This is a genomic window from Bacillus sp. Nf3 (assembly GCF_003028545.1).
GTDB classification, from domain to species: domain Bacteria; phylum Bacillota; class Bacilli; order Bacillales; family Bacillaceae; genus Bacillus; species Bacillus safensis.
Genome location: NZ_PYUA01000011.1, coordinates 1 through 55,545, shown reverse-complemented (window position 1 = coordinate 55,545; position 55,545 = coordinate 1). Strand labels below are relative to the sequence as shown.

Annotated in this window: 70 protein-coding genes, 1 rRNA gene, 1 pseudogene and 2 other annotated features (1 of these 74 only partly in view); all 72 genes and pseudogenes read right to left on the bottom strand. The window is 42.1% G+C overall.

All coding sequences use genetic code 11. The features are described from left to right. On the bottom strand, window positions 1-107 hold the start of the coding sequence (locus C9414_RS18460; protein WP_107164237.1) for a GNAT family N-acetyltransferase. Its footprint begins 418 nt before the window's first position; 107 of the gene's 525 nt are visible here — the first part of the coding sequence; its start codon is at window positions 105-107; its stop codon lies off the left edge, out of view. Between the two features lie 294 nt (window positions 108-401). Next, window positions 402-1,241: an HNH endonuclease gene (locus C9414_RS18455; RefSeq protein WP_258182653.1), complete on the bottom strand. Its 840-nt coding sequence runs from the start codon at window positions 1,239-1,241 to the stop codon at window positions 402-404. A gap of 552 nt (window positions 1,242-1,793) precedes the next feature. Then, window positions 1,794-2,186 (bottom strand): 30S ribosomal protein S9, encoded by a 393-nt coding sequence (rpsI, locus tag C9414_RS18450; protein ID WP_007496354.1) that lies wholly within the window; start codon window positions 2,184-2,186, stop codon window positions 1,794-1,796. A gap of 20 nt (window positions 2,187-2,206) precedes the next feature. Beyond that, window positions 2,207-2,644 carry a 50S ribosomal protein L13 gene (gene rplM, locus C9414_RS18445; protein ID WP_003217042.1) on the bottom strand — a complete coding sequence of 146 codons (438 nt, stop codon included), beginning with the start codon at window positions 2,642-2,644 and terminating at the stop codon, window positions 2,207-2,209. A gap of 165 nt (window positions 2,645-2,809) precedes the next feature. After that, a complete protein-coding gene (gene truA, locus C9414_RS18440; protein WP_107164236.1) occupies window positions 2,810-3,553 on the bottom strand; it encodes a tRNA pseudouridine(38-40) synthase TruA in 744 nt (247 codons plus the stop codon). 11 nt (window positions 3,554-3,564) lie between these two features. Continuing rightward, the gene (locus C9414_RS18435) at window positions 3,565-4,362 is read right to left on the bottom strand and encodes an energy-coupling factor transporter transmembrane component T family protein (protein ID WP_047203796.1); all 798 of its coding nucleotides are present in this window, start codon (window positions 4,360-4,362) and stop codon (window positions 3,565-3,567) included. After that, entirely contained in the window at window positions 4,359-5,228 is an 870-nt protein-coding gene (locus C9414_RS18430; RefSeq protein WP_107164235.1) for an energy-coupling factor ABC transporter ATP-binding protein, read from the bottom strand. Before C9414_RS18430 ends, C9414_RS18435 begins: the two co-directional genes overlap by 4 nt. Then, window positions 5,204-6,046, bottom strand: coding sequence for an energy-coupling factor ABC transporter ATP-binding protein (locus tag C9414_RS18425; protein WP_008356549.1), 843 nt, complete (start codon window positions 6,044-6,046; stop codon window positions 5,204-5,206). The genes C9414_RS18430 and C9414_RS18425 overlap by 25 nt, the downstream gene beginning before the upstream one ends. Before the next feature lie 126 nt (window positions 6,047-6,172). After that, entirely contained in the window at window positions 6,173-6,535 is a 363-nt protein-coding gene (gene rplQ, locus C9414_RS18420) for a 50S ribosomal protein L17 (RefSeq protein ID WP_003216944.1), read from the bottom strand. A 75-nt stretch (window positions 6,536-6,610) separates the two neighbouring features. Then, on the bottom strand, window positions 6,611-7,555 hold the full coding sequence (locus C9414_RS18415) for a DNA-directed RNA polymerase subunit alpha (protein WP_003217009.1): 945 nt from the start codon (window positions 7,553-7,555) through the stop codon (window positions 6,611-6,613). Between the two features lie 175 nt (window positions 7,556-7,730). Beyond that, window positions 7,731-8,126: a 30S ribosomal protein S11 gene (gene rpsK / locus C9414_RS18410; RefSeq protein WP_003217231.1), complete on the bottom strand. Its 396-nt coding sequence runs from the start codon at window positions 8,124-8,126 to the stop codon at window positions 7,731-7,733. Between the two features lie 20 nt (window positions 8,127-8,146). After that, window positions 8,147-8,512: a 30S ribosomal protein S13 gene (gene rpsM, locus C9414_RS18405; RefSeq protein ID WP_003217023.1), complete on the bottom strand. Its 366-nt coding sequence runs from the start codon at window positions 8,510-8,512 to the stop codon at window positions 8,147-8,149. A gap of 21 nt (window positions 8,513-8,533) precedes the next feature. Beyond that, window positions 8,534-8,647, bottom strand: coding sequence for a 50S ribosomal protein L36 (gene rpmJ, locus C9414_RS18400; RefSeq protein WP_003156543.1), 114 nt, complete (start codon window positions 8,645-8,647; stop codon window positions 8,534-8,536). A 31-nt stretch (window positions 8,648-8,678) separates the two neighbouring features. Beyond that, on the bottom strand, window positions 8,679-8,897 hold the full coding sequence (gene infA, locus C9414_RS18395; protein WP_003217190.1) for a translation initiation factor IF-1: 219 nt from the start codon (window positions 8,895-8,897) through the stop codon (window positions 8,679-8,681). Further along, a pseudogene (locus tag C9414_RS20570) lies at window positions 8,875-9,181 on the bottom strand (KOW domain-containing RNA-binding protein). Before C9414_RS20570 ends, infA begins: the two are co-directional and overlap by 23 nt. 27 nt (window positions 9,182-9,208) lie before the next feature. Further along, window positions 9,209-9,955, bottom strand: a complete 747-nt coding sequence (gene map, locus C9414_RS18385) for a type I methionyl aminopeptidase (protein ID WP_003217210.1) — start codon at window positions 9,953-9,955, stop codon at window positions 9,209-9,211. Next, window positions 9,952-10,605, bottom strand: a complete 654-nt coding sequence (locus C9414_RS18380) for an adenylate kinase (protein ID WP_024425604.1) — start codon at window positions 10,603-10,605, stop codon at window positions 9,952-9,954. The genes map and C9414_RS18380 overlap by 4 nt, the downstream gene beginning before the upstream one ends. 55 nt (window positions 10,606-10,660) lie before the next feature. Continuing rightward, on the bottom strand, window positions 10,661-11,953 hold the full coding sequence (gene secY / locus C9414_RS18375) for a preprotein translocase subunit SecY (protein ID WP_047203799.1): 1,293 nt from the start codon (window positions 11,951-11,953) through the stop codon (window positions 10,661-10,663). Between the two features lies 1 nt (window position 11,954). Further along, window positions 11,955-12,395, bottom strand: a complete 441-nt coding sequence (rplO, locus tag C9414_RS18370; RefSeq protein WP_003216888.1) for a 50S ribosomal protein L15 — start codon at window positions 12,393-12,395, stop codon at window positions 11,955-11,957. 30 nt (window positions 12,396-12,425) lie between these two features. Next, window positions 12,426-12,608, bottom strand: a complete 183-nt coding sequence (rpmD, locus tag C9414_RS18365; protein WP_003217067.1) for a 50S ribosomal protein L30 — start codon at window positions 12,606-12,608, stop codon at window positions 12,426-12,428. A gap of 13 nt (window positions 12,609-12,621) precedes the next feature. Beyond that, a complete protein-coding gene (gene rpsE, locus C9414_RS18360) occupies window positions 12,622-13,122 on the bottom strand; it encodes a 30S ribosomal protein S5 (RefSeq protein WP_007496332.1) in 501 nt (166 codons plus the stop codon). A 24-nt stretch (window positions 13,123-13,146) separates the two neighbouring features. Continuing rightward, the gene (rplR, locus tag C9414_RS18355) at window positions 13,147-13,509 is read right to left on the bottom strand and encodes a 50S ribosomal protein L18 (RefSeq protein ID WP_008356544.1); all 363 of its coding nucleotides are present in this window, start codon (window positions 13,507-13,509) and stop codon (window positions 13,147-13,149) included. A gap of 32 nt (window positions 13,510-13,541) precedes the next feature. Further along, complete coding sequence (rplF, locus tag C9414_RS18350; RefSeq protein ID WP_008345395.1) at window positions 13,542-14,078, bottom strand: 50S ribosomal protein L6; 537 nt, start codon at window positions 14,076-14,078, stop codon at window positions 13,542-13,544. Window positions 14,079-14,109: 31 nt separating this feature from the next. Next, window positions 14,110-14,508: a 30S ribosomal protein S8 gene (rpsH, locus tag C9414_RS18345; RefSeq protein ID WP_007496327.1), complete on the bottom strand. Its 399-nt coding sequence runs from the start codon at window positions 14,506-14,508 to the stop codon at window positions 14,110-14,112. A 31-nt stretch (window positions 14,509-14,539) separates the two neighbouring features. Then, on the bottom strand, window positions 14,540-14,725 hold the full coding sequence (gene rpsN / locus C9414_RS18340; RefSeq protein ID WP_008356542.1) for a 30S ribosomal protein S14: 186 nt from the start codon (window positions 14,723-14,725) through the stop codon (window positions 14,540-14,542). A 22-nt stretch (window positions 14,726-14,747) separates the two neighbouring features. Continuing rightward, window positions 14,748-15,287: a 50S ribosomal protein L5 gene (gene rplE / locus C9414_RS18335; protein WP_024425600.1), complete on the bottom strand. Its 540-nt coding sequence runs from the start codon at window positions 15,285-15,287 to the stop codon at window positions 14,748-14,750. A gap of 25 nt (window positions 15,288-15,312) precedes the next feature. Next, complete coding sequence (rplX, locus tag C9414_RS18330) at window positions 15,313-15,624, bottom strand: 50S ribosomal protein L24 (RefSeq protein WP_008356538.1); 312 nt, start codon at window positions 15,622-15,624, stop codon at window positions 15,313-15,315. Between the two features lie 35 nt (window positions 15,625-15,659). After that, window positions 15,660-16,028 carry a 50S ribosomal protein L14 gene (gene rplN, locus C9414_RS18325; RefSeq protein WP_003216882.1) on the bottom strand — a complete coding sequence of 123 codons (369 nt, stop codon included), beginning with the start codon at window positions 16,026-16,028 and terminating at the stop codon, window positions 15,660-15,662. Window positions 16,029-16,067: 39 nt separating this feature from the next. After that, window positions 16,068-16,331, bottom strand: a complete 264-nt coding sequence (gene rpsQ, locus C9414_RS18320; protein WP_003216906.1) for a 30S ribosomal protein S17 — start codon at window positions 16,329-16,331, stop codon at window positions 16,068-16,070. Window positions 16,332-16,356: 25 nt separating this feature from the next. Beyond that, window positions 16,357-16,557 (bottom strand): 50S ribosomal protein L29, encoded by a 201-nt coding sequence (rpmC, locus tag C9414_RS18315; RefSeq protein WP_003217155.1) that lies wholly within the window; start codon window positions 16,555-16,557, stop codon window positions 16,357-16,359. Next, on the bottom strand, window positions 16,547-16,981 hold the full coding sequence (rplP, locus tag C9414_RS18310; RefSeq protein WP_003156478.1) for a 50S ribosomal protein L16: 435 nt from the start codon (window positions 16,979-16,981) through the stop codon (window positions 16,547-16,549). The genes rpmC and rplP overlap by 11 nt, the downstream gene beginning before the upstream one ends. A gap of 1 nt (window position 16,982) precedes the next feature. Next, window positions 16,983-17,639: a 30S ribosomal protein S3 gene (gene rpsC / locus C9414_RS18305; protein WP_003217241.1), complete on the bottom strand. Its 657-nt coding sequence runs from the start codon at window positions 17,637-17,639 to the stop codon at window positions 16,983-16,985. A gap of 3 nt (window positions 17,640-17,642) precedes the next feature. Beyond that, a complete protein-coding gene (gene rplV, locus C9414_RS18300; RefSeq protein WP_007496316.1) occupies window positions 17,643-17,984 on the bottom strand; it encodes a 50S ribosomal protein L22 in 342 nt (113 codons plus the stop codon). A gap of 17 nt (window positions 17,985-18,001) precedes the next feature. Then, on the bottom strand, window positions 18,002-18,280 hold the full coding sequence (rpsS, locus tag C9414_RS18295; protein WP_003216920.1) for a 30S ribosomal protein S19: 279 nt from the start codon (window positions 18,278-18,280) through the stop codon (window positions 18,002-18,004). Between the two features lie 57 nt (window positions 18,281-18,337). Then, entirely contained in the window at window positions 18,338-19,171 is an 834-nt protein-coding gene (gene rplB / locus C9414_RS18290) for a 50S ribosomal protein L2 (protein WP_024425599.1), read from the bottom strand. Between the two features lie 28 nt (window positions 19,172-19,199). After that, the gene (gene rplW, locus C9414_RS18285; RefSeq protein WP_003217016.1) at window positions 19,200-19,487 is read right to left on the bottom strand and encodes a 50S ribosomal protein L23; all 288 of its coding nucleotides are present in this window, start codon (window positions 19,485-19,487) and stop codon (window positions 19,200-19,202) included. Next, window positions 19,487-20,110 carry a 50S ribosomal protein L4 gene (gene rplD, locus C9414_RS18280; RefSeq protein ID WP_007496312.1) on the bottom strand — a complete coding sequence of 208 codons (624 nt, stop codon included), beginning with the start codon at window positions 20,108-20,110 and terminating at the stop codon, window positions 19,487-19,489. Before rplD ends, rplW begins: the two co-directional genes overlap by 1 nt. 27 nt (window positions 20,111-20,137) lie before the next feature. Beyond that, window positions 20,138-20,767: a 50S ribosomal protein L3 gene (rplC, locus tag C9414_RS18275; RefSeq protein ID WP_024425597.1), complete on the bottom strand. Its 630-nt coding sequence runs from the start codon at window positions 20,765-20,767 to the stop codon at window positions 20,138-20,140. A gap of 37 nt (window positions 20,768-20,804) precedes the next feature. After that, window positions 20,805-21,113 (bottom strand): 30S ribosomal protein S10, encoded by a 309-nt coding sequence (gene rpsJ / locus C9414_RS18270; protein WP_003156464.1) that lies wholly within the window; start codon window positions 21,111-21,113, stop codon window positions 20,805-20,807. A 218-nt stretch (window positions 21,114-21,331) separates the two neighbouring features. After that, entirely contained in the window at window positions 21,332-22,291 is a 960-nt protein-coding gene (locus C9414_RS18265; RefSeq protein WP_107164234.1) for an alpha/beta fold hydrolase, read from the bottom strand. Between the two features lie 111 nt (window positions 22,292-22,402). Next, window positions 22,403-23,593 (bottom strand): elongation factor Tu, encoded by a 1,191-nt coding sequence (gene tuf / locus C9414_RS18260; RefSeq protein ID WP_047203802.1) that lies wholly within the window; start codon window positions 23,591-23,593, stop codon window positions 22,403-22,405. A 118-nt stretch (window positions 23,594-23,711) separates the two neighbouring features. Beyond that, complete coding sequence (gene fusA / locus C9414_RS18255; protein ID WP_039175978.1) at window positions 23,712-25,790, bottom strand: elongation factor G; 2,079 nt, start codon at window positions 25,788-25,790, stop codon at window positions 23,712-23,714. Window positions 25,791-25,844: 54 nt separating this feature from the next. Continuing rightward, window positions 25,845-26,315 (bottom strand): 30S ribosomal protein S7, encoded by a 471-nt coding sequence (gene rpsG / locus C9414_RS18250; protein WP_003216884.1) that lies wholly within the window; start codon window positions 26,313-26,315, stop codon window positions 25,845-25,847. A gap of 121 nt (window positions 26,316-26,436) precedes the next feature. After that, window positions 26,437-26,856 (bottom strand): 30S ribosomal protein S12, encoded by a 420-nt coding sequence (gene rpsL, locus C9414_RS18245; protein ID WP_003216962.1) that lies wholly within the window; start codon window positions 26,854-26,856, stop codon window positions 26,437-26,439. 113 nt (window positions 26,857-26,969) lie between these two features. After that, complete coding sequence (locus C9414_RS18240) at window positions 26,970-27,218, bottom strand: 50S ribosomal protein L7ae-like protein (protein ID WP_024425593.1); 249 nt, start codon at window positions 27,216-27,218, stop codon at window positions 26,970-26,972. A 145-nt stretch (window positions 27,219-27,363) separates the two neighbouring features. Then, window positions 27,364-30,963, bottom strand: a complete 3,600-nt coding sequence (gene rpoC, locus C9414_RS18235; RefSeq protein ID WP_039175975.1) for a DNA-directed RNA polymerase subunit beta' — start codon at window positions 30,961-30,963, stop codon at window positions 27,364-27,366. Between the two features lie 61 nt (window positions 30,964-31,024). Then, the gene (rpoB, locus tag C9414_RS18230; RefSeq protein WP_003217223.1) at window positions 31,025-34,606 is read right to left on the bottom strand and encodes a DNA-directed RNA polymerase subunit beta; all 3,582 of its coding nucleotides are present in this window, start codon (window positions 34,604-34,606) and stop codon (window positions 31,025-31,027) included. 255 nt (window positions 34,607-34,861) lie between these two features. Beyond that, window positions 34,862-35,467 carry a class I SAM-dependent methyltransferase gene (locus tag C9414_RS18225; protein ID WP_024425591.1) on the bottom strand — a complete coding sequence of 202 codons (606 nt, stop codon included), beginning with the start codon at window positions 35,465-35,467 and terminating at the stop codon, window positions 34,862-34,864. Between the two features lie 96 nt (window positions 35,468-35,563). Further along, a complete protein-coding gene (gene rplL / locus C9414_RS18220; protein WP_008345418.1) occupies window positions 35,564-35,929 on the bottom strand; it encodes a 50S ribosomal protein L7/L12 in 366 nt (121 codons plus the stop codon). A 48-nt stretch (window positions 35,930-35,977) separates the two neighbouring features. Further along, the gene (gene rplJ, locus C9414_RS18215) at window positions 35,978-36,478 is read right to left on the bottom strand and encodes a 50S ribosomal protein L10 (protein ID WP_041084739.1); all 501 of its coding nucleotides are present in this window, start codon (window positions 36,476-36,478) and stop codon (window positions 35,978-35,980) included. A 69-nt stretch (window positions 36,479-36,547) separates the two neighbouring features. Further along, window positions 36,548-36,688, bottom strand: a sequence feature (ribosomal protein L10 leader region). A gap of 49 nt (window positions 36,689-36,737) precedes the next feature. Continuing rightward, window positions 36,738-37,436 (bottom strand): 50S ribosomal protein L1, encoded by a 699-nt coding sequence (gene rplA / locus C9414_RS18210; RefSeq protein WP_003217271.1) that lies wholly within the window; start codon window positions 37,434-37,436, stop codon window positions 36,738-36,740. A gap of 99 nt (window positions 37,437-37,535) precedes the next feature. After that, window positions 37,536-37,961 carry a 50S ribosomal protein L11 gene (gene rplK / locus C9414_RS18205; RefSeq protein ID WP_003216956.1) on the bottom strand — a complete coding sequence of 142 codons (426 nt, stop codon included), beginning with the start codon at window positions 37,959-37,961 and terminating at the stop codon, window positions 37,536-37,538. Between the two features lie 171 nt (window positions 37,962-38,132). Beyond that, a complete protein-coding gene (gene nusG / locus C9414_RS18200; protein WP_003217197.1) occupies window positions 38,133-38,666 on the bottom strand; it encodes a transcription termination/antitermination protein NusG in 534 nt (177 codons plus the stop codon). Between the two features lie 171 nt (window positions 38,667-38,837). Continuing rightward, on the bottom strand, window positions 38,838-39,014 hold the full coding sequence (gene secE / locus C9414_RS18195) for a preprotein translocase subunit SecE (RefSeq protein ID WP_008345422.1): 177 nt from the start codon (window positions 39,012-39,014) through the stop codon (window positions 38,838-38,840). A gap of 34 nt (window positions 39,015-39,048) precedes the next feature. Then, window positions 39,049-39,198: a 50S ribosomal protein L33 gene (gene rpmG / locus C9414_RS18190; protein ID WP_008356502.1), complete on the bottom strand. Its 150-nt coding sequence runs from the start codon at window positions 39,196-39,198 to the stop codon at window positions 39,049-39,051. Window positions 39,199-39,274: 76 nt separating this feature from the next. Beyond that, window positions 39,275-39,931 carry an RNA polymerase sporulation sigma factor SigH gene (gene sigH, locus C9414_RS18185; RefSeq protein WP_008345424.1) on the bottom strand — a complete coding sequence of 219 codons (657 nt, stop codon included), beginning with the start codon at window positions 39,929-39,931 and terminating at the stop codon, window positions 39,275-39,277. 63 nt (window positions 39,932-39,994) lie between these two features. Continuing rightward, complete coding sequence (gene rae1, locus C9414_RS18180; protein ID WP_024425589.1) at window positions 39,995-40,507, bottom strand: ribosome-dependent mRNA decay endonuclease Rae1/YacP; 513 nt, start codon at window positions 40,505-40,507, stop codon at window positions 39,995-39,997. Between the two features lie 2 nt (window positions 40,508-40,509). Beyond that, the gene (rlmB, locus tag C9414_RS18175; protein WP_024425588.1) at window positions 40,510-41,259 is read right to left on the bottom strand and encodes a 23S rRNA (guanosine(2251)-2'-O)-methyltransferase RlmB; all 750 of its coding nucleotides are present in this window, start codon (window positions 41,257-41,259) and stop codon (window positions 40,510-40,512) included. Continuing rightward, a complete protein-coding gene (locus C9414_RS18170) occupies window positions 41,243-41,674 on the bottom strand; it encodes a Mini-ribonuclease 3 (RefSeq protein WP_024425587.1) in 432 nt (143 codons plus the stop codon). The genes rlmB and C9414_RS18170 overlap by 17 nt, the downstream gene beginning before the upstream one ends. Before the next feature lie 3 nt (window positions 41,675-41,677). Then, entirely contained in the window at window positions 41,678-43,078 is a 1,401-nt protein-coding gene (cysS, locus tag C9414_RS18165; protein ID WP_107164233.1) for a cysteine--tRNA ligase, read from the bottom strand. Further along, entirely contained in the window at window positions 43,075-43,728 is a 654-nt protein-coding gene (gene cysE, locus C9414_RS18160; protein ID WP_034283914.1) for a serine O-acetyltransferase, read from the bottom strand. Before cysE ends, cysS begins: the two co-directional genes overlap by 4 nt. Window positions 43,729-43,810: 82 nt before the next feature. Then, window positions 43,811-44,041, bottom strand: a binding site (T-box leader). Further along, window positions 44,041-45,492: a glutamate--tRNA ligase gene (gene gltX, locus C9414_RS18155; RefSeq protein ID WP_095407550.1), complete on the bottom strand. Its 1,452-nt coding sequence runs from the start codon at window positions 45,490-45,492 to the stop codon at window positions 44,041-44,043. (Overlaps the previous feature by 1 nt.) Before the next feature lie 94 nt (window positions 45,493-45,586). After that, complete coding sequence (ispF, locus tag C9414_RS18150) at window positions 45,587-46,063, bottom strand: 2-C-methyl-D-erythritol 2,4-cyclodiphosphate synthase (RefSeq protein WP_003216928.1); 477 nt, start codon at window positions 46,061-46,063, stop codon at window positions 45,587-45,589. Window positions 46,064-46,066: 3 nt separating this feature from the next. Beyond that, on the bottom strand, window positions 46,067-46,756 hold the full coding sequence (ispD, locus tag C9414_RS18145; RefSeq protein ID WP_034665643.1) for a 2-C-methyl-D-erythritol 4-phosphate cytidylyltransferase: 690 nt from the start codon (window positions 46,754-46,756) through the stop codon (window positions 46,067-46,069). Window positions 46,757-46,769: 13 nt separating this feature from the next. After that, window positions 46,770-47,870, bottom strand: a complete 1,101-nt coding sequence (locus tag C9414_RS18140) for a PIN/TRAM domain-containing protein (protein WP_047203808.1) — start codon at window positions 47,868-47,870, stop codon at window positions 46,770-46,772. 153 nt (window positions 47,871-48,023) lie between these two features. Beyond that, the gene (disA, locus tag C9414_RS18135) at window positions 48,024-49,103 is read right to left on the bottom strand and encodes a DNA integrity scanning diadenylate cyclase DisA (RefSeq protein ID WP_024425581.1); all 1,080 of its coding nucleotides are present in this window, start codon (window positions 49,101-49,103) and stop codon (window positions 48,024-48,026) included. A gap of 2 nt (window positions 49,104-49,105) precedes the next feature. After that, window positions 49,106-50,485, bottom strand: coding sequence for a DNA repair protein RadA (gene radA / locus C9414_RS18130; RefSeq protein ID WP_025092231.1), 1,380 nt, complete (start codon window positions 50,483-50,485; stop codon window positions 49,106-49,108). 93 nt (window positions 50,486-50,578) lie between these two features. Then, on the bottom strand, window positions 50,579-53,014 hold the full coding sequence (clpC, locus tag C9414_RS18125; RefSeq protein ID WP_047203805.1) for an ATP-dependent protease ATP-binding subunit ClpC: 2,436 nt from the start codon (window positions 53,012-53,014) through the stop codon (window positions 50,579-50,581). Then, a complete protein-coding gene (gene mcsB / locus C9414_RS18120) occupies window positions 53,011-54,102 on the bottom strand; it encodes a protein-arginine kinase McsB (protein WP_039175958.1) in 1,092 nt (363 codons plus the stop codon). Before mcsB ends, clpC begins: the two co-directional genes overlap by 4 nt. Before the next feature lie 4 nt (window positions 54,103-54,106). Continuing rightward, complete coding sequence (gene mcsA, locus C9414_RS18115; protein WP_024425862.1) at window positions 54,107-54,664, bottom strand: protein-arginine kinase activator protein McsA; 558 nt, start codon at window positions 54,662-54,664, stop codon at window positions 54,107-54,109. Window positions 54,665-54,678: 14 nt separating this feature from the next. Further along, a complete protein-coding gene (locus tag C9414_RS18110) occupies window positions 54,679-55,143 on the bottom strand; it encodes a CtsR family transcriptional regulator (protein ID WP_003217184.1) in 465 nt (154 codons plus the stop codon). Window positions 55,144-55,320: 177 nt separating this feature from the next. Next, window positions 55,321-55,436: ribosomal RNA gene (rrf, locus tag C9414_RS18105) — 5S ribosomal RNA — on the bottom strand. Window positions 55,437-55,545: the final 109 nt, after the last annotated feature.

Below are 55,545 nucleotides of genomic sequence, written 5' to 3'. Positions count from 1 at the left end.
TCCGGAATATACTTCATTACCGCCGGATCAGATGTATATGCATAAACATCATGCCAATCATCTTCAGCAAATGATCGAATGATACACCTTTCTGTTGTTAGATTCATATGACACCCCTCCATAGACTTCGTTTTTTAAACAGAGACCTTGCTATGATCCTATTTTATATGTTTCCAAACAGAAAAAAACACAAATAAAAAAGCACCAGCAGGATGCTGATGCTTTTTTATATGGTTTGTCTGTAACAAACCTTTGTAAGACGTCCATACAATATAAAATTGATTAACGAAGTGCGAGACGCACTAATTTAACGGGCTATTTTTGCATCAGCAAAAAAGAAAGAATGTCGTACTGTATATTTGGCGTCAAAATGTGATCAAAATTAACCTTTGCCAATTGGTTCAAATTTTGATTTTTTCCACTTCTACGCACTCTAACACTTTCTCTTGAAGTTTTCTTACGTCCTCTTCCAAATCTAAAATATGCATTTTATCATGGCAATTAGGACAAAGAGCAATAGTGTTGTATATTGAATCATCTCCACCACGTGATAGCCATTTAATATGATGGGTATGTAAATGAGGCTCCCCATTCATATTTAAATATGGAGCCGGTTGATCACATAACTGACAAACTCCCTTTGCCCAGCGTTTTGCAAACTCTGTAACATATGGGTCACGTTCATATGTAGTTGAGATAGTCTTACGTTTACTACTTTTTCTTCTGGCGGTTCTAGCTCTGTTTTCTAAAACGCTCTCACCCAGTTTTCTTACCTTCTTTTCCCTCAACACTTGTTTCATTTTTATCAACTTATCTGGAATGATTATCTTTTGATCGTCTGCCAACACAAGAGGGAAGACCCATACTTGTCGCAGTTGGTCATTATCATCTAGCTGCTCTTCTTGATATGGTTCATCAGCTAGTTTCACTACCCCACGATACACATATTTTTTCGCTTCAAACACTTCGAACAAATGCATCTCCACTTTATTACTTAATGATTCAGCCACAGTTTTATTTTGAGATGTCAATGTCTGATCTCCCGTTCTTCCCATACCAGTATAATGAAAAACATTTCCATCCCATCGGTCTTCATACAATGCTTTTGTATGATCCGATACTAAAACTAAGGTATTCGTTTTAAGCGAGCGCCTCATACCTCCTTGAGGAGCACATTTAAAAATTTCAGTTATCTCACTATTATTAAGTGTACTTATGGGTTCTATTTTCACTAAACTCACTATTGCACCTACCTATAATTTAATAACGTCACGTATTAATAAATATTCCTAGACCGCATCTACAGTTCAACATAGTGGTCAATAAAGATGATTCAAAGACCTTTAGGCAAAGTATAGAGCAAAAACACTTTATTTTCCTCTTACCATACATCATATATTGACTAACAAAAATTGGCGAATTTTGCTACACAAGAACTCATCAAACCATGGAATAAATGCTGTTCCATTAGTGAGGAAAAGCAGTGAGTTTGCCTCTGCTGATTACGAATAAAAATACAACCGCTCTGAGGCAATAGCAGTAATGACCTATATTCATATTATAAGTTTATTTGAAGTGGGATCAGGCATTAAAGAAGTACAGACTCGATTAGGCATCCAATGACTATGAACATTTATAAACACGTAACAGAAACTCTAAAAGATCAAACCGCTCAAAAGTTTTAAATGTATAGATTTATAACCAGCAATAAATTTCTCGTGGTCCTATTATTTTAGAGCCTAAAAAAAGACCCCCAAGCATAAGCTTGAGAGCCTTTGAGAAACGTAATAGAATTAACGTTTTGAGAACTGAGGTGCGCGACGTGCGCCTTTAAGACCGTATTTCTTACGCTCTTTCATACGAGAGTCACGAGTAAGAAGTCCAGCACGTTTAAGTGGTGTACGGTACTCAGGATCTACTTCTAGAAGAGCACGAGAGATACCGTGACGAATTGCTCCAGCTTGACCAGAGAATCCACCACCGTGAACATTTACAAGAACATCGTAGCTGTTAGCTGTTTCTGTGATGTTCAAAGGCTGTTTCACGTCTTCGATTAAAGCAGCGAATGGAATGTATTCAGTAATTTCACGATTATTAACGACGATACGGCCTTCACCTGGAACTAAGCGAACGCGCGCTACAGAACTTTTACGACGACCTGTACCGTAATATTGAACCTGTGCCAAATTGTTAACCTCCCTTATAATTAACCGCGAAGTTCGTAAACTTCAGGTTGTTGTGCTTGATGTGGATGCTCAGAACCACGGTACACATTTAATTTTTTGAACATTTGACGACCTAGTGGACCCTTTGGAAGCATACCTTTGATAGCAAGCTCCAACATTTTTTCAGGGTAGTTTGTACGCATCTCAAGAGCAGTTCTTTGTTTCAAACCACCTGGGTGCATAGTGTGACGGTAGTAAATTTTGTCCGTCAATTTCTTACCAGTTAATTCGATTTTTTCAGCATTGATGATGATGACATGATCACCTGTATCAACGTGTGGTGTATAAGTTGGTTTGTGCTTACCGCGCAAAAGTGATGCTACTTCAGTAGAAAGACGACCTAGAGTCTTGCCTGCCGCATCAACAACTAGCCATTTGCGCTCAATTGTGCTTGCGTTCGCCATTGGTGTTGTACGCATGAGTTTCCCTCCTAAATAAATCAATGAATTTTCCTTGAATCAAATGCTACGTTCTATTTCAAAACACAGATAAGTCTTCCGGGGCTTATTTGTGGGGTTGAAATACATACCATATGATATCTTATAACTTTCTGCTTCCTGTGTCAAGAACATGTTACACCTGGTTTAGTTGTCATAGAAAACTTCCCATAAATACAGTCCGTGACTAGGCGCAGTCTTGCCTGCCGCTTCGCGATTTCGGGCGGCAAGCATGGCTTTTATCTCCTCAGGGTGAAATTTACCAGAACCGATTTCAAGTAACGTTCCAGCGATAATCCGCACCATGTTGTATAAAAAACCATTCCCTCTCACACGCATTTCAAGCCCATCTGAGACGTTTTTCCACTCGAGGGCATAAATATCCCTCACCTTGTCCTGAACCTCTGTATTGGCCGCACAAAAGCTTGTAAAATCATGTGTCCCAATCAAGTGCTCAGCGGCTTCTCTCATTTTATCGATATCCAGCCGGTAAGGATAGTGGCAGGCATACTGTCTCGTGAACACATTTTGGTGCGTTTCCGTTGAGACCTTATAACGGTACTCCTTCGAAACAACACCAAATCTGGCATGAAACGAATCATCGACCTCCTCAGCCTTTAGAACACGGATATCATCCGGCAGCAGGCTGTTAAGGGCAAAAGGCCATCTCTCCATCGGGATCGAGAGCGGGGTGTCAAAATGGATGACCTGTCCCTTTGCATGAACACCGCTGTCTGTCCGGCCGGAAGCCACAATCGGAATCAGTTCATCCTGTTTATGCATTCTTGCAAGGGAAGATTCTATCTCCGTCTGTACGGTTCGCTGCCCTGGCTGCACCTGATAGCCTTTAAAATGTGTCCCATCGTAGGATACAGTACATTTGACCTTCATCTAGGAATCACCTAATTTCTAAGCAGCACAAGGAGCGCTGTTAACAGGATGAATAGAAGCAGCGTGAACGTGTCCTTCATGCCCCAGACAAGCTGACGGTATTTCGTCCGTCCTTCTCCCCCGCGGTAGCCTCTCGCTTCCATCGCGGTCGCCAGTTCTTCTGCACGCTTAAACGCACTGACGAAAAGGGGAACAAGCAAAGGAACGATGGCTTTCATGCGATCCTTTAAAGGTCCGCTTGTAAAATCAACGCCTCGAGCCATTTGTGCCTTCATGATTTTGTCCGTCTCTTCTAGTAAAGTCGGAATAAACCGAAGAGAGATGGACATCATGAGAGCAAGCTCATGAACAGGCAGTTTGACTTTACGGAATGGGTGCAGCAGCTTCTCCATCCCGTCTGTCACTTCTATAGGCGTTGTGGTTAACGTAAGAAGTGTCGTCATCATAATGAGATAGACAAAACGGAGTGAAATGAAGATCCCCTGCTTTAAACCTTCTTCATAAATATTCAGAAAACCAAAGTGGAATAGCAAGGCGCCATCCTTTGTCATGAAAATATGCAGAATAAAGGTAAACAGGACAATCCATAGGATTGGCTTCATTCCCTTGAGAATAAAGTATAGCGGCACCTGAGAAACCATCACTACAAGAATGGTAAAGACACCTAAAAGCCCGTAAGTGATGTAATTATTAGCAAAAAAGACAATAAAGACAAAAAAGAAAATTGATAACAGCTTTGTCCTTGGATCAAGACGATGGACAAAGGATGAACCTGGCACATATTTGCCGATAATCATACTATCCATCATGATGTCGTGTCCTCCTGATAAAGAGCTGTTAAGGCATCTGCCATTTCATCCATGGTCAGAAGCGGCCTAGGAAACGTAATACCTAGCTTTTCTTCTACAGTCTGCTGGAATTTAATCGTTTCCGGGAGGTCGAGACCAAACGAAGACATATCTGTACGATTGGCAAACAACTCTCTCGGCGTGCCTGTCGCCTTCACTGTCCCTTTATGCATCACAATCATTTGATCCGCATAATGAGCGGCGTCCTCCATACTGTGTGTGACCAGGATCGTGGTGAGGTTTGCCTTTTGATGAAGGTCATAGAACATGTCCATGATTTCCTTCCGTCCGCGTGGATCTAGCCCAGCAGTCGGCTCATCAAGCACAAGCACCTCTGGCTCCATCGCTAAGACGCCTGCAATCGCCACACGTCTCATTTGACCGCCGCTTAGTTCAAAGGGAGATCGAGATAATAGGGACTCAGGAAGACCAACCAGCTTCAGCATCTCCTTCGCCTTCGTTTCTGCTTTCTCTTGAGGAACACCAAAGTTCATCGGGCCGAAGCAGATATCCTTGAGGATGGTTTCCTCAAAGAGCTGATGCTCAGGAAACTGAAACACGATGCCTACCTTTTTCCGGAGGGGTTTCATATCCTTCTGCTTTTTATTGGCTTGTAAAACCGTCTCTCCAAGCGCAATACTCCCCTTCGTTGGTTTGAGCAATCCATTTAAATGCTGCAGCAATGTAGACTTGCCAGAGCCCGTATGACCAATGACAGCGACATAGCTGCCCTCTTTGATGGAAGCATTGACATCATACAAAGCGAGACGCTCAAACGGCGTTTTCATTTGATAACGATGCTCTAATTCTTTGATCGTAATGTCCATAGCTCTTTCACCAATCCTTCTTGTGTCAAATGGGCATTTGCAAGCGGCACACCTTGCTGCTTCAATTGCTTGCTCAAGCGATAGGAGAATGGCAGATCAAGTCCAATCTGAACCAGCTGTTCATCTAGTTCAAATACTTCCTCTGGCGTTCCCTCGGCAAATTTCTTCCCGCCATTCATCACAATAACGCGGTCTGCCTTGGCAGCCTCGTCTAAATCATGTGTGATGGAAATGACTGTGACTGTTCCTTGTTCCTTCAGTAGTCTAACAGTCTCTAACACTTCTTCACGGCCAATCGGATCAAGCATTGATGTTGCTTCATCCAAGATCATGATGTCAGGGCTTGCTGCAAGCACACCTGCAATAGCGACTCTCTGCTTCTGCCCGCCTGATAGATGGTGCGGCTCTTGATCAAGAAACTCCTGCATATTGACCTGTTTGACAGCCCAATCTACACGTTCTATCATCAATTCCCGCTCAACCCCGTTATTTTCTAAACCAAAAGCCACATCATCACGAACCGTTGAGCCCACAAATTGGTTATCTGGATTTTGAAAGACCATTCCGACCTTTTTGCGAATATCCCAGACACTTTCTTCTTTGAGCTCAATCTCTCCAACCTTGACCGTACCAGCATCCGGTAAAATGAGCCCATTCAGCACACGGGCAAGTGTGGATTTACCTGAACCGTTATGACCAACAATGGCGAGCCATTCATTTTGATTCACATGCAGTGACACTTGATCTAAAGCGGGCTTGTCCGCATCCTTGTGATAACGAAATACAATGTCCTTTACGTCAATTAATGTCTTCCCCATCTCTACCGGACCTCCTCTCAGCTCAACCTCTTCTTTGCTTATTCCTAAAAAAAGCCGTAGTACCTAAAAAAGGGCATAGATCCAGTTATGAACTGTCCCGCCCTTTCTTAGATACACGATATGTGATTAAACTAATTCAATGACAGCCATTGGTGCGCCATCGCCGCGACGAGGTCCAAGCTTCATGATACGAGTGTATCCACCTTGGCGATCTTCGTAGCGAGTTGCAACGTCAGCGAATAATTTTTGAAGTGCATCTTGGTTTGTTTCAGCGTTAGCTACTTCATTACGAATGTAAGCTGCAGCTTGACGGCGAGCATGAAGATCTCCGCGTTTGCCAAGAGTGATCATTTTTTCAACTACAGAGCGAAGTTCTTTCGCACGTGTTTCAGTTGTTTCGATGCGTTCGTTGATGATCAAATCAGTCGTTAGGTCACGAAGCATTGCTTTACGTTGTGCACTAGTGCGTCCTAGCTTTCTGTATGCCATGTGATGTCCCCTCCTTAATTAGAGATGCTGTATGAATAAAAAACACACGAAAATCCTAGTTCACAATGAAACTAGTCAATCGTCTTTACGAAGACCCAGTCCAAGTTCTTCTAGTTTCGCTTTCACTTCTTCAAGAGATTTACGTCCAAGGTTACGAACTTTCATCATATCCTCTTCTGTCTTGTTAGCAAGCTCTTGAACAGTGTTAATACCCGCACGCTTCAAACAGTTGTAAGAACGAACAGAAAGATCAAGCTCTTCAATTGTCATTTCAAGCACTTTTTCTTTTTGGTCTTCTTCTTTCTCAACCATGATTTCAGCATGCTGAGCTTCGTCAGTTAACCCAACGAAAATATTCAGGTGTTCAGTTAAAATCTTAGAACCTAGAGCGATCGCTTCTTTCGGTCCTGTGCTTCCATCAGTCCATACATCTAGTGTTAATTTATCATAGTTTGTGATTTGCCCAACACGGGTGTTCTCCACTTGATAAGTCACACGAGATACAGGTGTATAGATTGAGTCGATCGGAATCACACCGATTGGCTGATCGTCTCTTTTGTTTGCATCAGCAGGATTATACCCGCGACCTCTTTGTGCAGTTAAGCGAACACGGAAGCTCGCATTCTTGCCAAGAGTTGCGATGTGAAGATCTGGATTTAAGATTTCAATATCGCTGTCGTGTGTAATATCAGCAGCTGTTACAGTACCTTCATCTTGTACATCAATTTCAAGCGTCTTCTCTTCTTCAGAGTAGATTTTGAGTGCAAGCTTTTTAATGTTTAAGATAATCGTTGTAACATCTTCAACCACGCCTTCGATCGTTGAGAATTCGTGTAAGACACCATCTATCTGGATCGATGTTACAGCTGCACCAGGAAGTGAGGATAAAAGGATACGACGAAGGGAGTTCCCTAAAGTGGTACCATATCCACGCTCAAGTGGCTCTACGACAAACTTGCCATACTTGGCATCGTCGCTGATTTCAACCGTTTCGATTTTTGGTTTTTCAATTTCGATCATCTAATAAAACCCTCCTTCAAAACGTCGAAACCTCGAATAGAATCATATGAGATTCCATCCGAAATTCCTCATTGTTTAGTCCCGTATGTGCTCAGGCAACGAGTCGTGTATTCGTCTCATAAATAACTGTATCATAACCCATTATTGACAGGGACACAAAATCTATACAAACAAATTACACGCGGCGACGTTTTGGTGGACGGCATCCGTTATGAGGAACTGGAGTTACGTCTCTAATTGCAGTAACTTCAAGACCAGCAGCTTGAAGCGCACGAATTGCAGCTTCACGACCAGAACCAGGACCTTTAACAGTTACTTCAAGTGTTTTAAGACCATGTTCGATAGAACCTTTAGCAGCAGTTTCAGCAGCCATTTGTGCAGCGAAAGGAGTAGATTTACGAGAACCTCTGAATCCTAATGCACCAGCACTTGACCAAGAAATTGCGTTTCCATGAACATCAGTAATCGTTACAATCGTGTTGTTGAAAGTGGAACGAATATGAGCGATTCCAGCTTCAATATTCTTTTTCACGCGACGTTTACGCGTATTTTGTTTACGAGCAGCAGCCATTCTTTAACTACCTCCTTTACTTATTTTTTCTTGTTAGCTACAGTACGACGCGGACCTTTACGAGTACGCGCGTTGTTTTTTGTGTTTTGTCCACGAACAGGAAGTCCTCTACGATGACGGATTCCGCGGTAGCTTCCGATTTCAATTAGACGCTTAATGTTAAGTGAAACTTCACGACGAAGGTCACCTTCTACTTTAAGTTTGTCAATGATATCACGGATTTTACCAAGTTCGTCTTCAGTTAGATCGCGAACGCGAGTGTCTTCAGAAACACCTGCTTCTTTAAGGACTTGTTGCGCAGTCGTACGACCAATTCCAAAAACATATGTTAAAGAAATGACAACACGCTTATCACGTGGAATATCTACACCAGCAATACGAGCCATGATTTGGGCACCTCCTTGTTATTAGCCTTGTTTTTGTTTATGTTTTGGGTTTTCACAGATCACCATTACTTTTCCTTTTCTGCGAATCACTTTACATTTTTCACAGATAGGTTTAACAGATGGTCTCACTTTCATGTGTTTCCAACCTCCTTCTTCCGGAGTTGCTTTATTTGTAACGGTACGTAATTCTACCACGAGTTAAGTCATATGGAGATAATTCTACCGTAACTTTGTCTCCAGGTAAAATGCGAATGAAGTGCATACGGATTTTTCCTGATACATGAGCCAAAACTGTATGACCATTCTCTAGTTCAACTTTGAACATTGCATTTGGCAAAGTTTCTGCTACAGTACCTTCCACTTCAATTACATCGTCTTTCGCCATTCAAGTGTTCTCCCTTCTTCAAATCAGTAACTTGCTCTCTGACAAATGTCCAAATGAGAATCTCTCAATTGTTCATCTATCACCCGACCTGTTTTGAATATACTGTTCTGAACTTCCGGAGATACGCAATCATAAAAGGTTATATGATTGATATTTTTTCTTAGGAGAATGAAATTTACGCTTTTCTCCGTCTGCGATTAGTACATGGCAGCCACCGAACATGCCGATGACACCTGTATACTGATCTTGTTCTTTCTTTGGACTATACAGACAACCTGCCCGATTTGGGCCTGAAAGGCTTCAGTGAAGACCTAAATCTTAGTCAGTATATCAAAACCTGTATCTGTAATCGCAATCGTATGCTCAAAATGAGCACACTTTTTCCCATCAACCGTTACAACCGTCCAGTTATCAGCCAATGTTTTCACATATCGGCTGCCTGCGTTCACCATCGGTTCGATGGCCAACACCATCCCAGGTTTTAGCCGCGGGCCTTTGTTGGGCGGACCATAATGAGGAATTTGAGGGTCCTCATGAAGATCCTGTCCGACCCCATGTCCAACATATTCTCTAACAACTGAAAAATTCTCATTTTCAACATACGTTTGTATGGCATGGGAAATGTTCGACAGACGTTCGCCTGGCTTTGCTTCCTGTAAGCCTTTATATAGAGATTCCTCTGTGACTTCCAGTAGTTTGCGGTCTTCATCACTGATTACCCCAACTGGATAAGTCCAAGCAGAGTCACCATGATAGCCATTTAACTTTGCGCCAATATCGATACTAATGATGTCACCATCACGTAAAACCCGTTTACCAGGAATACCGTGAACGAGTTCTTCATTCACCGAAACGCAAATGCTCCCGCGAAAACCATTATACCCTTTAAAAGATGGGATTGCACCCTGCTTTGTAATAAAACGTTCGGCAATTTGATCCAATTCTTTTGTCGAAATACCTGGTTTTATGTGTTTCTTCAGCTCTTCATGAGTCAGTGCGACAATACGTCCAGCTTCTCTCATAATCTCAAGCTCGCGAGGAGTTTTACAGATAATCATTTATTTAATCCTCCAAGCAGGTCCTTGATATCTGCATATACATCGTTAATGTGCTTCGCACCATCAATGTTTGCAAGATATCCTTTTTCTGAATAGAAGTTCAGTAAAGGTTCAGTCTGCTTTAAGTTCACTTCAAGTCTAGTCGAAACGGTTTCTGCATTATCATCTGCACGTTGATAAAGCTCGCCTCCACACTTGTCACAAACATTTTCTTTCGCAGGTGGATTAAATACTAAATGATATGTTGCTCCGCAATTTTTGCAAATTCTTCGGCCAGTCAGACGCTCCATCAAAGCATCTTTATCGACTTTAATATTAATGACATAATCAATCGTTCTGCCAAGGTCCTTTAGAATTTCTTCTAAAGCTTCAGCCTGAGCGACTGTTCGCGGAAATCCGTCCAGAAGAAAACCTTGTTCACAATCATTTTTGCCAAGTCTTTCTCTAACAATACCGATTGTGACCTCATCAGGAACAAGCTCTCCTTTATCGATAAAGGATTTTGCTTCGAGCCCAAGTTGTGTCTCCTCTTTCATAGCAGCGCGGAACATATCTCCTGTTGAGATATGAGGGATCCCATAATCATCAACAATTCGTTCTGCCTGAGTGCCTTTACCAGCACCCGGAAGCCCCATTAAGACTAAGTTCATTTCGGATTTCCCCTTCCTTACTTAGAGAGGTTGGGCAGCTGCCCAGCCCTCTGTTTTATTTCATAAATCCACGGTAATTTCGTTTCACTAATTGGCTTTCAAGCTGTTTCATTGTTTCAAGTGCAACACCTACAACAATGAGAAGACTTGTGCCGCCAATTTGTGCAGCGGAAGGTAATCCAGCGAATTGAATGAAAAAGATAGGAAGTATTGAAATCACGGCTAAGAAAATGGCGCCCACAAACGTGAGTCGGTACAAAATGCTCGTAATTCTATCTTGAGTCATTTTCCCTGGACGAACTCCCGGGATATAGCCACCCTGCTTTTGCAGATTTTCAGCCATTTGTTCAGGATTGACTTGGACAAAGGCATAAAAATATGTGAAAGCAACAATCAGTGCTACATAAATCGTCATACCGATTGGCTTAGTATAGTCAAAGTTGTTGGTTATCCAAGTTGTCACATTATTGGTTCCGAAGAACGATGCGATCGTCTGCGGAGTAATAATGAAAGAAACGGCAAAGATGACTGGAATCACCCCTGCTGGATTCACTTTCAACGGAAGGTGCGTTGCTTGACTAGCAGACATTTGTGCACGACCAGTACCTTTTGAATATTGAATTGCAATCTTTCTCACTGCCATTTGAATGTAAATAACACCGATAACAATGACAAGAATGGCAATTACAATAAGGGCAATTTTAAGGATTTGCATGAACAGCTGTCCATCTCCACCTACAAATTGTTGAGCGTACACTTGTTTTAATGTTTGAGGGATACCAGCGATGATACCGGAAAAGATAATAATCGAAATACCGTTACCAACACCGTGAGCAGTGATCTGCTCGCCCAGCCACATTAAAAATGCTGTTCCCGCAGTGAGTACGACCGCAATTAAGAGATACGTTGATACACCAGGGTTTTCAATCAGCATGCCTCCTGCCATATTGTTGAATCCATATGACATTCCTAACGCCTGGATAAATCCTAGAACAATTGTAAAATACCTTGTGAATTGTGCTAACTTTCGGCGGCCAACCTCTCCTTGCTTTGACCACTCAGTAAACTTCGGAACAACATCCATCTGCAAGAGCTGAATGATGATCGAAGCAGTGATATACGGCATAATCCCCATTGCAAGAATGGAGAATTGGAAAAGTGCCCCGCCCCCAAACGTGTTGAGGATTCCGAAAACGCTCATTTGATCCTGTGCCTGGAGAACTTCGGCGTTCACATTAGGCACAGGGATGAAAGCACCTATACGAAAGACGACTAACATTAAAAGTGTGAATATAATCTTATTCCGTATATCTTTCACGCGCATAAAATTGGAGATTGTCTTAAACAAGTTAGATCACCTCGGCTGTACCGCCAGCAGCTTCAATCGCTTCTTTCGCAGAAGCAGAGAATTTATTGGCTTTTACAGTTAATTTTTTTTCTAATTTACCGTTGCCAAGAATTTTTACTCCTGCTTTTAACTTGCTTATTGCACCAGTCTCTAGAAGAAGTTCAGGAGTTACTTCCGTTCCTTCGTCAAAACTGTTTAATCTGTCTAAGTTGATTACCGCGTAATCTTTACGGTTGATGTTTGTAAAACCACGTTTTGGAAGGCGTTGGAATAAAGGCATCTGACCACCTTCGAAACCAGGGCGTACACCGCCGCCAGAACGAGCGTTTTGACCTTTATGACCTTTACCAGAAGTTTTACCGTTACCTGATCCAATACCACGACCAACACGGTTGCGTACTTTACGTGAACCTTCTGAAGGCTTCAATTCATGAAGTTTCATTTGGGCACCTCCTTATCGATTAAAAATGTTTTATTGTTCTTTAACAGAAACTAAATGAGACACCTTGTTAATCATGCCGCGGATCGCTGCATTGTCTTCATGTACGACTGTTTGGTTTGTTTTCTTAAGACCAAGAGTACGAACAGTGACACGCTGATCTTCAGGGCGACCGATTACACTGCGTTTGAGGGTAATTTCTAATTTATTTGCCATTATTGTTCCCTCCTTATCCTAACAGGTCTTCTACAGATTTTCCACGAAGCTTCGCTACATCTTCAGCACGTTTAAGCTCACTTAAACCTTGAAGTGTTGCGCGGATCATGTTGATCGGTGTATTAGAACCTAGAGATTTAGAAAGGATATCAGCTAGACCAGCAAGCTCAAGTACCGCACGCACTGGGCCTCCAGCGATAACTCCTGTACCTTCTGAAGCAGGCTTCAATAGAACGTTTCCTGCACCGAATCGACCGATGATTTCATGTGGAATTGTAGTTCCAACCATTGGTACTTCAATTAAATTCTTTTTCGCATCTTCAACAGCTTTGCGGATCGCTTCTGGTACTTCTTGTGCTTTACCAGTACCGAAACCTACATGACCGTTTTTGTCACCGACAACAACTAAAGCTGCAAAACGGAAACGACGTCCACCTTTAACAACTTTCGCTACGCGGTTAACCGTAACTAAGCGTTCTTCTAACTCTAATTTGCTTGGGTCAATACGACTCATTCGGATGTGTCCCTCCTTCTTTTATTAAAATTTAAGTCCAGCCTCACGAGCAGCTTCAGCTAGAGCTTTTACACGTCCATGATATAGGTATCCTCCGCGGTCAAATACCACGTTAGAGATTCCTTTTTCAACAGCACGTTTTGCAACAAGTTCGCCAACTTTCGTAGCAGCTGCAGTGTCAGAACTATTCTCGATCTTTAACTCTTTATCAAGAGTAGAAGCACTTACAAGTGTTACACCGTTAACATCATCAATTACTTGAGCGTAGATATTCTTGTTAGAACGGAAAACGTTAAGGCGAGGTCTTTCAGCAGTACCTGAAAGTTTCGCACGAACACGAGCATGTCTTTTAAGACGAGTAGCGTTTTTGCTAGTTTTCGTAATCATCCGAGTCACTCCTTTCTTCACTTTAAGCGATCTTACTTACCAGTTTTTCCTTCTTTACGGCGAACGAATTCACCTTCGTAACGAATTCCTTTACCTTTGTAAGGCTCTGGAGCACGGACAGCGCGGATGTTAGAAGCTAGAGCTCCTACACGCTCTTTATCGATACCTTTAACGATTACTTTCGTTTGAGATGGAACTTCTACTTCAACTCCAGCCTCAGGAACGATTTCAACTGGGTGAGAGTATCCAACGTTAAGAACAAGTTTGTTTCCAGATTTAGCTGCACGGTAACCGACACCGATAAGTTCTAAACCTCTTTCGAAACCTTTAGATACACCTTCAACCATGTTAGCAATCAAGCTACGTGTTGTACCATGTAATGCACGGTGTTCTTTATTTTCAGACGGACGGCTTACAGTTAAGACGTTGTCCTCAATTTTAATTTCCATATCAGGGTGAAATGCACGAGTTAGTTCACCTTTTGGTCCCTTTACTGTCACTGTGTTATCGTTGTTTGTCACAGTTACTCCTGAAGGGATCTCGATTAGTTTTTTACCTATACGAGACATACCAAGCACCTCCATTCATCTTAAACTTTTTTTACCATACGTAAGCAAGTACTTCTCCACCAGCTTGTTTAGCACGGGCTTCTTTGTCCGATAAAACACCTTGTGATGTAGAAATAATTGCGATTCCAAGTCCGTTAAGTACACGTGGTACTTCATTTGATTTCGCATATACGCGTAAACCAGGTTTACTGATTCTTTTAAGACCAGTGATAACACGTTCGTTGTTTTGGCCGTATTTAAGGAACAAACGGATAATTCCTTGTTTGCTGTCTTCGACGTACTCAACGTCACGGATAAAACCTTCACGCTTTAAGATTTCAGCAATTTCTCTTTTGATTTTTGAAGCCGGTACTTCTAGCTTCTCATGACGTACCATGTTCGCATTGCGAATACGAGTCAGCAAATCTGCAATCGGATCTGTCATAACCATTATTTAATAACCTCCTTCCCATTTATGGGGATTACCAGCTGGCTTTTTTAACGCCAGGAATTTGTCCTTTATATGCAAGTTCGCGGAAACAAATACGGCAAAGTTTAAACTTACGAATAACTGAATGTGGACGTCCACAACGTTCGCAGCGCGTATACTCTTGAACTTTAAACTTTTGTTTGCGTTGTTGTTTCGCAATCATAGACTTTTTAGCCACGATTTCGCCTCCCTTTCATTGATTATTTCTGGAACGGCATACCTACTTGAGTTAATAACTCACGTGCTTCTTCGTCCGTATTGGCAGTAGTAACGATAACGATATCCATACCGCGGACCTTTGTTACTTTATCGTAATCAATTTCTGGGAAGATTAACTGTTCTTTAATACCAAGCGTGTAGTTTCCACGACCGTCGAAAGATTTCTTAGAAATCCCGCGGAAGTCACGTACACGTGGTAAAGACACAGAAATAAGTTTATCAAGGAAATCATACATGCGCTCTCCGCGAAGTGTTACTTTCGCACCGATTGGCATTCCTTCACGTAGACGGAATCCAGCAATAGACTTCTTCGCACGAGTAACGACAGGTTTTTGACCAGCGATAAACGTTAATTCTTCAACAGCAGTATCGATTGCTTTAGCGTTTTGAACGGCGTCACCAACACCCATGTTGATCACGATTTTTTCGATTTTTGGCACTTGCATTACTGAAGTGTATTCAAACTTAGAAACTAATGCAGGTGTAATTTCTTTTACATACTTTTCTTTAAGGCGGTTCATGAGAAAGACCTCCCTTCCTTATTTACTATTTATCTAGAACTTGCCCAGATTTTTTCGCTACACGGACTTTCTTTCCGTCCTCAACTTTATACCCAACACGTGTCACTTCACCAGTTTTAGGATCAAGCGGCATTACGTTTGATACGTGGATTGGCGCTTCTTGTTCAGAAATTCCGCCTTGAGGGTTAGCTTGGGTTGGTTTAGAGTGTTTTTTCACAAGGTTAATACCTTCTACTAAAACACGTTCCTTTTTAGGGAAAGCAGCAAGGATGACACCTTGTTTACCTTTATCTTTACCAGAGATAACCACTACTTTATCGCCCTTTTTAACATGCATTTAATCGCACCTCCTTGAGTCGCGGATTGTATTCATTAAAGTACTTCTGGTGCTAGAGAAACAATTTTCATATAGTTGTTTTCACGAAGTTCACGTGCTACTGGTCCGAAGATACGAGTTCCACGTGGGCTCTTGTCGTCACGGATGATGACACAAGCATTTTCGTCGAAACTGATGTAAGATCCATCGTTTCTGCGAGCTCCGCTCTTAGTACGAACGATAACTGCTTTCACAACTTCACCTTTTTTGACAACGCCTCCAGGTGTTGCTTGTTTAACCGTACAAACAATGACATCACCGATGTTAGCCGTTTTACGTCCAGAGCCACCAAGAACTTTAATCGTTAGTACTTCGCGTGCGCCAGAGTTGTCAGCTACTTTTAAACGAGTCTCCTGTTGAATCATTAATGTTACCTCCTTTCGGAAAAAGAAATCCGAACTTTATTAGATAATAACGGCTTCTTCGACAACTTCAACTAGACGAAAGCGTTTAGTCGCAGATAAAGGACGAGTTTCCATGACCTTTACGATGTCTCCGATTTTTGCTTGGTTGTTTTCATCATGTGCTTTGAACTTTTTAGAGTATCTTACACGTTTGCCATAAAGTGAATGCTTTTTGTATGTTTCAACTACAACAGTGATGGTTTTATCCATTTTGTCAGAAACAACACGACCTTGATACACTTTACGTTGGTTACGTTCGCTCATGTTTGCGGGGCCTCCCCTCTAATTATTATTTATTAGCAGCGATTTCTCTTTGACGAATCACAGTTTTCATGCGTGCGATTGATTTACGCACTTCACGAATGCGAGCAGTATTTTCAAGCTGCCCAGTCGCTAATTGGAAACGAAGATTGAAAAGTTCTTCTTTAAGAGACTTTACTTTTTGTTCAATTTCAGCAGTGGTAAGGTCACGAATTTCATTAGCTTTCATTTGATTCACCACCAATTTCTTCACGTTTTACGAACTTCGTTTTAATTGGCAATTTGTGAGATGCAAGACGAAGAGCTTCACGAGCCACTTCTTCAGACACACCAGAAATTTCAAATAAAACTTTGCCCGGTTTTACTACAGCTACCCATCCTTCTGGAGCACCTTTACCGGAACCCATGCGGACCTCTAGAGGTTTAGCTGTGTATGGCTTAGAAGGGAAAATTTTAATCCAAACTTTACCGCCACGTTTCATGTAACGAGTCATAGCAATACGAGCAGCTTCGATTTGACGGTTTGTGATCCAAGAAGCTTCAAGAGCTTGGATACCGTACTCACCGAAATGTACTTCAGTACCGCCTTTTGCACGACCACGCATTTTTCCACGATGTTCTCTGCGATACTTCACGCGTTTTGGCAATAACATATTATTTTCCTCCTTCCGCAGTATTCTTCTTAGTTGGAAGGACTTCTCCACGATAGATCCATACTTTTACGCCAAGCTTACCATAAGTAGTATCAGCTTCAGCAGTAGCATAGTCGATGTCAGCACGAAGTGTGTGCAATGGAACAGTACCTTCACTGTAATATTCAGAACGAGCAATATCTGCACCGCCAAGACGACCAGAAACCATTGTTTTGATTCCTTGTGCTCCAGCACGCATTGTGCGTTGGATTGTTTGTTTTTGTGCACGACGGAATGAAATACGGTTTTCAAGTTGACGAGCGATGTTTTCAGCAACTAGCTGAGCATCAAGATCTGCTCTCTTGATTTCAAGAATGTTGATGTGTACACGTTTGCCAGTTAGGCTGTTAAGAGCTTTACGAAGTGCTTCAACTTCAGATCCGCCTTTACCAATTACCATACCTGGTTTAGCCGTGTGGATTGTGATATTTACGCGGTTTGCAGCACGTTCGATTTCTACTTTAGAAACAGACGCGTCAGACAAACGCTTGCTGATGAATTCACGGATTTTCAAGTCTTCATGTAAGAAGTCAGCGTAATCTTTTCCTGCGAACCATTTAGATTCCCAATCACGAATGACGCCAATACGAAGACCTACTGGATTTACCTTTTGACCCACGGATTATCCCTCCTTCTTTTCTGATACAACGATTGTAATGTGGCTAGTACGTTTGTTAATTGCGCTCGCACGACCCATAGCACGTGGACGGAATCTCTTAAGTGTTGGACCTTCGTCAACGAATGCTTGAGTAATCACTAGGCTGTTAGCGTCCAACTCGTAGTTGTGCTCAGCGTTTGCGATAGCAGATTTTAATACTTTTTCAATAATTGGTGAAGCAGCCTTAGGTGTAAGGTTTAAGATAGAAACTGCTTCTCCTACTTGCTTACCTCGGATCAGGTCCATTACTAGACGTGCTTTACGAGGAGCAATACGGACTGTTCTTGCGACAGCTTTAGCTTGCATTTAAAAGCCTCCTCTCATTAGCGTCTTGTTTTTTTATCGTCACTAGCATGACCTTTGTAAGTACGGCTTGGTGCGAATTCGCCCAATTTGTGACCTACCATATCTTCAGAAATGAAAACAGGTACATGTTTGCGTCCGTCATAGACAGCGATTGTGTGACCGATGAATTGTGGGAAAATTGTAGAACGACGAGACCAAGTTTTTACGACTTGCTTTTTGTCAGTTTCATTCAATTTCTCGACTTTAGCCATCAAATGATCATCAACAAATGGTCCTTTTTTTAAGCTGCGAGCCATTGTGGAACCTCCCTTCGTGATTGAACTACGGTCCTAAATGAACCGTAGACAACCCCGTTACTTGTTTTTACGACGACGTACAATGAATTTATCAGACTTGTTGGTTTTCTTACGAGTCTTGAATCCAAGAGTCGGTTTACCCCATGGAGACATTGGTGATTTACGTCCGATTGGAGCGCGTCCTTCACCACCACCGTGTGGGTGATCGTTAGGGTTCATTACAGAACCACGAACTGTTGGGCGTACGCCTTTCCAGCGAGAACGTCCAGCTTTACCGATGTTAATTAATTCGTGTTGCTCGTTTCCAACTTGACCGATAGTCGCACGGCAAGCAGAAAGAATCATGCGAACTTCTCCTGAGTTCAAACGTACAAGAACGTATTTACCTTCTTTACCTAGAACTTGAGCAGAAGTACCAGCAGAACGAACTAATTGTCCACCTTTACCTGGTTTTAATTCAATGTTATGCACAACTGTACCAACTGGGATGTTGATAAGTGGAAGAGCATTACCTGGTTTGATGTCAGCTTCTGGTCCAGAAGTAACTTCAGTACCAACTTGGATTCCTTTCGGAGCAAGAATGTAACGTTTCTCACCATCTGCATAGTTTACAAGAGCGATGTTCGCTGAACGGTTTGGATCATACTCGATTGTAGCAACGCGTCCAGGTATACCGTCTTTATCACGCTTAAAGTCGATGATACGGTATTGACGTTTGTGACCGCCACCTTGATGACGAACAGTCAATCTACCTTGGTTGTTACGTCCGCCTTTTTTGTGTAGCGGTGCAAGCAACGATTTTTCTGGTTTGTCAGTCGTGATTTCAGCAAAATCTGAAGTAGTCATGCCACGACGACCATTACTGGTTGGTTTATACTTTTTAATCGCCATTTTGAATTTCCCTCCTTCTTTTTAAGATTTACGCTTCAAAAATTTCGATTTCTTTGCTGTCAGCAGTTAATTTCACGATCGCTTTTCTGCGACGGCTAGTCATACCAGTGTAGCGTCCAACGCGTTTTGATTTTCCTTTGTAGTTTTGAACGTTGACTTTCTCAACTTTCACTCCAAAGATTTCTTCAACAGCGTCTTTCACTTCTGTTTTGTTAGCTCTGACATCAACTTCGAACGTGTACTTCTTCTCTGTCATTAGATCAGCAGAACGTTCAGTAATGATAGGGCGCTTTAGAACATCACGAGGATCTTTCATTATGCAAGTCCCTCCTCTACTTTTTCAACCGCTGCTTTAGTGATCAGAAGTTTGTCGTGGTTGACAACGTCAAGAACGTTGATACCGTTAGCTTCAACAACTGTTACTCCAGGGATGTTACGAGCAGATAAAGCAACTGTTTCGTTTGCATCCGCAGTGACGATCAACGCTTTCTTCTCAACAGATAATCCTTTAAGGATGCCTGCGAATTCTTTCGTTTTCACTGCATCAAGAGTCAGATCTTCAAGAACGATGATGTTGTTGTCGATTACTTTAGAAGACAATACTGACTTGATAGCCAAGCGGCGAACTTTTTTAGGTAATTTATAAGAATAGCTGCGTGGTGTTGGACCGAATACGATACCGCCTCCGCGCCATTGTGGTGAACGGATAGAACCTTGACGAGCACGACCTGTACCCTTCTGTCTCCAAGGCTTACGACCTCCGCCACGTACTTCAGAACGAGTTTTTACTTTGTGAGTTCCTTGACGTAAGGAAGCTCTTTGCATAAGAATAGCATCGAATACTACGCTTTCGTTTGGCTCAATTCCAAACACAGAAGCGTTTAATTCGATTTCACCGTTAGTAGAACCGTTTTGGTTAAATAATGCTACTTTTGGCATGACTTGTTTCCTCCTTTCCTAAGAGAGTTATTTAGATTTAACTGCACTCTTTACAGTTACTAGAGATTTTTTAGCTCCTGGTACGTTTCCTTTGATCAATAGAAGATTGCGTTCTGCATCAACTTTAACGATCTCAAGGTTTTGGACAGTGATTTGCTCTCCGCCCATACGACCTGGAAGAAGTTTACCTTTGAATACACGGTTTGGATCAACAGGTCCCATTGAACCAGGACGACGGTGGTAACGTGAACCGTGAGTCATTGGTCCGCGTGATTGTCCGTGGCGTTTGATAGCCCCTTGGAATCCTTTACCTTTTGATGTTCCTGTTACATCTACGATATCTCCATTTGCGAAAATATCAACTTTGACTTCCTGACCAACTTCATACGCATCTAACTCCGCACCGCGTAATTCTTTTACGAAGCGCTTAGGAGCAGTTTCCGCTTTAGCAACGTGGCCTTTCTCTGGTTTGTTAGAAAGCTTTTCACGTTTGTCATCAAAACCGATTTGGATTGCTTCATAGCCATCCGTGTCAACAGTCTTCTTTTGAAGAACAACGTTAGCAGCAGCCTCAACAACAGTTACAGGGATAAGATCACCGTTTTCTGCGAATACTTGCGTCATACCAATTTTTCTACCTAAGATTCCTTTGGTCATTAGTCACACCTCCTATAATATGTGTTTTCTATTTGAATTAAAGTTTGATTTCGATATCTACACCAGATGGTAAATCTAAACGCATAAGTGCATCAACTGTTTGTGGAGTTGGATTCACGATGTCGATTAGACGTTTGTGAGTACGCATCTCGAATTGCTCACGAGAATCTTTGTACTTATGCACCGCACGAAGGATTGTGTAAACTGATTTTTCAGTTGGAAGCGGGATTGGACCAGATACACTAGCACCAGAACGCTTAGCCGTTTCAACAATCTTCTCAGCAGATTGATCAAGAATTCTATGATCATATGCTTTTAAACGAATACGAATTTTTTGTTTTGCCATTATTTTCCCTCCTTTTCGCCTACTTACGTTAGACAGTTCTCCGTGAGAAAAACCTGATCACCTCGCCATGGCAAAGCGGCCGGGTGTGTCAGCAACCTCTCACTTCATCGCAGTCAAAGACCAACATGCACTATTGTACCAAATTGGCCTGCGTGTTGCAATAATAAATCGGATAAATTTATGATTTGCACACTTTTCATATTATACAGGGATTCAGCCTATAAATCAAGCTTTCCCTGAAGATGATGTATAGCAGTCTTTCTGATGATACGTATAAATTCATCTGGCTCCTCGATGTGCGGGGAATGGGCAGAGCCTTTAAAGGTAAACCATTCTTTGATGGGTGCTTTTAATTGATCAACATATGGTTTTGATACAGCAGCTGGGGTAATCATGTCGTGATCACCAATGAGAAAGTAGCACGGTATTAATATAGTAGAAACTCGGTATTGAATACTCTCATTCATTAACTGATCCCATAGCTTGTCTTGACTAAATTTCTGCCCTTTCACGAACTTCCATTTATCTTTCAGCCGATATTGCTTACTAAAAAGAAACCCTTTTAGCATTTGAAAAACCGGCTTCCATCTATGTGTGAGACCTACGCTTGCAAACTCTTTATATAGAGAGAACAAGGCATGAGCTGATGTCCGTTTCCATGGAGGCGGCGTCAGTAATCGCAGACAGCTAGTAAACAGCCGATTGCGATGGTATTTCTTCATAAGAAGCTCGTACGAAACGATATCTTCCTTAAACACATCTACTACCTGACTAATCCCATAATAAGCATGATAAAGATCTGGACGCTTATGTACTGCTTGTATGGCAATTAACGATCCCCACGAGTATCCTGCGATATACAATTTTGAGTGACCTAGATGTGATAGGAGCTTCTCAGTCAGTTCAATCGTGTCTTCTATAAATTGCTGAATGGTCATCGATGCATCCGGAAGATTCTCTTGATAGGAAAGTCCTGCGCCTCGCTGATCCCAATGGACAACTGTAAAGTCCTGATCAAGTTCCTCGTGAAAGGAATCAATATAACTGATTTGAGCTGAGCCGGGCCCACCGTGTAAAAATAAGAGTACGGGCTTTTTTTCACTCATCTCATCTTCTTTCATCATAATCCATTGGTCAATCCCGCCGATCAACCACTTTTTCAAATATGTCTTTGCCATTCCAGCGATCCTCTCGGTTCCATTTAGATTCTATAGCTTATAGTAGCCGTTCTGATCTGGAAAAGCAAAAAAAAGAGACCCTTTTGCAAGGAGTCTCTTTTGTATGTTTAATTACTTAATGATAGTTGAAACGACGCCAGAACCTACAGTACGTCCACCCTCACGGATAGAGAAACGAGTTCCTTCTTCGATAGCGATAGTAGAGATAAGTTCAACTTCCATCTCAGTGTTATCGCCTGGCATTACCATTTCAGTACCTTCTGGAAGATGTACGATACCAGTTACGTCAGTTGTACGGAAGTAGAACTGCGGACGGTAGTTAGCGAAGAATGGAGTATGACGTCCACCCTCTTCTTTAGAAAGTACATAAACTTCAGCTTTGAAACGGCTATGCGGAGTGATTGTACCTGGTTTAGCAAGTACTTGACCACGTTGGATATCTTCACGAGATACACCACGAAGTAGTGCACCGATGTTGTCACCAGCTTCAGCATAGTCAAGAAGTTTACGGAACATTTCAACACCTGTAACAGTTGTTTTACCGTTTTCTTCTTGAAGACCGATGATTTCAACTTCGTCACCGACTTTAACTTGTCCACGCTCAACACGACCAGTAGCAACTGTTCCACGACCAGTGATTGAGAATACGTCCTCTACTGGCATCATGAATGGCTTCTCAGTGTCACGCTCTGGAGTTGGGATGTACTCATCAACCGCATCCATAAGTTCAAAGATTTTAGCTTCGTAATCAGCATCTCCTTCAAGAGCTTTAAGAGCAGAACCTTTGATAACTGGTACATCGTCACCAGGGAAGTCATAGTCAGAAAGAAGGTCACGAACTTCCATTTCAACAAGTTCAAGTAACTCTTCATCGTCAACCATGTCACATTTGTTAAGGAATACTACGATGTATGGTACACCTACGTTACGAGAAAGTAGGATGTGCTCACGTGTTTGTGGCATTGGACCGTCAGCAGCAGATACTACTAAGATCGCGCCGTCCATTTGAGCAGCACCAGTGATCATGTTTTTAACATAGTCAGCGTGTCCTGGGCAGTCTACGTGTGCATAGTGACGAGATTCAGTTTCATACTCAACGTGTGCAGTTGAGATTGTGATTCCACGCTCGCGCTCTTCTGGAGCACCATCGATTTGGTCATAAGCCATAGCTGTACCTTTACCAGATTTCTTATGAAGAACTGTTGAGATAGCAGCAGTTAGAGTTGTTTTACCATGGTCAACGTGTCCAATTGTACCAATGTTAGCATGCGATTTGGAACGGTCGAATTTTTCTTTAGCCATTCTAAAAATCCTCCTTAAAGGTTCATTGTATTTGGTATAGAGTGATAGAAAGTGAAGAGTTACCTCTCACTTTCTGATCTTCAATAGTAGTTATACTTTAGTTTAAAGGCAAAATCAATTATTCACCTTTATTTTTTTTGATGATTTCTTCACTGATGCTCTTAGGCACTTCTTCGTAGTGATCCATGTGCATAGTGAATGTACCGCGTCCTTGTGTGTTAGAACGGAGTGCAGTTGCATATCCGAACATTTCAGAAAGTGGAACCATAGCGCGAACAACTTGAGCGTTACCGCGAGCTTCCATACCTTCTACACGTCCACGACGAGATGTGATATCACCCATGATGTCTCCCATGTATTCTTCAGGGATAACAACTTCCACTTTCATCATTGGCTCAAGTAGAACTGGGTTACATTTGCTGACAGCATTTTTCAATGCCATAGATGCAGCAATTTTGAACGCCATTTCGTTCGAGTCAACATCGTGGTAAGATCCATCAAATAATTTTGCTTTGATGTCGATTAATGGGAATCCAGCTAATACACCATTTTCAAGTGAATCTTCAAGACCTGCTTGAATTGCTGGGATGTATTCACGTGGAACAACCCCACCGACGATTGCATTTTCAAATTCAAAGCCTGCGCCTTCTTCGTTTGGTTCGAATTCGATCCAAACGTGTCCGAACTGACCGCGTCCACCAGACTGACGTACGAATTTACCTTCAACTTTTGCACCAGAACGGAATGTTTCACGGTACGCAACTTGAGGAGCACCTACGTTAGCTTCAACCTTGAACTCACGCTTCATACGGTCAACAATGATATCAAGGTGAAGCTCACCCATACCAGAGATGATCGTTTGACCAGTTTCAGGGTTTGTTTGTGTACGGAATGTTGGATCCTCTTCAGCTAGTTTAGCTAAAGCGATACCCATTTTATCTTGGTCAGCCTTTGATTTAGGCTCGATAGCTACATCGATAACTGGCTCTGGGAATTCCATAGACTCAAGGATAACAAGATCTTTCTCGTCACAAAGAGTGTCACCAGTAGATGTATCTTTAAGACCTACAGCTGCTGCGATATCCCCTGCGTATACAGTAGAGATTTCTTCACGGCTGTTTGCGTGCATTTGAAGGATACGTCCAACACGTTCACGCTTGTTCTTAGAAGAGTTCTTCACGTATGAACCAGAATCAAGTGTTCCAGAATATACGCGGAAGAAAGTTAGTTTTCCAACATAAGGGTCAGTCATAACTTTAAATGCAAGAGCTGCGAATGGTGCGTCATCAGTAGACTCACGAACAACCTCTTCATTTGAATCTGGCAGGATACCTTTGATTGCAGCAACATCAGTTGGTGCAGGAAGGTAGTCAAGCACAGCGTCAAGTACAAGCTGAACACCTTTGTTTTTGAAAGCAGATCCAACAAGAACTGGGTAGAATTCAACATTCAACGTTCCTTTACGGATTGCAGCTTTCAATTCAGGAATTGTAATTTCTTCACCCTCAAGGTATTTTTCCATAAGCTCTTCATCAAGCTCAGCGACAGCTTCAATTAGGCTGCTGCGAAGCTCTTCAGCTTTGTCTTTATACTCAGCAGGGATTTCTTTAGCATCAGAGCGAGTTCCAAGGTCATCTTCGTAGAAGTATGCTACGTTTTCTACAAGGTCGATGATTCCTTCGAATTGATCTTCAGCGCCGATCGGCAATTGAATTGCATGAGCGTTCGCTTGAAGACGATCTCTTAATGTGCTTACAGAGTATAGGAAGTCCGCACCGGTTTTATCCATTTTGTTAACGAATACGATACGAGGTACTCCGTAAGTTGTTGCTTGGCGCCAAACTGTTTCAGTTTGTGGCTCTACACCTGATTGTGCATCAAGGACAGCAACCGCACCATCAAGTACACGTAAAGAACGTTCAACTTCAACAGTGAAGTCTACGTGTCCTGGTGTATCGATGATGTTTACACGGTAACCTTTCCATTGTGCTGTAGTAGCAGCAGAAGTGATTGTAATACCACGTTCTTGCTCCTGCTCCATCCAGTCCATTTGTGAAGCTCCTTCGTGAGTTTCACCAATTTTATGGATACGACCAGTGTAGTACAAGATACGCTCAGTCGTTGTCGTTTTACCGGCATCGATGTGAGCCATGATACCAATATTACGAGTTTTGTCTAAGGAGAACTCTCTTGCCATTGGGTAATTTCTCCTTCCTCATTAGGGAATAGTTTTTTTAGTTTGGTATAAATCCTACCAGCGGTAGTGAGCGAATGCTTTGTTCGCTTCTGCCATTTTGTGTGTGTCTTCACGTTTCTTAACAGCAGCACCAGTGTTGTTAGCTGCGTCAAGGATTTCGTTAGCAAGACGCTCTTCCATCGTTTTTTCTCCACGAAGACGAGCATAGTTTACTAACCAGCGAAGACCTAAAGTAGTACGACGGTCTGGGCGAACTTCTACAGGAACTTGGTAGTTAGCTCCACCTACACGACGTGCTTTAACTTCAAGAACTGGCATGATGTTTTTCAAGGCTTGTTCGAAAACCTCCATCGCTTCATTACCAGTACGTTCTTTGATGATATCAAATGACTTGTAGAGGATTGTTTGTGACTTTCCTCTTTTACCGTCGATCATCATTTTGTTGATCAAACGAGATACAAGTTTAGAATTGTAAATTGGATCTGGCAATACGTCTCTTTTTGCTACAGGACCTTTACGTGGCATCTGAATAGCCTCCCTTCTCTTTTAAAAGGATTTCTATCTGTCTCTCATCTCAATATCATTGTCAGTTACCTGACTCCACTGATCTGATATCAACTTCTAAAAACCCTTATGTTTGTTTGTATTATTTGCTTTGTTTAGGGCGTTTTGTTCCGTATTTAGAACGTCCTTGCATACGACCGTCAACTCCGGCAGTATCAAGCGCACCACGAACGATGTGGTAACGTACACCCGGTAAGTCTTTTACACGTCCGCCACGGATAAGTACTACACTGTGCTCTTGTAGGTTATGTCCGATACCAGGAATGTAAGCTGTTACCTCAATCAGGTTAGACAAACGTACACGAGCATATTTACGTAGTGCTGAGTTTGGTTTTTTCGGTGTCATTGTACCGACACGAGTACAAACCCCGCGCTTCTGTGGAGATGTTACGTTAGTGTGCTCTTTTTTGAAACTGTTGTATCCTTTGTTAAGTGCAGGTGACTTTGAGTTTTCAACTTTACTCACGCGTCCTTTGCGTATTAGCTGATTAATTGTAGGCATGTTGTTATTCCTCCCTTCATTACTTTTTTTATAACCCACATACCCAGGTGGTTCATCAAAAGGCAAAAAACAATGCTTTTGCATTTTATACATGCAAAAACAAAACAAGTACGCTATAACATAATGGCAACAGCTGCTGCCCCAACTTCAATTCCGCAGGCCTTGCCGAGCTTTTTCATGGAATCTACCACTAAAATGTCTACACCCTTCTCTTGCGCTAGTTTCAATACACTAGCTGTTAAAGCAGGATCAGCATCTTTCGCTACGACGACTTCCTTTACTGAATCTCGTTTCAGAGCTTTTACTGTTTGCTTCGTACCAATAATAATGGATTGAGCCTGTGATACTTTATCATAAGACATCGAATATCCTCCAAAGTAACAGGTTTTATTTTGAGCACCTTGGTTATATTATCATCATGGCAGAAGGATGTCAATATCGTATGACAGATTATCTTGACATCCTTCACCATTTTTTGATGATTTTATAGGAATCTCACGAGAAAGATTACTCTACAGGAACCATGTCGTCAGACGGCTGCACTTGCGAAACCGGCTTAACTTTACGGTAGTTTGGCATTCCCGTTCCAGCAGGAACAAGTTTACCAATGATAACATTCTCTTTCAAGCCAAGCAGTTCATCACGTTTTCCTTTGATCGCCGCATCTGTTAGGACACGAGTCGTTTCTTGGAAGGATGCCGCAGACAAGAATGAGTCTGTTTCAAGCGAAGCTTTTGTAATACCAAGAAGAACTGGACGGCCTGTTGCAGGACGTTTGCCTTCGAATAGTACTTTTTTGTTTGCTTCAGTGAATTGATGTACATCAAGAAGTGTGCCTGGTAATACGTCTGTATCCCCTGCGTCAGCGACACGCACTTTACGAAGCATTTGGCGAACCATTACCTCTACGTGCTTATCTCCGATTTCTACCCCTTGCATACGGTATACTTTTTGTACTTCATGAAGCAGATATTCTTGAACAGCTGTCATGTCAGTCACTTTAAGAAGTTCTTTCGGATCGATTGAACCTTCTGTAAGCACTTGACCACGAGTGACTTTGTCACCTTCAACAACTTTTAGACGTGCATTGTAAGGAGCTGTGTAAGAGCGAGTTTCAACTTCGCCTTGAACCACAATTTCCTGCTGCTTGTCACGAACATCGTTAATTTCTGCAACGACACCATCAATTTCAGAAATTGTGGCTTGCCCTTTCGGATTACGCGCTTCAAACAGCTCTTGGATACGAGGTAAACCTTGAGTGATATCGTCTCCTGCTACCCCACCGGTGTGGAACGTACGCATTGTAAGCTGAGTTCCTGGCTCACCGATTGATTGTGCAGCGATGATTCCAACTGCTTCACCGACTTCAACGTCAGTACCAGTTGCAAGGTTACGGCCGTAGCATCGTTTACATACACCATGAGGCGTGTTACATGTAAATGCAGAACGGATCCATACTTCCTCAATTCCTGCTTCAACTACTTCAAGTGCTTTATCTTCATCAATTAGTTCGTTTTCGGCTACAATGACTTCGCCTGTTTCAGGATGAACAATTGGTTTTCTTGCAAAACGTCCGATTAGACGTTCTTCAAGTTTCTCAATAATTTCATTTCCTTCTTTAATGGACTTCGCCAAGATTCCACGGTCTGTACCGCAATCTGTTTCACGGATGATGACATCCTGTGCAACGTCAACGAGACGACGCGTGAGGTAACCTGAGTCAGCCGTTTTAAGGGCTGTATCGGCAAGACCTTTACGCGCTCCGTGAGTGGAAATAAAGTATTCCAATACAGTTAAACCTTCACGGAAACTAGATTTAATCGGAAGTTCAATGATACGTCCAGCCGGGTTGGCCATCAGACCACGCATACCAGCCAGCTGAGTGAAGTTAGATGCGTTACCACGCGCTCCAGAGTCACTCATCATGTAGATTGGGTTGACTTCATCAAGGGACTTCATCAGTTTACCTTGGATGACATCTTTAGAAGAACTCCAGATTGAAATAACTCTCTCATAACGCTCTTCTTCAGTAATCAAACCACGTCTGAATTGCTTCATGACGTTATCTACTTTTGCTTGTGCTTCTTCAAGAATTTGCTGCTTATCATCTAATACGACGATATCAGACACACCAACCGTAATACCGGCTTTAGTAGAGTATCTGAAACCAAGATTTTTCATGCGGTCAAGCATTTTAGATGTCTCAGTGATATGGAATCTCTTAAAGATTTCTGCAATGATTTTACCTAAAATACCTTTTTTGAACGGTGCATTGATTTCTTGTTTCTCGATCGCAGCTTTTACATCCTCACCTTTTTCAAGGAAGAAACGATCAGGCGTTTTTTCTTCAATATTGCTCTTTGTCGGTTCATTCATGTATGGGAATGATTCCGGTAAGATTTCGTTAAAGATCAGTTTTCCAACTGTTGTAATCAACAATTTAGAACGCTGTTCATCAGTGAATGTCACATTCTTCAACGAGCTAGCTGCAACAGCTACACGTGTATGAAGATGCACATAACCATTTTGATAAGCAAGAAGGGCTTCGTCAGTATCTTTGAAGACCATACCTTCTCCGATAGCACCTTTGCGCTCAAGTGTAAGGTAGTAGTTACCAAGCACCATATCCTGAGATGGCGTAACAACTGGTTTTCCATCTTTCGGGTTCAAAATGTTTTGAGCAGCAAGCATTAAGATACGAGCTTCAGCTTGAGCTTCAGCAGATAATGGTACGTGAACCGCCATTTGGTCACCGTCAAAGTCAGCGTTGTAGGCTGTACATACAAGTGGATGCAGACGAATTGCGCGTCCTTCCACAAGTGTAGGTTCAAACGCTTGAATACCAAGTCTGTGAAGAGTCGGTGCGCGGTTTAGTAAGACTGGATGCTCACGAATAACTGATTCTAAAACATCCCATACTTCTGGCTGCACGCGCTCAATTTTACGCTTCGCACTCTTGATGTTGTGAGCTAATCCTTTTTCAACAAGCTCCTTCATCACGAATGGTTTGAATAATTCAAGAGCCATTTCTTTCGGAAGTCCACACTGATACATTTTCAAATGTGGTCCTACGACGATAACGGAACGTCCAGAATAGTCAACACGTTTACCAAGCAAGTTTTGACGGAAACGTCCTTGTTTCCCTTTCAGCATGTGAGAAAGAGATTTCAATGGTCTATTTCCTGGTCCTGTTACTGGTCGGCCTCTACGTCCATTATCAATCAAGGCATCGACAGCTTCTTGAAGCATACGCTTCTCGTTCTGAACGATGATGCTTGGCGCGCCAAGATCTAATAAACGCTTCAGACGATTGTTACGGTTGATGACACGACGATAAAGGTCGTTCAAGTCAGAAGTAGCAAAACGTCCACCATCAAGCTGAACCATTGGACGTAATTCTGGCGGAATCACCGGAAGTACATCAAGAATCATCCAAGATGGTTTGTTTCCTGAGTTACGGAAGGCTTCTAATACCTCAAGGCGTTTGATCGCACGTGTACGACGCTGTCCTTGAGCAGTTTTCAGCTCTTCTTTCAGTGTATCTACTTCTTTTACAAGATCGATATCTTGAAGAAGTTTGTTGATTGCTTCTGCACCCATAGCTGCTTGGAATGTATTACCGTATTTATCTAAATAAGCACGGAATTCTTTCTCAGAAAGAAGTTGTTTCTTCTCCAGCGGTGTGTTGCCCGGATCTGTCACGACGTAAGAAGCGAAGTAGATCACTTCTTCTAACGCACGTGGTGACATATCAAGAACAAGACCCATACGGCTTGGGATACCTTTGAAATACCAAATGTGGGAAACTGGGGCAGCCAGTTCGATATGCCCCATTCTCTCACGACGGACTTTTGCCCGTGTTACTTCTACACCACAACGGTCACATACAACACCCTTATACCGAACGCGTTTATACTTCCCACAATGACATTCCCAGTCTTTTTGTGGTCCGAAGATACGTTCACAAAAGAGACCATCTTTTTCAGGTTTCAGTGTACGATAGTTAATCGTTTCAGGCTTTTTCACTTCACCAAAAGACCAAGAACGGATTTTATCAGGTGATGCGAGACCGATGTTCATATACTCAAAATTGTTCACATCTAGCAAGGGGCCTACCTCCCTTTTAATCTTCGGGTTATACCCTAGTCACTTGCTCTAATCGTTTCTGCTATTCTTTTGTGACTGCGTCACGTTCAAGATCGACAGGTGCGAGGTCTGCAGCATCTTCGTCATTAGATAACGCTAATCCGTCTGCTTTCTTCGTTTCCTCATCGTCTTCTAAATCTCTCATTTCTATCTCTTCTTCATCGCCAGATAGGATTTTCACATCCATACCTAAACTTTGAAGTTCTTTGATTAACACTTTGAATGATTCAGGGACACCTGGTTCAGGTACGTTATCCCCTTTGACGATGGCTTCGTATGTTTTCACACGACCCACAACGTCATCCGATTTAACTGTTAAGATCTCTTGAAGTGTATATGCTGCACCGTAAGCTTCAAGTGCCCATACTTCCATCTCTCCGAAACGCTGACCACCAAACTGTGCTTTACCGCCAAGTGGCTGCTGCGTAACAAGTGAGTATGGTCCAGTTGAACGAGCGTGAAGTTTATCGTCAACCATGTGAGCCAGTTTGATCATGTACATGATTCCGACAGATACACGGTTGTCGAATGGTTCACCAGTTCGACCATCATAAAGGACTGTTTTCGCATCACGAGACATACCTGCTTCTTCAAGCGTTTCCCAAACATCTTCCTCGCGCGCACCATCAAATACTGGTGACGCAATGTGGATGCCAAGGTAACGTGCAGCCATACCCATATGAAGCTCAAGTACCTGACCGATGTTCATACGAGATGGTACCCCTAGTGGGTTCAACATGATATCGATCGGTGTTCCGTCTGGAAGATACGGCATATCTTCTTCTGGAAGGATTTTAGAGATAACCCCTTTGTTACCATGTCGTCCGGCCATTTTGTCACCTTCAGAAATTTTACGCTTCTGAACGATGTATACGCGGACTAACTGGTTTACACCTGGAGGCAATTCATCTCCATCTTCACGGTTAAAGACTTTTACATCGTGGATAATTCCGCCGCCGCCGTGTGGAACACGTAGAGACGTATCACGCACTTCACGAGCCTTTTCACCGAAGATTGCATGTAATAGACGTTCTTCAGCTGTTAGTTCTGTTACACCTTTAGGCGTTACTTTCCCTACAAGAAGATCTCCGTCTTTTACTTCTGCACCAATACGGATGATTCCGCGCTCGTCAAGGTTGCGTAAAGCATCTTCCCCAACGTTTGGAATATCACGAGTGATTTCTTCTGGTCCAAGCTTTGTATCACGAGCTTCTGATTCATATTCTTCAATATGAATAGACGTGTAGACGTCATCTTTTACAAGGCGCTCACTCATGATGATCGCATCCTCGTAGTTGTAACCGTCCCAAGTCATGAATCCGACCATAACGTTACGTCCTAGAGCCAATTCACCTTTTTCCATAGAAGGTCCGTCTGCAAGGATTTCTCCTTTAACGACTTCATCTCCAACACTTACGATAGGACGCTGGTTGTAGCAAGTCCCTTGGTTAGAGCGGACAAATTTCAGCAAGCTGTATTTGTCTAGGTTTCCTTTGACTTGTTGTCCGTCAACGTCTTCATAACGGCGAACCCAAATATTTTTTGCTTCTACGCGTTCTACAACACCTGGGTAGCGGCAGATGACAGCAGCACCAGAGTCTTTACCTGATACGTACTCCATACCTGTACCAACAATCGGTGATTCTGGCTGCATCAAAGGCACAGCCTGACGCTGCATGTTCGCTCCCATTAGAGCACGGTTAGAGTCATCGTTTTCTAAGAATGGGATACATGCTGTCGCTGCAGAAACAACCTGCTTTGGCGAAACGTCCATGTAGTCAACGCGGTTTCGAGGAACAACGGTGTTTTCCCCTCTGAAACGAGCAATGATATTATCATCAATAAACGAACCATCTTCACCTAATATAGCGTTCGCTTGTGCTACTACGTAGTTATCCTCTTCATCAGCAGTTAAGTAATCGATTCTCGGTGTCACTTTACCAGTTTCAGGATCAACCCGGCGGTAAGGTGTTTCGATAAATCCGAAGCGATTCACTTTTGCGAATGAAGATAGAGAGTTGATCAAACCAATGTTTGGACCCTCTGGTGTTTCAATCGGACACATACGACCATAGTGAGAGTAGTGAACGTCACGAACTTCCATTCCTGCACGCTCACGTGTCAAACCACCCGGTCCAAGCGCTGACAGACGACGTTTGTGCGTCAATTCAGCAAGCGGGTTTGTTTGATCCATGAACTGAGATAGCTGAGAACTACCAAAGAACTCTTTGATAGAAGCGATCACAGGACGAATGTTGATCAGCTGCTGAGGTGTGATTGTGTTTGTGTCTTGAATTGACATTCTTTCACGAACAACACGCTCCATTCTGCTTAAACCAATACGGAATTGGTTTTGCAGAAGTTCACCTACGGAACGCAGACGACGGTTACCAAGGTGGTCGATATCATCTGTGTCACCTACACCATGAAGAAGGTTGAAGAAGTAACTGATTGATGCAATGATGTCAGAAGGCGTGATATTTTTCACAGCTTCCTCTACATATGCATTTCCAATCACGTTGATCACTTGCTCGCCTTCTTGATCAGACGGTGCATAAATCTTAATAGATTGAAGTTCTACTTCATCTTCTACTACGCCACCATTAGGATATAGCTTTCTAAATCCGATGCCGTTTTCTAAGTATGGAAGAACTTTATCAAGAACTCTTCTGTCTAAAATTTGACCTTTTTCTGCTAGAATTTCACCTGTTTCAGGGTCAACTAACGTTTCAGCCAATTTTTGATTGAACAGTCTATTTTTAATATGAAGCTTCTTATTAATCTTGTAGCGTCCAACATTTGCTAGGTCATATCTCTTCGGATCGAAGAAGCGAGAGTCTAGCAAGCTTTTCGCATTTTCAACAGTTGGCGGCTCTCCAGGGCGGAGGCGCTCGTAGATTTCGAGAAGTGCTTTATCCGCATTCTCTGTATTGTCTTTTTCCAGCGTGTTGCGTAAGTATTCATTCTCGCCAATGAGGTCAAGAATCTCTTGATCAGAGCTGAAGCCGAGAGCACGCAAAAGAACCGTAACCGGCAACTTACGTGTGCGATCGATGCGTACATAGACTACATCCTTCGCATCAGTTTCGTATTCTAACCATGCGCCACGGTTTGGAATGACAGTCGCAGTAAAACCTTTTTTACCGTTTTTGTCTACTTTACCACTGAAATATACACTTGGAGAACGCACTAACTGAGAAACGATTACACGTTCCGCACCATTAATGATAAAAGTACCTGTGTCTGTCATGATTGGGAAATCACCCATGAACACATCTTGGTCTTTTACTTCTCCAGTTTCTTTGTTAATTAAACGAACTTTTACTCTTAGTGGAGCAGAGTAAGTTACATCACGTTCTTTTGATTCTGCTACAGGATACTTAGGATCCCCTAGGCTGTAATCAATGAATTCAAGAGAAAGGTTACCAGTAAAATCCTCAATTGGGGATATATCTTGAAACATCTCTCTAAGACCCTCATCAAGAAACCACTGATAAGAAGAGGTTTGAATTTCAATGAGATTTGGTAATTCTAACACTTCGCTTATGCGTGCGTAGCTTCTGCGCTGGCGGTGTCGTCCATACTGAACTAGTTGACCTGTCAACTGATTCACCCCTCAAATCATGCGTATTATATGTGTAAAAAGTATTTCTGTCTTTCAAATGTCAGTAAAGAAATACTTTTACAAGACAAAAGAAAAAAGGGTTTCTAAAATAAGAAAACCACATCCAAAAACAAATACCGATTTTATTAGTTTTCCCAAGTATGCATAATTTATACAAAATAGTTGTTTTTTAAGCCTATCAAGCAAAATATACACATTGGCATTTTATAATGTTAACACAGCTAGGAAACTGCGTCAAACTTTTTTAGCTTTGATTATATAGTAGCCCTTTTTTTTCAGCACAACCTCGACTTCTCCAAAGAGCTGCTCTAATTTCTCAATTGCAGATGGCCCACCTTGCTTTTTCTGAATAACCACCCACAACTCACCTTCTGGCAATAAATGATCAGCACTTTTTTCAAAGATCGCATGCACAACTTTCTTCCCTGCCCGTATTGGGGGATTGGTCAGTATAGAGGCAAAAGCAGCTGAGGAATGAACATTCGAGAACAAATCACTTTGATAAATGCGAACATTATCAATGCGATTATGTTTAGCGTTTTCCTTTGAAAGTTCGACTGCTCTTTCGTTCACATCAATCATATGAATGGTACGGCTAGTCATTTCGTTTGCTAACGATAAGCCGATCGGTCCATAACCGCAACCGACATCTAAGACATCGCCATCCAAGTCAGGTTCTTCGAAAGCTTCAATTAAAAGCCTTGAACCAAAGTCGACTTCTTTCTTAGAAAACACTCCACTGTCACTTGTAAAAGTAAAGGTACGGTTTCTCAAGGTGAAGTCCCATGTCTGTTTATTGCTTTTCACTGATGGCTTTTCCGTATAATAGTGGTCACTCATGGTGAATGGACCTCCTCTGGATTCAATCGTTTCAGGAGATTAGAAAAGAAAAAGCCCGCCAGTAAAAGCGAGCTTTCCCAAAAGATTAGGCGAAGATTACTTAACTTCTACAGAAGCGCCAACTTCTTCAAGCTTAGCTTTAAGTTCTTCAGCTTCTTCTTTAGCAATACCTTCTTTAAGTGGTTTTGGAGTGTTGTCAACAAGTTCTTTAGCTTCTTTCAAGCCAAGACCAGTGATTTCACGAACCACTTTGATAACTTTGATTTTTTGGTCTCCAGCACCAGCAAGTACTAGATCAAAATCAGTTTTTTCTTCAGCAGCAGCACCGCCACCAGCAGCTACAGCTACAGGAGCAGCAGCAGTTACGCCAAATTCTTCTTCGATTGCTTTTACTAAGTCGTTTAACTCAAGTACAGTTGCTTCTTTAACTGAAGCAATGATTTCTTCGATATTTAAAGCCATTTGTAATTCCTCCATTTTAAGTTTTTTTACGTAAACGTAAAGTAGGCATTAAGCGCCTTGTTCTTCTTTTTGTTCTGCAACTGCTTTAGTAGCAAGAGCAAGGTTACGAACTGGAGCTTGAAGAACGCTAAGCAACATAGAAAGTAAGCCTTCGCGAGACGGAAGTTCCGCAAGAGCCTTCACTTCTTCTACAGTCGCTACGTTTCCTTCGATGACACCAGCTTTGATTTCTAAAGCTTCGTGGCTTTTCGCAAATTCGTTGATGATTTTCGCAGGTGCGATAACATCTTCGTTACTGAATGCGATAGCGTTTGGACCTGTTAAGAAATCGTTTAAACCCGTTAGTTCAACTTGTTCAACTGCACGGCGAGTCAAAGTGTTTTTGTAAACTTTGAATTCTACGCCAGCTTCACGAAGCTGTTTACGAAGTTCAGTCACTTCAGAAACTGAAAGACCGCGGTAATCTACAATGACAGTAGACATACTATCTTTAAATTTAGAAGTAATTTCATCAACGACAACTTTTTTAGTATCGATTGCATTGCTCATGGTTACACCTCCTGTACATTCTTTGTGTAACACTTATACCGATCAGGCCATCACGTTCCTAACGAACGGTTCTCCATATAAAAAGCCTCCATTAAGACATGGAGGCTGTATATACAAGCATACGTTAACGTAAGACTGTGACATATACACCTCGGCGGGTTAATTAAGCCATAAGGCCCCTGCTGTCTACGGTATAAATGGACATTATTCTATTTTACAACATTTTGATATTATCAAAATGGTTGTCATAAGTCAAGAATTATTTTGCAGAGAAAGAAGATGGATCCACTTTCACGCCAGGGCCCATAGTAGATGTAACAGAAACGTTTTTCACGTATACACCTTTAGCCGCTGCAGGTTTTGCTTTAAGGATTGTGTCATAGATTGTTGCAAAGTTCTCAACAAGCTTTTCGTCCTCGAAAGAAACCTTTCCGATTGGCGCGTGGATGTTACCAGCTTTATCAACGCGGTATTCTACTTTACCAGCTTTGATTTCATTGATTGCTTTTTCAACTTCAAACGTTACAGTTCCTGTTTTAGGGTTTGGCATAAGACCTTTTGGTCCAAGTACACGACCGATCTTACCAACTTCACCCATCATGTCAGGTGTCGCAACGATTACATCGAAATCGAACCAACCTTGTTGGATTTTAGTGATGTAATCAGAATCTCCAACGTAGTCTGCTCCAGCAGCTTCTGCTTCTTTTGCTTTTTCGCCTTTAGCGAACACAAGAACGCGTTGAGTTTTACCAGTTCCGTTAGGAAGTACAACTGCACCGCGGATTTGTTGATCGTTTTTACGAGGGTCTACGCCCAAACGAAAAGCAACTTCTACAGTCGCATCAAATTTCGCTGTATTTGCTTTTTTTGTAAGAGAAACAGCTTCAGCTACATCATACGCTTTAGTACGTTCGATCAGCTTAGCAGCTTCTACATACTTTTTACCTTTTTTAGCCATTATAAAAATCCTCCTTATGTGGTTTTAGCGGAATAACCTCCCACGAATAAGGGTTGCGAACTTGTCAAAACCAAACTCGCAACCCAACAAGACAAAAAATTAATCTTCGATGACAATACCCATACTGCGTGCAGTACCTTCAACCATGCGCATAGCTGATTCAACGCTAGCAGCGTTTAAGTCAGGCATTTTTGTTTCCGCGATTTCGCGTACTTTATCACGCTTAACAGTTGCCACTTTATTACGGTTAGGTTCACCAGAACCAGACTCAATACCAGCTGCTTTTTTAAGTAAAACTGCAGCAGGTGGAGTTTTAGTAATAAATGTAAATGAACGGTCTTCAAAAACCGAAATTTCAACAGGAATGATAAGACCAGCTTGGTCAGCTGTACGAGCGTTAAACTCCTTACAGAATCCCATGATATTAACACCGGCTTGACCTAGTGCAGGTCCAACTGGTGGAGCTGGGTTAGCTTTTCCAGCAGGAATTTGCAATTTAACAACTTTAACTACTTTTTTAGCCACGAGACACACCTCCTTAAAGTCCGTGATGTGGTAATAGGGGAATCCCCCTCCCACTCAACAACTTCATTCTTTATATGAATGACGAAATAACTAGCTAGCGATCTTGAGTGAACTCAAGACGTACCTTTGCTATATTACCACTTCTATACACTCATTTCAAGCTCTTTTAAATTACAATTTATCGATCTGCGTGAACTCAAGTTCAACAGGTGTTTCTCTACCAAACATATTAACGAATACTTTGACTTTGCTTTTATCGTAATCAATTTCTTCAATAGAGCCAGTGAAGTTAGCAAACGGTCCATCGATGACCTTAACTGTTTCTTTGAGTTCAAAGTCGATTTCTGTTTTGCGTTCTTCAAGACCCATTCTCTTCAGAATGGTTTCAGCTTCGCCTGGCAGCAGCGCAGTTGGCTTTGAGCCTGATCCAGCTGATCCAACGAATCCAGTGACACCCGGTGTATTCCGAACAACATACCAAGAGTCGTCAGTCATCACGATTTCCACTAGGACATAGCCAGGGAATACTTTCTTTTTGACGACTTTTTTCTTACCATTTTTAATATCCGTTTCTTCTTCTTCTGGTACGACGACACGGAAGATTTTATCCTGCATGCCCATTGATTCAACACGCTTTTCCAAGTTCGCTTTTACTTTGTTTTCATAGCCAGAGTACGTATGCACAACATACCAATTCTTTTCCATTTTCGTTCAGGACTATTTAGTCCTTCCCTCCCCACATTTCATAATGTCTATTTGACGAATCTCGAGTACCGGTAAATATTTTCAAGCAATTGAAAAAACCCGTAAAACGGGTTTTTTGGCAAGTCATATTATGATCTATTATAGCACGTTCAGCAGACCATTATTCAAGTATTAATGAATTAATTCGATTAATTGTGAGATTCCTATATCAAGAAAAGAGAAAAAGATGGCAAAGAATACGACTGTTAAAATAACAGTGATTGTGTAGCGGACCATTTCGTTCTTCTTTGGCCAGCTGACCTTTTTCATTTCTTTTCCGACACTTTTTAAGAAACTGATAATACGCATGTAAAAGACCTCCACAGAATAAAGAACGCAAATCTTACTTCGTTTCTAAATGTGTTTTATGTGAATTACAAGTCTTGCAATATTTCTTAACTTCTAATCTTTCAGCTGCTGAAGCAACACTTTTCATTGTCGTATAATTGCGGCTTCCGCAGTCTTTACAGGCTAGAGTAATCTTTTTCCTCATATTAACACCTATTTTCTCGACATCATTTCATTAGTACCTTATCACAGTGTCGAAAAAGCTGTCAATATAGGTTTGATTAGAGACTAATCTCGCGAAGCTCTAAATATTTCTCTAATTTTCTCTTTACTCTTTGGAGTGCGTTATCAATTGATTTCACATGACGGTTTAAATCTTCAGAAATCTCTTGATAGGATCTGCCATCAAGATAAAGCACAAGTACCTTTCTTTCCAGCTCGCTAAGCAGTTCACCCATCTTCATTTCGATATCATCAAATTCTTCTTTGCTAATGATTAAGTCTTCTGGGTTAAGCGCTTTAGCACCGGAAATGACATCCAATAATGTTCTGTCCGATTCTTCATCGTAGATCGGCTTGTCTAATGATACATAGGAATTTAACGGGATATGTTTTTGGCGAGTAGCTGTTTTAATTGCGGTGATAATTTGGCGGGTAATACATAACTCTGCAAAAGCCTTAAATGAAGTAAGCTTGTCCTCTCTGAAATCACGGATAGACTTATAAAGTCCGATCATTCCCTCTTGGACAATGTCCTCTCGATCCGCTCCTATCAAGAAATAAGATCTTGCTTTCGCACGTACAAAATTGCGGTATTTCGTTATTAAATAATCTAGCGCATCACTATCTCCGACATGAACCCTTTCAATGACTTGTTCATCTTCCAACTGGCAAAATTGCTCTCTGATGGACTTACCCTTGCTGTTGTTTAGATTCACTTCGATCCCCCCGACCGCACCTAGATAGAAATATTATACATTAATGGTTGAAATATCGTCAAGCTATTCCAGATTCCCGCGCCGCCATTTTTCAAACGTTTTCAATACATCTTCTGACAATTCAATCTTAGATGCTGGTTTATCAGAAGTAATCTTTTTGACTCTCGTTTCAATCTTTCGTTCTATCACTTCAATCTCTCTTAAAAGCTCACGAGCCGACTTCCGAAGAGCTCCTTGTCCAAAAATAGCCCATTGTTCCGTAAAATCTGAGGTTGCCACATGAATTTGCGTCCGAATATTATTCAAATCCTGCGCCAGCTTTTCAATCCGCTCATCCGCCGTTTCATTCTCTCTCGTAAAGATGACCTCTACTCGGTGATTGGTCCGCTTCTTTTCAATTCCTTTGACCATATGGGCATCGAATACGACAATGACTCGATACCCTGTGTATGCTTGATATTCTGCTAAATGTTGAATCAGCACGTCTCTGGCTTCTTCAAAGCTGTTTTCCTTTAAGTGCTGCAGCTGAGGCCATGCACCTATCATGTTGTATCCATCGACTAAGAGGATATCCATCTCTATTCTCCTAACGGATAACGTTTTCGATACACTTCATACATCAATAGACCAGCGGCAACTGATGCATTTAAAGAAGTAACCTTCCCGGCCATAGGCAGTTTAATTAGAAAATCACACTTTTCCTTAATCAATCGGCCAATTCCTTTACCTTCACTGCCAATCACAAGAGCCAGCGGCATTGTACCATCAAATTGTCTGTAATCCTGTTTAGCAGACGCATCTGTTCCCGCAACCCAGATTCCTCTTTCTTTCATTTCATCAAGGGCTCTTGAAAGATTGGTCACTTTTGCAACAGGAATATGCTCAATTGCTCCAGTGGATGCCTTAGCAACTGTTGTTGTTAGACCGACCGCTCTCCTTTTTGGAATGACAATCCCGTGTGCCCCTACAGCATCTGCCGTACGCATAATCGATCCTAAATTATGCGGATCTTCAATTTCATCTAAAATCAGAAAGAATGGCTGCTCATTGCGCTTTTCAGCGATTTGATACAGATCGTCCAATTCTGCATATTCATATGCTGCTACTTGTGCAACGATTCCCTGGTGCTGACCTGTAACCATTTGATCAAGCTTTTTCCTCGGAACATACTGAATGGTGATATTTTGCTTTTTAGCGAGTTCAATGACCTGCTGGGCTTGTCCTTTTACAGTGTTTTCTGCCATCCAGAGCTTGTATAACTCCCGATCTGACTTCAGTGTCTCAATCACTGCATTTTTCCCAATGACATAATCATGTTGCTGACTCATTTGTCTTCCTCCCTGATGTTCCGATTTCAATCGCCTGACCAATCAGCTCTTCTAAGCGTTCGTCCTGCTTTTCGATAAATAAATAACCCATGAGCGCTTCAAACGCTGTACTATAACGATACGTTTGAACGTCCGTGTTTTTAGGCACTGTGCCTGATTTTGCGTTTCTTCCTCTTTTCAGCACCGCTTCTTCTGCTTCAGTGAAAAAGCCTTGCTGCTGAAGCGTAAATAAAATAGCAGCCTGTGATTTAGCTGAAACAATTTTGCTTGCTCGTTTGTGCAGCTCATTTGGTTTTGTCGCCCCCGTTTGGAGGAGGTGATGCCTCACATATACTTCAAAAATGGCATCACCCATATAAGCTAGCGCAAGTCCGTTCAGCTGTTTACCGTCTTTCAGCTTTTCAAAATTCAACATTGCCTATTCTCCTCTTTTCCAGCGAGTACCTTGAGGAGTGTCCTCCAACACAATATTCATGTTCTTTAATTGGTCACGAATTTGATCAGATAGGGCAAAGTCACGATTTCTTCTAGCTTCATTACGTTTTTCAATTAACGCTTCTACCTCTTCGTCAAGCGTGTGCTTTTCTTCTAATGAGAAGCCAAGAACAGACGTAATTTCTTGGAACAAGCCGATAAATGCCTTGATCACTTCCTCCGAAGTATGATCATTTTCCATATAATAATTCGCCTGTTTCGCTAATTCGAATAAAACAGAGATCGCATTTGCTGTATTGAAGTCATCATTCATTTCAGAAATAAATGTCGCACGCTGTTCTTCAATTTTTGCCAGCCATTCAGCATTGTCTTCCGTGATATTCGTGCTGCTCTCGAGACGGTGATGTAAATTCGCATACGATGTTTTGAGTCGGTTAAACGCACTCTTTGTACTTTCTAATAAATCCATTGAGTAGTTAATTGGGTGACGATAGTGAACCGACAACATAAAGAAGCGGAGCACATCAGGATCTTGTTCTTTCACAATGTCATGCACCAGCACAAAGTTGCCAAGTGATTTTGACATTTTTTCATTATCAATATTAATATACCCGTTATGCATCCAATACTTCGCAAAAGGCTTCCCTGTCAAAGCCTCAGATTGGGCAATTTCATTCTCATGGTGCGGGAATGTTAGATCCTGTCCGCCAGCATGAATGTCGATCGTATCACCTAAATATTTTTTGACCATTGCCGAGCATTCGATGTGCCAGCCTGGGCGTCCTTCGCCCCATGGGCTATCCCATGAGATTTCCTGATCCTTTGCAGCCTTCCATAGGGCAAAATCCAGTGCATCTCGTTTCTTTTCACCTACACGAATACGGGCACCTGTCTTCAGTTCATCAATCGATTGATGAGAAAGCTTTCCATAGCCTTCAAATGAGCGTGTGCTGTAATACACGTCGCCATCTGCTTCATAGGCGTAGCCTTTTTCAATCAATGTCGCAATAAACGCAATGATATCATCCATGTTTTCCGTTACTCGCGGGTGAAGGTCTGCTTTTTTGCAGCCTAGCGCACTGACGTCTTCGAAGTAGGCTTGGATAAACCGGTCAGCAATTGTCGGCACATCTTCTCCGAGTTCATTGGCTGCTTTGATGAGTTTATCATCTACATCTGTAAAGTTTGATACAAAGTTCACATCGTAACTGCTGTATTCTAAATACTTACGTACAGTGTCATAAACAATAGCAGGTCTAGCATTCCCGATATGAATGTAGTTATAAACGGTTGGTCCGCACACATACATTTTGACCTTTCCTGGCTCAAGCGGGACAAATTCTTCCTTCTTACGTGTCAATGTATTATAAATATTGATTGTCATGATTGTTCTTCCTTTCTGCTCAATGAAGCCAGCTCACCTTTTAGCTTTTCCATTTCTCGTTCCAATTCTTTAAAACGATCGGAAATTGGATCTGGCAAATCTTGATGATTGAGATCACGATTGATTTTCTTTCCATTTTGAACGACGACTCGCCCAGGTATACCGACAACGGTGGAATGGTCGGGTACGTCCTTTAACACGACCGATCCCGCCCCAATCTTGGCTCCTTTTCCAACTGTAATGGAACCAAGCACCTTGGCACCTGTCGCAATAAGGGCATCGTCTAAAATGGTCGGATGCCGCTTTCCCTTTTCTTTCCCTGTTCCCCCTAATGTCACGCCTTGGAAAACAGTGACATTGTCTCCAATTTCACATGTTTCCCCGATCACAACGCCCATGCCGTGATCAATGAAGAACCGCCTGCCAATGGTTGCCGCCGGGTGAATTTCTACCCCTGTGAAAAAACGGCTGACCTGAGAAATGATTCGCGCAATAAAATACAGCTTCCGCTTATAAAATGCGTGCGCAATACGGTGAGCCCAAATCGCATGAAGCCCTGAATAGGTTAGCACTACTTCAATATAGCTTCTAGCAGCAGGATCTTGATCAAACACAGTATCAATATCTTCTTTCAGCATTTTGAAAAACACATGCTCCCCCCGTTCTTCCCCATCAATCTCTCTTAGGACTTGCTCTCTTTTTTTGGACAAATAAAAAACGCCTCTGCCAAATGACAGAGACGTTTTGAAAACGCGGTTCCACTCTGTTTAGAAAGCCACTTATCTTTCAGCCTTCTCAACTTAATCCCATAACGGAGGGTACCGCCCTTGCATACTAACGTACGTGTTCCTCAAGGGTCTTGAGGGTGCATTTCCAACGTCTGCCCATAAGTCTCTTTCAGCCGGTGGAGACTCTTTCTGTGATGGACGAGTACATTGTACTTCTCCCTCGCAACGATTTCCTTATATTTGTTTAATGCGGTTTAATACCGTTTCCTTACCTAGTAATTCAATACTTTGCGGAAGTTCTGGGCCATGCGTTTGTCCTGTGACAGCCACACGAATCGGCATGAATAGTTTCTTGCCTTTATGCCCTGTTTCTTTTTGTACCGCTTTAATGGCAGCCTTGATTTCATCAGGTGTGAAAGACTCAAGCTGTTCAAGCTGACCTGCAAAAGATGCCATCACTTCTGGTACTTGCTCCTCTGCTAGAACTTCCTTTGCCTCTTGATTATACTCAATTTGCTCCTTAAAGAACAACTCTGTTAACTCAACAATTTCTGCTCCGTAGCTTAATTGTTCGTGATACAGAGAAATAAGCTTGCGTACCCACGTGTTTTCTTCTTCTGTCAGCTGCTCACTTACCTTGCCTGCTTTTTGAAGATGTGGAAGTGTTAGTGCCACAACCTGATCAAGATCAAGTGCTTTCACGTATTGGTTGTTCACCCATTTTAGTTTATGCATATCAAATAGAGCTGGTGACTTAGAAAGTCGATTCACATCGAAAATGTCGATGAATTGCTCTTTTGTAAACAGTTCTTCTTCGCCTACTGGAGACCATCCAAGTAATGCAATGAAGTTAAACAGCGCTTCAGGTAAATAGCCTAAATTCTTATATTGCTCGATGAATTGAATAATTGATTCATCACGTTTACTTAATTTCTTGCGGTTCTCGTTCACAATCAACGTCATATGTCCAAATAGCGGAACATCCCAGCCAAATGCATTAAAAATCATAATTTGTTTAGGGGTATTTGAAATATGATCCTCTCCGCGAAGAACGTGAGTCATTTTCATCAAATGATCATCCACAGCTACGGCAAAGTTATAAGTTGGCGTGCCATCTTTCTTCACAATAACAAAGTCACCGATGCCGTCTGTTTCAAACGAAATATCGCCTTTAACCATGTCGTCAAATTTGATGATTTCTCCTTTTGGCACTCGGAAGCGGATGCTTGGCTCTCTTCCTTCAGCAATTAGCTTGTCCTCTTCTTCTTTTGATAAATGACTGCATTTACCAGAATATCGAGGCATTTCACTGCGGGCGATTTGTGCTTCACGCTCTGCCTCTAGCTCTTCAGCCGTACAATAGCACTTATACGCCAAGTCCTTCTCTAACAGCTCGTCATAATATTTTTTGTAAATATCATTTCGCTCTGATTGTCTGTAAGGACCGTAACCGCCATCTTTATCAATGCTCTCATCCCAATCAATACCGAGCCATTGCAAGTGGCGAAGCTGGCTTTCCTCCCCGCCTTCTACATTACGCTTTTGATCCGTATCCTCGATTCGAATAATAAATTTGCCGCCTTGGCTGCGTGCGAACAAATAGTTGAAAAGAGCCGTTCTAGCATTCCCAATATGTAAATGACCAGTTGGACTCGGTGCATAACGAACACGCACTTCATTTCCCATGAGTTTAACTTCCTTTCATCTGCATCATGTTGTCTGACACCAATTTTTTATAAACGTATTTTATCATCAAAACCCATTCTCATCAAAATGGATTTTACTTTTTCTGAAGAAGCACTGTTGCCTGAGAGGCAATTCCTTCGCCTCTTCCTGTAAATCCGAGTTTCTCTGTCGTTGTTGCTTTGACGTTCACCTGTGTGACATCTGCCTCAAGTGCTTCTGCGATTTTCTCACACATTGGTTGAATGTAAGGTGCCATTTTTGGCTTTTGCGCCATAATGGTGCAATCAATATTCACAAGTGTGTAGCCTTTTTCTTTCACAAGTGCCCACACATGCTGCAATAATTTAAAAGAATCTGCATCCTTAAACTCAGGATCTGTGTCTGGGAAATGTCTGCCGATATCTCCTTCAGCAATCGCACCCAGGCAGGCATCTGCCACTGTGTGAAGCAGTACGTCAGCGTCTGAATGCCCTAGCAGTCCCTTTTCATAAGGGATGGTGACCCCGCCGATAATTAGAGGTCTTCCCTCTGTTAATTGATGTACATCAAAGCCTTGTCCTATTCTCAACATGATCTAGTACCCTCTTTCCGCATCCATAATTGCCTTGGCAACCAATAAATCATCCGGTGTTGTCAGCTTAATATTGGTATAGTCGCCTTGGACAATATACACATTCTCGCCATGTAATTGTTCAACAAGGCTGGCGTCGTCTGTTCCAAGGAAGCCTGTCCGCTCCGCATATTCATGCGCCTCTTTTAAAATAGAATGACGAAAAGCTTGTGGGGTCTGGACCGCCCACAAGCTCTGACGTTCAATGGTTTGTTCCACTTTGCCTTCTTGAACGCGTTTGATTGTGTCTTTCACTGGTACCGCTACAACTGCGGAGCCTTTTTCAATCGCTGCTTTAACGAGCAAGTCAATCTGTGTATGCTTAATAAAAGGCCTTGCCCCATCATGAACAAGCACGATGTCCGCATCTTTCACAGCCTTTAATCCTTCGTATACACTTTGCTGACGTTCTTCACCGCCAGTGACAAGTGAAACAGGCGTTTGAAAAGCGTGTACTTTGAGTAGCCTTTCAAAGTCTTGACGCTCCTCTTCATTGATCGCTAGGATCATGCGTTTGCATTGTGAATGAGCGTCAAACACCTTTAATGTATGAATGATGACCGGCATTCTTTTCAGCTCGATAAAAAGCTTATTGCGGCCGGCCTTCATTCGTTTCCCCTGCCCCGCAGCCGGAATAACTACTTCATAATACATGTTCGTTCTCCCTTTAGAGCGCCTTCTCCAGAAGTTTTGGCTTCGCAAAAATCATTCTTCCAGCAGCAGTCTGCAGCACACTTGTGACGAGCACATCGATGTCTTTTCCAATGTAATTGCGTCCTTCTTCGACCACAATCATCGTACCGTCATCTAAGTAAGCAACACCTTGGTTATGCTCTTTCCCATCTTTGATGACCTGTACCTTCATCTCTTCCCCAGGCAGTACAACCGGTTTAACCGCATTGGCTAGATCATTGATGTTTAACACTGCTACTTTTTGAAGTTCGCATACTTTATTTAAATTAAAATCATTGGTCACAACAACACCTGAAGTTAATTTCGCGAGCTTCACAAGCTTGCTATCAACCTCTTGAATGTCTTCGAAGTCACCTTCGTAAATTTCAACTTTAATATCCAACTCTTTTTGAATACGGTTTAAAATATCAAGACCTCTTCGGCCTCTATTTCTCTTTAATACATCTGAGGAGTCTGCAATATGCTGTAATTCCTCGAGTACAAATTGAGGAATGACCATGACACCTTCTAAGAATCCAGTTTGGCAAATATCTGCGATTCTTCCATCAATGATAACACTTGTGTCTAAAATTTTCAGCTTTTTATCTTCTATTTCAGGTTCATCATCAGCTGCTCCTTTTTTCTTGCTGACCTTTGCAGAACGGGAGAACAGCCCCATCATTTCATCCTTCTTCTTAAAGCCTACCTGAAACCCAAGGTATCCTAAAAAGAAAGCCAGGAAAATCGGAATAATGGTACCAAAAATATGATATGGGATATTGTTTAGCGGGATCACGTTTACAATAAGATATGCTAGAATAAGTCCAAATACTAATCCGAAACTTCCAGATATAAGATCAGGAAGAGGCGCCTTCAATAGAGAATCCTCGATCCATTTCACCCAATTTACCACATAACCTGTGCACCATTTGCCGATGATCAAGAATACAGCGGCTCCTATTAGTGCTGAAGAGTAAGCATTTGTTATGAAAGGTATGTCCTTTACATTTAAAAGCAGAAATAACTCTGGAATGATAAAAATCCCCACAACTGCACCAAAAATGATAAAAAACGCCTGAACGATTCTTTTTAACATACCTTCACCTCCTTTATTTTTCATCTGTCAATCCACCTTCATCTGACATTGATATATGTTTAAGTTTCCTATTATGAGCAACAGAAAACAAAACCATCATTAATATACCCATATTCATCCATTTTTAACCGTAATAGAGAAAAATTTCTCTTCTTAAAGCTGACGGTCGATATAATGTTTTTCTTGTAACCTTTTTAATCCTTTTTTTATCTTTTTCGCTCTTACTTCTCCAATTCCTTCTACTTCATCCAATTCTTGTACATCCGCTTCCATAATTCGATCTAGCACACCGAATGCTTCAACCACATTTTCAACGATCGGCATTGGCAGTCTAGGGATTTTGTGGAGTAATCTATACCCTCTTGTGTACACATATTCGTCAATATTTGTAGAAGCTGGATATCCAAGTAACTTGTACAGAATGGAATCATCTAAAAGCTCAAAGCTCGACATATCTTGAAGTTGTTTAAGTAGCACATACGGATCTTTTATCTTTTCTTTCACGTAATCTTTAATAAATAAAGCCGCTTCCTGCTCCATATCTGTAATCAGCTCATTGACCTGTAGACGGATCAAGTGTCCTTCTGTTCCAAGCTCTTTGATATACATATTGATTTCATTTTTGATTCTAAGAACCATTTCGTAGCGGTGCAGCACGGATAATACATCACCAAAGGTCACAAGCTCTTCAAATTCTAGGGCGCTTAACGCAGAAATGGCGTGATCTAAAATGGTTTTATATTTCTCAAGTGTTTGAATGGCTTGATTCGCCTTTGTTAAAATAAAACCAATATCTTTCAGCGTATAACGACGATTCCCTTGGTATAAGGTAATGACGTTCCTCCGTTCAGAAATGGCAATGATTAAGCAGCCTGTCTGCTTCGCTACACGTTCAGCCGTCCGGTGCCTCATGCCTGTTTCCGATGAATGGATGGTGGCATCTGGCATCAGCTGTGTATTCGCATACAAGATTTTTTGACCAGAATCGCTAAGAATAATAGCCCCGTCCATCTTCGCCAATTCATATAAATGTGCTGGAGAGAAGGCAGAATTAATGTGAAATCCTCCATCTACCACACTCTTTACTTTGTCATTATAACCAACAACGATGAGCCCACCAGTATTGGCTCTCAAGACGTTTTCAATCCCTGCCCGCAGAGGTGTTCCTGGTGCCACAAACTGTACAATATCTAAGAGATCGAGTTCTCTCGCTCCTTTTTTCTCTTTTTCCATTCCTATGATCCCCCTAGTGAAATTCGAAGTGCCTCCGCTACATTTTCTACACCAACTAACTCAATCCCTCTCGGCTTTTTCCATCCGTCTATATTCGCCTGAGGAATAAACATTCGCTTAAATCCTAGTTTCGCAGCTTCCTGCACTCGCTGTTCAATTCTTGATACTCTTCTGACTTCTCCCGTCAGACCGACCTCTCCTATAAAGCAATCCGCTTGATGCGGCGCTGCGTCTTTAAAGCTTGATGCAATACTGACGGCAATAGCTAAGTCAATCGCCGGTTCGTCAAGCTTCACACCGCCTGCGACCTTTAAATACGCATCCTGGTTTTGCAAGAGCAGCCCCACGCGTTTTTCTAAAACTGCCATGAGCAGCGATACTCGATTATGATCAAGGCCAGTGGCCATTCTTCGCGGATTCCCAAAGCTTGTCGGGGAAATTAATGCCTGTATCTCGACAAGTACGGGTCTTGTTCCTTCCATTGAGGCAACAACACACGAACCAGATACACCTGCCGACCGCTCTTCTAAAAAGATTTCTGATGGGTTTAATACTTCCGTGAGTCCTTCCTCTCTCATTTCAAAAATCCCCAATTCATTCGTTGAACCAAATCGGTTTTTGACCGCCCGTAAGATACGAAACGTATGATGACGCTCGCCTTCAAAATAAAGAACCGTGTCCACCATATGCTCTAAAAGTCGCGGACCTGCGATCGAGCCTTCTTTGGTCACGTGACCAACGATAAAAATAGGAATCCCATTTGTCTTGGCAATTTTCATCAGCTGTGCTGTACATTCTCTTACTTGAGATACAGAGCCGGGAGCTGACGTGATATCGCTTTGATAAACGGTTTGAATCGAATCCACCACAACAAAAGCAGGTTTCATCTCCTGTATAGCAGACGTTATATACTCCATATCGGTTTCAGCCAAAACATGTAAAGAGGCGCTTTCAATACCAAGGCGGTCCGCTCTTAGCTTCGTTTGTTTAATGGACTCCTCACCAGATATGTACAACACATTCTGATTTTTGTCTGAGAGCTGTGCTGATACTTGTAATAATAAAGTGGACTTCCCAATCCCAGGATCTCCGCCAATGAGAACAAGAGAGCCTTTGACAATTCCACTTCCTAATACTCGGTTAAATTCTTCTAAATTCGTTTTAATTCGGGGTTCTTCGGATGTTTCAATTGCAGATATAGGTGAAGGTTTTTGAATGGTTTGAACAGAATGATTAAAAGCACTTCGACGGTTTGCCGGCTCTTTGCGAACGACCTCTTCTGTCATACTGTTCCATGTGCCGCAGCCTGGACATTTCCCCATCCATTTGGCTGACTCATAACCGCACGATTGGCATATAAATTTTGATTTTGTCTTAGCCATAGATTGAAGAATACAACTCCTTATACTGGTCAGAAAATAAGTAAAGGGAGGCATACACCTTGCTGGTATGCCTCACACTTTTTTCTTACTATATTAGTTCGTAGCAGCCGTCGCTTTTACGACAATTTCTCCATCTTCCACATCTAATACGATATGTTGACCTTTTTCAATATTGCCCTTCAGAAGCTCCTCAGAAAGTCGATCTTCTACATGCTTTTGAATCGCTCTTCTTAACGGACGCGCACCGTACTCAAGATCTACTCCTTCGTCGGCAATCTTCGCTTTTGCTGCTTCCGTCAATTCAATTGAAAGGTCTTGTTCTTTTAATCGTTTTGTCAATTGGTCAGACATGAGAGACACGATCTCTTTGAGATGTTTCTTCTCAAGCGAGTGGAAGACAATGATTTCATCAATACGGTTGATAAACTCAGGTCTAAACGCACGTTTCAACTCGCCCATCACTTTGCCTTTCATATCCTTGTAATTTTGACTTTCATCCTGCACGTTAAAGCCAACGTATTTATTGCGCTTCAACTCACTAGCTCCAACGTTTGATGTCATGATCAAAATCGTATTTCTAAAGTCAACGGTACGCCCTTTAGAATCAGTTAGACGACCATCTTCTAATACTTGCAGTAAGATATTAAATACATCTGGATGGGCCTTTTCAATCTCGTCTAATAGAACGACAGAATAAGGTTTTCTTCTCACTTTTTCAGTCAGCTGTCCACCTTCATCATAACCGACATATCCTGGAGGTGACCCAACAAGTCTGGATGTAGAGTGTTTCTCCATGTATTCAGACATATCAATACGGATCATTGCTTCTTCATCACCGAAAATAGACTCGGCGAGTGCTCTTGCAAGCTCCGTTTTACCAACCCCTGTTGGTCCTAAGAAGATAAAGGAACCGATTGGACGTTTTGGATCTTTTAGGCCTGCACGCGCACGTCTCACAGCTTTCGCTACAGCAACAACGGCTTCATCCTGCCCGATCACACGAGAGTGGAGCAATTGTTCCATATTCAGAAGCTTATCTGTCTCCGTTTGAGCAATTTTTGCAACAGGCACTCCCGTCCAGCTGGAAACAACCATTGCGATATCATCTACAGATACCTCTGAATTCTCTTGTCCCTGCTTTTCTTTCCATGATTTCTTTGTGACTTCTACTTTTTCACGCAAACGCTGCTCTGTATCGCGAAGAGAAGCTGCTTTTTCAAATTCTTGACTTTGAACTGCCGCATCCTTTTCCTTGCGTACTTCATCCAACTTTTGCTCTAGTTCTTTTAGGTTAGGCGGTGTTGTGAACGAACGCAAACGGACTTTCGAACCTGCCTCATCAATTAAATCAATCGCCTTATCTGGAAGGAATCTGTCAGAGATATAACGGTCAGACAGCTTCACCGCCGCCTCAATCGCTTCATCTGTAATAGACACACGGTGATGTGCTTCATACCGATCTCTAAGTCCTCTTAAGATTTGAATACTCTCATCAACAGAAGGCTGATCTACTTGAATTGGCTGGAAACGTCGTTCAAGCGCAGCATCCTTTTCAATGTATTTACGATACTCATCTAACGTTGTCGCCCCAATACATTGAAGCTCACCACGTGCTAAAGATGGTTTTAGAATATTAGACGCATCAATCGCACCCTCTGCTCCACCAGCACCAATGAGTGTATGAAGCTCATCGATAAAGAGAATGATATTTCCTGCCTGACGAATTTCGTCCATGACTTTTTTCAAACGATCCTCGAATTCACCACGATATTTCGTTCCAGCTACAACAGTTCCCATATCCAGTGTCATCACTCGTTTATCACGCAGGATTTCAGGCACTTCGTTATGAATAATTTGCTGTGCAAGACCTTCTGCGATGGCTGTTTTACCAACACCAGGCTCACCAATCAGCACAGGGTTATTTTTTGTTCTTCTACTTAGGACCTCAATGACACGTTGAATTTCTTTGCTTCGGCCAATGACTGGGTCCAAGCTGTCCTCTTTTGCGATAGCAGTCAAATCTCTTGCCAAGCTATCAAGTGTTGGTGTATTTGCATTGCTATTAGAGCCTGCCGCAGATGCACCTGTTTCATTGCTTCCAAGCAGCTGCAGGACTTGCTGACGTGCTTTATTTAAGCTCACTCCGAGGTTATTTAAGACACGGGCAGCGACACCCTCTCCCTCACGAATAAGACCTAATAGAATATGTTCTGTCCCTACATAGGAATGACCTAGCTTTCTTGCTTCATCCATTGAAAGCTCAGTGACCTTCTTCGCTCTAGGCGTATAATGAGGAATAGCTTGAGACACCTCTTGCCCTCTTCCAATCAAGCTTTCGACTTCTTTTTGGATTTTATCTGAAACAAGGCCCAGTGCTTCTAACGCTTTGGCAGCAATGCCCTCCCCTTCACGTACAAGGCCAAGTAAAATGTGCTCAGTACCAATATTCTTATGGCCTAGGCGAATGGCTTCTTCTTGTGCAAGTGCTAATACCTTTTGAGCTCTTTCAGTGAATCTTCCAAACATCATATCGTTTCATCCTCCTGTCCATTCCTATGCATTTCTAAGCGCAGCCTTTCTCTAATAATCGCTGCTCGTTTTATATCTCGTTCATTTGGCTCCAAGGCTCCTCCTGAATATTGTTGAAGGAAGCCAGGCTGGGTCAAAATCATGAGTTCATTCAGTATATTACTTGAAAGCCCCTTAATGATACCTAAATCTATTCCAAGCCGCACATCTGACAAACACTTTGCTGTTTCTTTTGATTCAATCATACGACAATTGGCCAAAATCCCTAAGGACCGGTACACTCTGTCCTCAAGTTCAATTTTAGATGTTTGATATAATGCTTTTCGTGCAGATCGCTCTTGTTCAATGAGCTGAGCAGTCACACTATTCAAGTCATCTACAATGTTTTCTTCTGATTGACCAAGTGTCATTTGATTTGAAATTTGAAAGATGTTCCCTATTGCTTCGCTGCCCTCACCATAAATTCCTCTGACCACAAGACCTAATTGATTAATGGCAGGAATAATGCGATTCATTTGTCTTGTGAGCGCTAATGCCGGTAAATGCATCATGACCGAAGCCCTAATACCTGTACCTACATTAGTCGGACAGCTTGTTAAGTATCCTCGCTTTTCAGAAAATGCATAATCCACTTGCTCTTCAATCCAGTCATCTACCTGATTAGCCGCTTTTAGTGCATTGGCTAGCTGAAAACCTGGGAATAAACATTGGATTCGAATATGGTCTTCTTCATTCAACATCACACTAATTTCTTCATTCTCAGAAAGCAAACAGCCGCCAAATCTTGATTCAGCTAAATTGGGGCTGATCAAGTGCTTTTCAACAAGTACCCTCTTTGCTAAAGGCTGCGTTTCATTCATTCGAATCAGAACAAAGTTTCCAATGTCCTTCACTTCCTGGCTAGCAAACTTTTGCTCGAATTGCTGGAGAACAGCTTCAGCTTCTTCTTGAGAAAACTGAGTTGGGAAACGAACATGCTCTAGATTGCGCGCTAGCCGGATGCGACTGCTTAGAACAATGTCACTTTCTGGTCCTTTTTGTTTCATCCACTGACTTAGAGCGTCTTGAATAAAATGCTGGAGCGACATGTCGTTAATCTCCCTCCCTCTGCTGAGATTGCTCATGCTCTAATGCACGAATTTGATCTCGAACTTCCGCTGCTTTTTCGAACTCTTCCTGTTCAATCAGCTGCTTCAGCTCTTGCTGCATTAACTCAAGTTTCCGGCGGACATGCAGGCTGCCGGCAATTCGTTTTGGGACTTTCCCATTATGGACTGTATTTCCACTATGGACTTTCCGTAAAACAGGGTTCAGATACTGATCAAATGTACGATAGCATTCTGCACAGCCAAATCGGCCTGTTTTTCTGAACTGCTGAAAGGTTAAGCCACACTTAGGACATTGATCCACTTCTTTCGCTTCTTGAAAAATAGACGAGCCCTTGTTAGCACTTGTGGTGAAGCTAGGATCAATATTTAATAAGCCTGATAATAAGTTGTGAATCGAGAAACCTTGGTTTCCACTCATAGCATATGAATCACTGTTTTCTTTTGCACATTGTTCACATATGTGCATTTCTTGTTTTTCTCCATTTATAACTTTCGTAAAGTGAAAAGTGGCTGGTCTCTCATTACATTCTTGACAAATCAATCTTTCCACCCGCTTTACTTTAATTTCAAAGCATTTAACATCGCTTTCATCATCCGAGCCCGGAGTTCATCACGTTCAGGTAAATCAATATGCAATACAGAACGGTCCATGACACTAATCATCATCTTAGCTTCTCTTTCAGATAAAATGTTATTTTCAACAAGACGCATGATGATATGATCAGATGCAGCCTGTGATAAACGATGATATATTTGGGAAATAATGTTGTTCAATAAGTCGACTTCATCATTCATTTTGACTTTAATGATGCGGATATAGCCACCGCCGCCACGCTTACTTTCAACGATATAGCCTCTCTCGCTCGTAAAGCGTGTATTGATAACATAGTTAATTTGTGAAGGTACGCATTGAAATTTATCTGCGATTTCATTGCGCTTAATTTCTAATATTTCTCGACCGTTCTGATCCAAGACTTCCTTCAAATACTGCTCGATGATATCAGAAATATTTTGTGCCACTCCGCCTCCTCCTCCATTGACTTTGACTATATTTGACTTTAATCTTACTATAAATTTTTTCGGTCGATTTTTCAAGATAATCGCTCAACTAACAATATTATTTCCACATTTATATGGTGCCAAACCTCCAAAAAACACAAAAAAGACCAGTTCCGACTGGAACTGATCCTGATAGAAGCTTGGCGGCGTCCTACTCTCACAGGGGGAAACCCCCAACTACCATCGGCGCTGAAGAGCTTAACTTCCGTGTTCGGTATGGGAACGGGTGTGACCTCTTCGCTATCGCCACCAAACCTGATGGAGAGAATGTTCTCTCAAAACTAGATAACAATGTTCATGTTTCACATTAGAATATAGGTTAAGTCCTCGATCTATTAGTATCTGTCAGCTCCACGTGTCACC

Bases quoted from the DNA above. Each gene is read 5' to 3' on its own strand.
- rplM (WP_003217042.1), bottom strand. From the start codon at position 2,644: ATGCGTACAACACCAATGGCGAACGCAAGCACAATTGAGCGCAAATGG.
- rplR (WP_008356544.1), bottom strand. From the start codon at position 13,509: ATGATTACGAAAACTAGCAAAAACGCTACTCGTCTTAAAAGACATGCT.
- C9414_RS18225 (WP_024425591.1), bottom strand. From the start codon at position 35,467: ATGAGTGACCACTATTATACGGAAAAGCCATCAGTGAAAAGCAATAAA.
- rplX (WP_008356538.1), bottom strand. From the start codon at position 15,624: ATGCATGTTAAAAAGGGCGATAAAGTAGTGGTTATCTCTGGTAAAGAT.
- gltX (WP_095407550.1), bottom strand. From the start codon at position 45,492: ATGGGAAATGAAGTGCGTGTTCGTTATGCACCGAGTCCAACTGGTCAT.
- rplB (WP_024425599.1), bottom strand. From the start codon at position 19,171: ATGGCGATTAAAAAGTATAAACCAACCAGTAATGGTCGTCGTGGCATG.
- rpsK (WP_003217231.1), bottom strand. From the start codon at position 8,126: ATGGCTGCTGCTCGTAAACAAAATACGCGTAAACGTCGCGTGAAAAAG.
- rpsG (WP_003216884.1), bottom strand. From the start codon at position 26,315: ATGCCACGTAAAGGTCCTGTAGCAAAAAGAGACGTATTGCCAGATCCA.
- rpmC (WP_003217155.1), bottom strand. From the start codon at position 16,557: ATGAAAGCTAATGAAATTCGTGACCTTACCACTGCTGAAATTGAACAA.
- C9414_RS18430 (WP_107164235.1), bottom strand. From the start codon at position 5,228: ATGGACATTACGATCAAAGAATTAGAGCATCGTTATCAAATGAAAACG.
- rpsE (WP_007496332.1), bottom strand. From the start codon at position 13,122: ATGAGTCGTATTGACCCAAGCAAATTAGAGTTAGAAGAACGCTTAGTT.
- ispF (WP_003216928.1), bottom strand. From the start codon at position 46,063: ATGTTGAGAATAGGACAAGGCTTTGATGTACATCAATTAACAGAGGGA.
- rplV (WP_007496316.1), bottom strand. From the start codon at position 17,984: ATGCAAGCTAAAGCTGTCGCAAGAACAGTCCGTATTGCTCCTCGTAAA.
- mcsB (WP_039175958.1), bottom strand. From the start codon at position 54,102: ATGTCGCTCCAGCATTTTATTCAAGACGCTCTAAGTCAGTGGATGAAA.
- C9414_RS18240 (WP_024425593.1), bottom strand. From the start codon at position 27,218: ATGTCTTATGATAAAGTATCACAGGCTCAATCCATTATTATTGGTACG.
- rlmB (WP_024425588.1), bottom strand. From the start codon at position 41,259: ATGAGTCAGCAACATGATTATGTCATTGGGAAAAATGCAGTGATTGAG.
- C9414_RS18265 (WP_107164234.1), bottom strand. From the start codon at position 22,291: ATGGCAAAGACATATTTGAAAAAGTGGTTGATCGGCGGGATTGACCAA.
- radA (WP_025092231.1), bottom strand. From the start codon at position 50,485: ATGGCTAAGACAAAATCAAAATTTATATGCCAATCGTGCGGTTATGAG.
- C9414_RS18170 (WP_024425587.1), bottom strand. From the start codon at position 41,674: ATGTTGAATTTTGAAAAGCTGAAAGACGGTAAACAGCTGAACGGACTT.
- rpmJ (WP_003156543.1), bottom strand. From the start codon at position 8,647: ATGAAAGTGAGACCATCTGTTAAACCTATCTGTGAAAAATGTAAAGTG.
- cysS (WP_107164233.1), bottom strand. From the start codon at position 43,078: ATGACAATCAATATTTATAATACATTGACACGTAAGAAGGAAGAATTT.
- rplL (WP_008345418.1), bottom strand. From the start codon at position 35,929: ATGGCTTTAAATATCGAAGAAATCATTGCTTCAGTTAAAGAAGCAACT.
- rplP (WP_003156478.1), bottom strand. From the start codon at position 16,981: ATGTTATTGCCAAAACGCGTGAAGTATCGCAGAGAACATCGTGGAAAA.
- rpsH (WP_007496327.1), bottom strand. From the start codon at position 14,508: ATGGTTATGACAGATCCGATTGCAGATTTGCTGACTCGTATTCGCAAT.
- rpmG (WP_008356502.1), bottom strand. From the start codon at position 39,198: ATGAGGAAAAAGATTACTCTAGCCTGTAAAGACTGCGGAAGCCGCAAT.
- C9414_RS18435 (WP_047203796.1), bottom strand. From the start codon at position 4,362: ATGATGGATAGTATGATTATCGGCAAATATGTGCCAGGTTCATCCTTT.
- ispD (WP_034665643.1), bottom strand. From the start codon at position 46,756: ATGTATTATGAAGTAGTTATTCCGGCTGCGGGGCAGGGGAAACGAATG.
- rplO (WP_003216888.1), bottom strand. From the start codon at position 12,395: ATGAAACTTCATGAATTGAAGCCTTCAGAAGGTTCACGTAAAGTACGC.
- infA (WP_003217190.1), bottom strand. From the start codon at position 8,897: ATGGCGAAAGACGATGTAATTGAAGTGGAAGGTACTGTAGCAGAAACT.
- C9414_RS18425 (WP_008356549.1), bottom strand. From the start codon at position 6,046: ATGGGGAAGACATTAATTGACGTAAAGGACATTGTATTTCGTTATCAC.
- rplQ (WP_003216944.1), bottom strand. From the start codon at position 6,535: ATGGCATACAGAAAGCTAGGACGCACTAGTGCACAACGTAAAGCAATG.
- fusA (WP_039175978.1), bottom strand. From the start codon at position 25,790: ATGGCAAGAGAGTTCTCCTTAGACAAAACTCGTAATATTGGTATCATG.
- rplN (WP_003216882.1), bottom strand. From the start codon at position 16,028: ATGATTCAACAGGAGACTCGTTTAAAAGTAGCTGACAACTCTGGCGCA.
- disA (WP_024425581.1), bottom strand. From the start codon at position 49,103: ATGGAAAAAGAGAAAAAAGGAGCGAGAGAACTCGATCTCTTAGATATT.
- clpC (WP_047203805.1), bottom strand. From the start codon at position 53,014: ATGATGTTTGGAAGATTCACTGAAAGAGCTCAAAAGGTATTAGCACTT.
- rpmD (WP_003217067.1), bottom strand. From the start codon at position 12,608: ATGGCAAATAAATTAGAAATTACCCTCAAACGCAGTGTAATCGGTCGC.
- nusG (WP_003217197.1), bottom strand. From the start codon at position 38,666: ATGGAAAAGAATTGGTATGTTGTGCATACGTACTCTGGCTATGAAAAC.
- rae1 (WP_024425589.1), bottom strand. From the start codon at position 40,507: ATGGATATCCTCTTAGTCGATGGATACAACATGATAGGTGCATGGCCT.
- rplA (WP_003217271.1), bottom strand. From the start codon at position 37,436: ATGGCTAAAAAAGGTAAAAAGTATGTAGAAGCTGCTAAGCTGATCGAA.
- rplE (WP_024425600.1), bottom strand. From the start codon at position 15,287: ATGAACCGCCTTAAAGAAAAGTATGTAAAAGAAATTACACCTGCATTA.
- secE (WP_008345422.1), bottom strand. From the start codon at position 39,014: ATGCGTATTATCAGTTTCTTAAAAAGTGTCGGAAAAGAAATGAAAAAG.
- rpsL (WP_003216962.1), bottom strand. From the start codon at position 26,856: ATGCCTACAATTAATCAGCTAATACGCAAAGGACGCGTGAGTAAAGTT.
- tuf (WP_047203802.1), bottom strand. From the start codon at position 23,593: ATGGCTAAAGAAAAATTCGACCGTTCCAAATCGCATGCTAACATTGGT.
- rplJ (WP_041084739.1), bottom strand. From the start codon at position 36,478: ATGAGCAATGCAATCGATACTAAAAAAGTTGTCGTTGATGAAATTACT.
- rpsQ (WP_003216906.1), bottom strand. From the start codon at position 16,331: ATGAGCGAACGTAACCAACGTAAAGTGTATCAAGGTCGTGTTGTTTCT.
- rpsM (WP_003217023.1), bottom strand. From the start codon at position 8,512: ATGGCTCGTATTGCTGGTGTAGATATTCCACGTGATAAGCGTGTTGTC.
- rpsS (WP_003216920.1), bottom strand. From the start codon at position 18,280: ATGGCTCGCAGCTTAAAAAAAGGACCATTTGTTGATGATCATTTGATG.
- truA (WP_107164236.1), bottom strand. From the start codon at position 3,553: ATGAAGGTCAAATGTACTGTATCCTACGATGGGACACATTTTAAAGGC.
- rplW (WP_003217016.1), bottom strand. From the start codon at position 19,487: ATGAAAGATCCTCGTGATGTTCTAAAGCGCCCTATCATTACTGAACGT.
- C9414_RS18380 (WP_024425604.1), bottom strand. From the start codon at position 10,605: ATGAACTTAGTCTTAATGGGGCTTCCGGGTGCTGGTAAAGGCACTCAG.
- rplC (WP_024425597.1), bottom strand. From the start codon at position 20,767: ATGACCAAAGGAATCTTAGGTAGAAAAATTGGTATGACGCAAGTATTC.
- map (WP_003217210.1), bottom strand. From the start codon at position 9,955: ATGATTATCTGTAAAACTCCTCGCGAGCTTGAGATTATGAGAGAAGCT.
- rplF (WP_008345395.1), bottom strand. From the start codon at position 14,078: ATGTCTCGTATAGGTAAAAAACTAATCGAGATCCCTTCAGGAGTAACT.
- rplD (WP_007496312.1), bottom strand. From the start codon at position 20,110: ATGCCAAAAGTAGCATTATTTAACCAAAACGGTTCTACTAACGGTGAA.
- C9414_RS18415 (WP_003217009.1), bottom strand. From the start codon at position 7,555: ATGATCGAAATTGAAAAACCAAAAATCGAAACGGTTGAAATCAGCGAC.
- C9414_RS18140 (WP_047203808.1), bottom strand. From the start codon at position 47,870: ATGTTAAAAAGAATCGTTCAGGCGTTTTTTATCATTTTTGGTGCAGTT.
- rpsJ (WP_003156464.1), bottom strand. From the start codon at position 21,113: ATGGCAAAACAAAAAATTCGTATTCGTTTAAAAGCATATGATCATAGA.